General features: G+C 54.4%; 55 protein-coding genes and 1 riboswitch (1 of these 56 running past the window's edge). Of the genes, 18 read left to right on the top strand and 37 right to left on the bottom strand.

The annotated features are described in order from the left end of the window. The 5 genes from AB8B76_RS02675 to AB8B76_RS02655 all read left to right on the top strand — a co-directional run. Positions 1-171 carry the 3' portion of a biotin-dependent carboxyltransferase family protein gene (locus AB8B76_RS02675; RefSeq protein WP_405269901.1) on the top strand. 771 nt of this gene lie to the left of the window's left edge, so only the last 171 of its 942 coding nucleotides appear in the window; the start codon falls outside the window, past its left edge; it ends in the stop codon at positions 169-171. Continuing rightward, positions 168-1,028, top strand: coding sequence for a glutamate cyclase domain-containing protein (locus AB8B76_RS02670; protein ID WP_405269899.1), 861 nt, complete (start codon positions 168-170; stop codon positions 1,026-1,028). Before AB8B76_RS02675 ends, AB8B76_RS02670 begins: the two co-directional genes overlap by 4 nt. Then, complete coding sequence (locus AB8B76_RS02665) at positions 1,025-1,882, top strand: aminotransferase class IV (protein WP_405269896.1); 858 nt, start codon at positions 1,025-1,027, stop codon at positions 1,880-1,882. Before AB8B76_RS02670 ends, AB8B76_RS02665 begins: the two co-directional genes overlap by 4 nt. Before the next feature lies 1 nt (position 1,883). Next, entirely contained in the window at positions 1,884-2,963 is a 1,080-nt protein-coding gene (alr, locus tag AB8B76_RS02660; protein WP_405269894.1) for an alanine racemase, read from the top strand. 77 nt (positions 2,964-3,040) lie between these two features. Further along, entirely contained in the window at positions 3,041-4,585 is a 1,545-nt protein-coding gene (locus AB8B76_RS02655; RefSeq protein WP_405269892.1) for a Ppx/GppA family phosphatase, read from the top strand. A gap of 24 nt (positions 4,586-4,609) precedes the next feature. Here the strand turns inward: AB8B76_RS02655 and AB8B76_RS02650 are convergent, their stop codons facing one another. The 3 genes from AB8B76_RS02650 to AB8B76_RS02640 form a co-directional block, all read right to left on the bottom strand. Further along, a complete protein-coding gene (locus AB8B76_RS02650) occupies positions 4,610-5,509 on the bottom strand; it encodes a general secretion pathway protein GspB (protein WP_405269889.1) in 900 nt (299 codons plus the stop codon). Between the two features lie 43 nt (positions 5,510-5,552). Then, entirely contained in the window at positions 5,553-7,238 is a 1,686-nt protein-coding gene (locus tag AB8B76_RS02645; RefSeq protein ID WP_405269886.1) for an AAA family ATPase, read from the bottom strand. Positions 7,239-7,359: 121 nt separating this feature from the next. Then, positions 7,360-7,920 carry a PadR family transcriptional regulator gene (locus tag AB8B76_RS02640; protein WP_405269883.1) on the bottom strand — a complete coding sequence of 187 codons (561 nt, stop codon included), beginning with the start codon at positions 7,918-7,920 and terminating at the stop codon, positions 7,360-7,362. A 141-nt stretch (positions 7,921-8,061) separates the two neighbouring features. Here AB8B76_RS02640 and AB8B76_RS02635 point away from each other — a divergent pair, with 141 nt between their 5' ends. The 3 genes from AB8B76_RS02635 to AB8B76_RS02625 all read left to right on the top strand — a co-directional run bounded on the left by AB8B76_RS02635 (position 8,062) and on the right by AB8B76_RS02625 (position 11,760). After that, entirely contained in the window at positions 8,062-9,030 is a 969-nt protein-coding gene (locus tag AB8B76_RS02635; protein WP_405269880.1) for an NAD(P)H-dependent flavin oxidoreductase, read from the top strand. A gap of 69 nt (positions 9,031-9,099) precedes the next feature. Further along, a complete protein-coding gene (msrA, locus tag AB8B76_RS02630) occupies positions 9,100-9,732 on the top strand; it encodes a peptide-methionine (S)-S-oxide reductase MsrA (RefSeq protein WP_405269877.1) in 633 nt (210 codons plus the stop codon). Positions 9,733-9,861: 129 nt separating this feature from the next. Further along, positions 9,862-11,760, top strand: coding sequence for a S8 family serine peptidase (locus AB8B76_RS02625; protein WP_405269874.1), 1,899 nt, complete (start codon positions 9,862-9,864; stop codon positions 11,758-11,760). Positions 11,761-11,854: 94 nt separating this feature from the next. Here AB8B76_RS02625 and AB8B76_RS02620 read toward each other — a convergent pair whose 3' ends face one another. From AB8B76_RS02620 to AB8B76_RS02605, 4 genes are read right to left on the bottom strand one after another with little or no spacing between them, the layout of a single operon-like run. Beyond that, positions 11,855-12,307: a hypothetical protein gene (locus tag AB8B76_RS02620; protein WP_405269871.1), complete on the bottom strand. Its 453-nt coding sequence runs from the start codon at positions 12,305-12,307 to the stop codon at positions 11,855-11,857. A gap of 51 nt (positions 12,308-12,358) precedes the next feature. Continuing rightward, on the bottom strand, positions 12,359-14,089 hold the full coding sequence (locus AB8B76_RS02615) for a sodium:solute symporter family protein (RefSeq protein WP_405269869.1): 1,731 nt from the start codon (positions 14,087-14,089) through the stop codon (positions 12,359-12,361). 11 nt (positions 14,090-14,100) lie between these two features. Beyond that, a complete protein-coding gene (locus tag AB8B76_RS02610; RefSeq protein ID WP_405269866.1) occupies positions 14,101-14,370 on the bottom strand; it encodes a DUF4212 domain-containing protein in 270 nt (89 codons plus the stop codon). Positions 14,371-14,405: 35 nt separating this feature from the next. Further along, positions 14,406-15,464 (bottom strand): 3-deoxy-7-phosphoheptulonate synthase, encoded by a 1,059-nt coding sequence (locus AB8B76_RS02605; RefSeq protein WP_405269863.1) that lies wholly within the window; start codon positions 15,462-15,464, stop codon positions 14,406-14,408. Positions 15,465-15,569: 105 nt separating this feature from the next. On the opposite strand from AB8B76_RS02605, the gene AB8B76_RS02600 reads away from it, so the two are divergent. Then, the gene (locus AB8B76_RS02600) at positions 15,570-17,651 is read left to right on the top strand and encodes a S9 family peptidase (protein ID WP_405269861.1); all 2,082 of its coding nucleotides are present in this window, start codon (positions 15,570-15,572) and stop codon (positions 17,649-17,651) included. Positions 17,652-17,698: 47 nt separating this feature from the next. On the opposite strand, the gene AB8B76_RS02595 is transcribed toward AB8B76_RS02600, so the two are convergent. Further along, complete coding sequence (locus tag AB8B76_RS02595; RefSeq protein ID WP_405269858.1) at positions 17,699-18,166, bottom strand: YcgN family cysteine cluster protein; 468 nt, start codon at positions 18,164-18,166, stop codon at positions 17,699-17,701. A 73-nt stretch (positions 18,167-18,239) separates the two neighbouring features. Continuing rightward, a complete protein-coding gene (locus AB8B76_RS02590; protein ID WP_405269855.1) occupies positions 18,240-18,965 on the bottom strand; it encodes an NYN domain-containing protein in 726 nt (241 codons plus the stop codon). Between the two features lie 237 nt (positions 18,966-19,202). On the opposite strand from AB8B76_RS02590, the gene AB8B76_RS02585 reads away from it, so the two are divergent. Together AB8B76_RS02585 and AB8B76_RS02580 are read left to right on the top strand one after the other, a co-directional pair. Beyond that, positions 19,203-20,681, top strand: coding sequence for a SulP family inorganic anion transporter (locus tag AB8B76_RS02585; RefSeq protein ID WP_405269852.1), 1,479 nt, complete (start codon positions 19,203-19,205; stop codon positions 20,679-20,681). 4 nt (positions 20,682-20,685) lie between these two features. After that, positions 20,686-21,555, top strand: a complete 870-nt coding sequence (locus AB8B76_RS02580) for a universal stress protein (protein WP_405269849.1) — start codon at positions 20,686-20,688, stop codon at positions 21,553-21,555. 27 nt (positions 21,556-21,582) lie between these two features. On the opposite strand, the gene AB8B76_RS02575 is transcribed toward AB8B76_RS02580, so the two are convergent. Further along, positions 21,583-22,803 (bottom strand): cytochrome C, encoded by a 1,221-nt coding sequence (locus AB8B76_RS02575; protein ID WP_405269847.1) that lies wholly within the window; start codon positions 22,801-22,803, stop codon positions 21,583-21,585. A 218-nt stretch (positions 22,804-23,021) separates the two neighbouring features. On the opposite strand from AB8B76_RS02575, the gene AB8B76_RS02570 reads away from it, so the two are divergent. Further along, positions 23,022-24,554 carry a S10 family peptidase gene (locus AB8B76_RS02570; RefSeq protein ID WP_405269844.1) on the top strand — a complete coding sequence of 511 codons (1,533 nt, stop codon included), beginning with the start codon at positions 23,022-23,024 and terminating at the stop codon, positions 24,552-24,554. Positions 24,555-24,574: 20 nt separating this feature from the next. Here AB8B76_RS02570 and AB8B76_RS02565 read toward each other — a convergent pair whose 3' ends face one another. After that, positions 24,575-25,168, bottom strand: a complete 594-nt coding sequence (locus AB8B76_RS02565) for a hypothetical protein (RefSeq protein ID WP_405269842.1) — start codon at positions 25,166-25,168, stop codon at positions 24,575-24,577. A gap of 71 nt (positions 25,169-25,239) precedes the next feature. Continuing rightward, the gene (locus tag AB8B76_RS02560; RefSeq protein ID WP_405269839.1) at positions 25,240-25,761 is read right to left on the bottom strand and encodes a DUF501 domain-containing protein; all 522 of its coding nucleotides are present in this window, start codon (positions 25,759-25,761) and stop codon (positions 25,240-25,242) included. Between the two features lie 125 nt (positions 25,762-25,886). Beyond that, positions 25,887-26,069, top strand: a riboswitch (cobalamin riboswitch). A gap of 145 nt (positions 26,070-26,214) precedes the next feature. On the opposite strand from AB8B76_RS02560, the gene AB8B76_RS02555 reads away from it, so the two are divergent. The 5 genes from AB8B76_RS02555 to AB8B76_RS02535 are packed head-to-tail and all read left to right on the top strand — an operon-like array spanning position 26,215 to position 31,435. Continuing rightward, positions 26,215-28,128 (top strand): TonB-dependent receptor plug domain-containing protein, encoded by a 1,914-nt coding sequence (locus AB8B76_RS02555; RefSeq protein WP_405269836.1) that lies wholly within the window; start codon positions 26,215-26,217, stop codon positions 28,126-28,128. After that, a complete protein-coding gene (gene cobO, locus AB8B76_RS02550) occupies positions 28,118-28,729 on the top strand; it encodes a cob(I)yrinic acid a,c-diamide adenosyltransferase (protein WP_405269833.1) in 612 nt (203 codons plus the stop codon). The genes AB8B76_RS02555 and cobO overlap by 11 nt, the downstream gene beginning before the upstream one ends. A 3-nt stretch (positions 28,730-28,732) precedes the next feature. Further along, positions 28,733-29,743 (top strand): FecCD family ABC transporter permease, encoded by a 1,011-nt coding sequence (locus AB8B76_RS02545; protein WP_405269830.1) that lies wholly within the window; start codon positions 28,733-28,735, stop codon positions 29,741-29,743. After that, positions 29,740-30,561 carry a heme ABC transporter ATP-binding protein gene (locus AB8B76_RS02540; RefSeq protein ID WP_405269828.1) on the top strand — a complete coding sequence of 274 codons (822 nt, stop codon included), beginning with the start codon at positions 29,740-29,742 and terminating at the stop codon, positions 30,559-30,561. Before AB8B76_RS02545 ends, AB8B76_RS02540 begins: the two co-directional genes overlap by 4 nt. Further along, positions 30,542-31,435, top strand: a complete 894-nt coding sequence (locus tag AB8B76_RS02535) for a helical backbone metal receptor (protein ID WP_405269825.1) — start codon at positions 30,542-30,544, stop codon at positions 31,433-31,435. The genes AB8B76_RS02540 and AB8B76_RS02535 overlap by 20 nt, the downstream gene beginning before the upstream one ends. Here AB8B76_RS02535 and sstT read toward each other — a convergent pair. From sstT to AB8B76_RS02425, 22 genes are all read right to left on the bottom strand, one after another. Beyond that, positions 31,432-32,634: a serine/threonine transporter SstT gene (gene sstT, locus AB8B76_RS02530; RefSeq protein ID WP_405269822.1), complete on the bottom strand. Its 1,203-nt coding sequence runs from the start codon at positions 32,632-32,634 to the stop codon at positions 31,432-31,434. The two genes, AB8B76_RS02535 and sstT, sit on opposite strands and share 4 nt — an antisense overlap. A 125-nt stretch (positions 32,635-32,759) precedes the next feature. Further along, the gene (locus AB8B76_RS02525; protein WP_405269820.1) at positions 32,760-33,551 is read right to left on the bottom strand and encodes a class II aldolase/adducin family protein; all 792 of its coding nucleotides are present in this window, start codon (positions 33,549-33,551) and stop codon (positions 32,760-32,762) included. 133 nt (positions 33,552-33,684) lie between these two features. Beyond that, on the bottom strand, positions 33,685-34,245 hold the full coding sequence (locus AB8B76_RS02520) for a winged helix-turn-helix transcriptional regulator (protein WP_405269817.1): 561 nt from the start codon (positions 34,243-34,245) through the stop codon (positions 33,685-33,687). A gap of 100 nt (positions 34,246-34,345) precedes the next feature. Continuing rightward, entirely contained in the window at positions 34,346-34,555 is a 210-nt protein-coding gene (locus AB8B76_RS02515) for a cold-shock protein (RefSeq protein ID WP_009022001.1), read from the bottom strand. Between the two features lie 269 nt (positions 34,556-34,824). Beyond that, positions 34,825-35,952 carry a hypothetical protein gene (locus AB8B76_RS02510; RefSeq protein ID WP_405269813.1) on the bottom strand — a complete coding sequence of 376 codons (1,128 nt, stop codon included), beginning with the start codon at positions 35,950-35,952 and terminating at the stop codon, positions 34,825-34,827. A gap of 163 nt (positions 35,953-36,115) precedes the next feature. Further along, a complete protein-coding gene (locus tag AB8B76_RS02505; RefSeq protein WP_405269810.1) occupies positions 36,116-37,708 on the bottom strand; it encodes an isocitrate lyase in 1,593 nt (530 codons plus the stop codon). Between the two features lie 175 nt (positions 37,709-37,883). Next, complete coding sequence (locus AB8B76_RS02500) at positions 37,884-39,071, bottom strand: hypothetical protein (RefSeq protein ID WP_405269807.1); 1,188 nt, start codon at positions 39,069-39,071, stop codon at positions 37,884-37,886. A gap of 3 nt (positions 39,072-39,074) precedes the next feature. Then, positions 39,075-39,923, bottom strand: a complete 849-nt coding sequence (locus AB8B76_RS02495) for an ABC transporter ATP-binding protein (RefSeq protein WP_405269804.1) — start codon at positions 39,921-39,923, stop codon at positions 39,075-39,077. After that, positions 39,907-40,287, bottom strand: a complete 381-nt coding sequence (locus tag AB8B76_RS02490; protein ID WP_405269801.1) for a GntR family transcriptional regulator — start codon at positions 40,285-40,287, stop codon at positions 39,907-39,909. The genes AB8B76_RS02495 and AB8B76_RS02490 overlap by 17 nt, the downstream gene beginning before the upstream one ends. Positions 40,288-40,307: 20 nt before the next feature. Next, positions 40,308-41,153 carry a head GIN domain-containing protein gene (locus AB8B76_RS02485; RefSeq protein WP_405269798.1) on the bottom strand — a complete coding sequence of 282 codons (846 nt, stop codon included), beginning with the start codon at positions 41,151-41,153 and terminating at the stop codon, positions 40,308-40,310. After that, positions 41,146-41,328 (bottom strand): hypothetical protein, encoded by a 183-nt coding sequence (locus AB8B76_RS02480; protein ID WP_405269795.1) that lies wholly within the window; start codon positions 41,326-41,328, stop codon positions 41,146-41,148. The genes AB8B76_RS02485 and AB8B76_RS02480 overlap by 8 nt, the downstream gene beginning before the upstream one ends. Before the next feature lie 166 nt (positions 41,329-41,494). Beyond that, positions 41,495-41,878: a group III truncated hemoglobin gene (locus tag AB8B76_RS02475; RefSeq protein ID WP_405269792.1), complete on the bottom strand. Its 384-nt coding sequence runs from the start codon at positions 41,876-41,878 to the stop codon at positions 41,495-41,497. A gap of 5 nt (positions 41,879-41,883) precedes the next feature. Beyond that, the gene (gene der, locus AB8B76_RS02470; RefSeq protein WP_405269789.1) at positions 41,884-43,308 is read right to left on the bottom strand and encodes a ribosome biogenesis GTPase Der; all 1,425 of its coding nucleotides are present in this window, start codon (positions 43,306-43,308) and stop codon (positions 41,884-41,886) included. A 5-nt stretch (positions 43,309-43,313) separates the two neighbouring features. After that, positions 43,314-44,489, bottom strand: coding sequence for an outer membrane protein assembly factor BamB (gene bamB / locus AB8B76_RS02465; RefSeq protein WP_405269786.1), 1,176 nt, complete (start codon positions 44,487-44,489; stop codon positions 43,314-43,316). 1 nt (position 44,490) lies between these two features. Beyond that, positions 44,491-45,159: a YfgM family protein gene (locus AB8B76_RS02460; RefSeq protein ID WP_405269783.1), complete on the bottom strand. Its 669-nt coding sequence runs from the start codon at positions 45,157-45,159 to the stop codon at positions 44,491-44,493. A gap of 14 nt (positions 45,160-45,173) precedes the next feature. Further along, positions 45,174-46,454, bottom strand: a complete 1,281-nt coding sequence (hisS, locus tag AB8B76_RS02455) for a histidine--tRNA ligase (RefSeq protein WP_405269780.1) — start codon at positions 46,452-46,454, stop codon at positions 45,174-45,176. Between the two features lie 53 nt (positions 46,455-46,507). After that, complete coding sequence (ispG, locus tag AB8B76_RS02450; RefSeq protein ID WP_405269778.1) at positions 46,508-47,644, bottom strand: flavodoxin-dependent (E)-4-hydroxy-3-methylbut-2-enyl-diphosphate synthase; 1,137 nt, start codon at positions 47,642-47,644, stop codon at positions 46,508-46,510. Then, positions 47,637-48,422, bottom strand: a complete 786-nt coding sequence (pilW, locus tag AB8B76_RS02445; protein WP_405269775.1) for a type IV pilus biogenesis/stability protein PilW — start codon at positions 48,420-48,422, stop codon at positions 47,637-47,639. Before pilW ends, ispG begins: the two co-directional genes overlap by 8 nt. Then, on the bottom strand, positions 48,419-49,564 hold the full coding sequence (rlmN, locus tag AB8B76_RS02440; RefSeq protein WP_405269772.1) for a 23S rRNA (adenine(2503)-C(2))-methyltransferase RlmN: 1,146 nt from the start codon (positions 49,562-49,564) through the stop codon (positions 48,419-48,421). Before rlmN ends, pilW begins: the two co-directional genes overlap by 4 nt. A gap of 6 nt (positions 49,565-49,570) precedes the next feature. Continuing rightward, positions 49,571-49,999, bottom strand: coding sequence for a nucleoside-diphosphate kinase (ndk, locus tag AB8B76_RS02435; protein WP_405269770.1), 429 nt, complete (start codon positions 49,997-49,999; stop codon positions 49,571-49,573). A gap of 164 nt (positions 50,000-50,163) precedes the next feature. Continuing rightward, the gene (locus AB8B76_RS02430) at positions 50,164-51,330 is read right to left on the bottom strand and encodes an aminotransferase class V-fold PLP-dependent enzyme (protein ID WP_405269767.1); all 1,167 of its coding nucleotides are present in this window, start codon (positions 51,328-51,330) and stop codon (positions 50,164-50,166) included. Continuing rightward, positions 51,323-52,105, bottom strand: coding sequence for an RNA methyltransferase (locus AB8B76_RS02425; protein ID WP_405269764.1), 783 nt, complete (start codon positions 52,103-52,105; stop codon positions 51,323-51,325). The genes AB8B76_RS02430 and AB8B76_RS02425 overlap by 8 nt, the downstream gene beginning before the upstream one ends. A 115-nt stretch (positions 52,106-52,220) precedes the next feature. Here AB8B76_RS02425 and AB8B76_RS02420 point away from each other — a divergent pair, with 115 nt between their 5' ends. Then, positions 52,221-53,015 (top strand): inositol monophosphatase family protein, encoded by a 795-nt coding sequence (locus tag AB8B76_RS02420; RefSeq protein ID WP_405269761.1) that lies wholly within the window; start codon positions 52,221-52,223, stop codon positions 53,013-53,015. Positions 53,016-53,103: 88 nt separating this feature from the next. On the opposite strand, the gene secF is transcribed toward AB8B76_RS02420, so the two are convergent. The 3 genes from secF to AB8B76_RS02405 form a co-directional block, all read right to left on the bottom strand. Next, positions 53,104-54,018 (bottom strand): protein translocase subunit SecF, encoded by a 915-nt coding sequence (gene secF / locus AB8B76_RS02415; RefSeq protein ID WP_405269758.1) that lies wholly within the window; start codon positions 54,016-54,018, stop codon positions 53,104-53,106. Continuing rightward, positions 54,015-55,910: a protein translocase subunit SecD gene (gene secD, locus AB8B76_RS02410; RefSeq protein WP_405269755.1), complete on the bottom strand. Its 1,896-nt coding sequence runs from the start codon at positions 55,908-55,910 to the stop codon at positions 54,015-54,017. Before secD ends, secF begins: the two co-directional genes overlap by 4 nt. Positions 55,911-56,027: 117 nt before the next feature. Then, a partial coding sequence (locus AB8B76_RS02405) for a phosphoribosylformylglycinamidine synthase subunit PurQ (protein WP_405269752.1) occupies positions 56,028-57,671 on the bottom strand: 1,644 nt, incomplete at its 5' end.

The raw sequence follows: 57,671 nt of genomic DNA, 5'->3' as shown, positions 1-57,671 counted from the left end.
GGGTATCCAAAGATTGGTTGCGCTCTGTCTCTAGATTGCGCGGCGCTCGCGCAATTGCGTCCGGGAGACACGGTGACCTTCACCGCAATTTCTGAACACAGCGCTCACAATGCGCTACATCTCGCGCATGCATTTGAGCGCTCCCGAAAACCAGAGCCAGCACCGCAATGAACATCAGCAAACTGACCGATTCAATGGAGCATCTGCTGGTTGAGCGCAACCTTCGACGCATGGCGGAGCTGAGACCTGCCTTGGAATCAGGTTATGTACTCCGCGCAGGAAGGCTATTGGCAGAGGCTAATACAGTGCTCATAGGCACGGGTTTTCCTGTGTTAGAAACCTTCGAAACCGACGGCCCCCTCGGAGCTATTGCCCTGTACAAAGCGCTTGAGCAGCTTGGAAAAAGCTGTCATCTGGCCTGTGCTGACCCGTTGGCGAACGCCCTTAAGCAGGATTTCGAAGTCCTAAAGCTACAAGCTTTTGACCTTGATTCGGCGCGTATGGAAGCCGAGTCAATGCTCGCTAGACTCAAGCCCGATGTCGTGATCTCCATAGAGCGGCCAGGACTTGCAGAAGACAATCGTTACTACAATATGCGCGGCGAGGATATTTCGACCCGCTGCGCCATATTTGACTATTATTTGACCCTTACACCGGGGGCCAGCATAGCCATCGGTGATGGCGGCAACGAAATCGGGATGGGCAAACTTCAGGCAGAAGTTAGCGCTCTGGATATCCACGGAGCGGCGACAAGCTGCGATGAGCTTCTCATTGCGGATGTCTCAAACTGGGGCGCCTATGCCTTGGTCGCGATACTTGAAGCACTGACGCAAACACCGCTACTCGCTTCGGTAGAGCACCATGACACGCTTCGCTATTTGTCAGACCGTGGCAGCATAGACGGTGTCACGCGAGAGAACACGCTTACCGAAGACGGACTGCCAGCGTCGGCTGGCGCAGACTTACTTAGCCAGCTCCAGCAGCGACTGGATGAGTATGATCCTTCACAGGAGAACGAAAGGGTATGAATCAGGTTTATCTCAATGGGCAGTTTATGCCGATGAGCGAGGCGAAAATCTCGCCCATGGATCGGGGCTTCCTTTTTGGTGACGGAATTTACGAAGTCATCCCCGTTTACAGTGGCAAGAGCGTCGGACTAGGGCCACATTTGACGCGCATGCAAGAAGGCCTGGATGCGATTGAGCTTTCAATGGTTATCGAGCACGACGAGTGGCGAAGTATCGTTAACGAGCTGGCCGACTCAAATGAGGGTGAAAACCTCGGCATTTATATTCAGATCAGTCGGGGCGCTGACAGCAAGCGAAATCATGCCATGCCCGTAGGCATAGAAGCCACGCGTTTTGCATTCGCATTTGAAATCGCACCTCCGCCTGCGGCGGACAAAAATCTGGCCAAGCGCTATGAGGTTTCTGCAACGCGGGATCTGCGCTGGCAGCGCTGTAACATCAAGTCCACCTCATTACTGGGTAACGTCATGCACTATCAGCATGGCCACTCCAAAGGTCATCATGAAACGCTGCTCTTTAATGCCAATGATGAGCTCACCGAGGCTGCTGCTTGCAACGTATTCATTGTGAAAGATGGCGTCATCTCCACCCCGCTTCTGGATCACCAGAAGTTACCGGGCATCACGCGCCTGATGCTTCTGGATATGCTGCGAAAGCACTCTCCCCGCACCATCGAGGAGCGAGTCATCACGCGTGAAGAAGTCGATCGTGCGGACGAAGTCTGGCTCACCAGCTCCAGCAAGGAAGTAGCGCCGGTAGTCGCTATCGAGGGCATCCCGGTCGGGTCCGGTGAGGTAGGCGATGTGTGGCTTGAAGCAGAGTCGCTGTTTAGCCAGCACCGCTACGAGTACTAGCGTGGCGAGACCAACGTTCGCCAGAGTTTTCCCGCAGAACATTCGCCACAATTTTGGTGTCGCTCGCGACAAGGCTCCTGCGGCACGCCTCATGGCCTGTGTTAAGGCAGACGCTTACGGACATGGCCTGCTTACCGTGAGTCACGCCTTGCACGACGTTGCAGATGGGTTCGCTGTGGCCTGTATAGAAGAAGCGTTAACTCTTCGTGAGCATGACATTACGAAACCCATCTTGATGCTCGAAGGGCCCCAAAGCGCTGATGAAATAGCGGAGGCGTCTAGCCGAGATCTCACTCTTTGCATAAACGAGTGGCACCAACTGGAATGGCTGGAACAAACCAACCTCAACACCCCCCTCTCCTGCTGGCTTAAAATTGACACCGGCATGCATCGCCTGGGGTTTGCTCCCGATGCAACAGCTAATGCTATTGAAAGACTGCTGCCAAAAATTAGACATTCCGAGTTTGTTGTCTGTACACATTTTTCCAGTGCAGATTTACCTGAAGACAACGGCATCAGTAAGCAGCTAGATGTGTTCGACAGGTCTATAGGCGAGCAGAGTTATGCTCAGAGCACCGCAAACTCCGCTGCAATTTTCCGTGCGCCTGAAAGCCACCGCGACTGGGTTCGCCCGGGCTACATGCTCTACGGCGGTTCACCCCTGGCAGAGTGCAGCGCTTCCGACCTCGGACTCAAACCTGCTATGGAACTCAGTGCTCAGGTGATCAGCATTCGGGAAGTATCGACCGACGAGCGCGTTGGCTACTGCGGACGCTGGCAAGCTCAACGTCCGTCTCGTATAGCGACCATTGCGGCAGGTTACGGCGACGGCTACCCACGTCATGCCCCTGACGGTACGCCGGTTTTCATCGAAGGTGCTTCCCTGCCGCTGGCTGGCAGGGTATCCATGGACATGATTACCGTTGATGTCACGGAACACCCGAGCGTCACGATCGGATCTAAAGCAGTTCTCTGGGGAGATGTGCCAGACGTAGATGTTCTAGCGGGCTATGCGGATAGTATTGGCTACGAATTATTGGCTGGCATGCCCAAGCGTGTGCCGCGCATCGTGGAGCCTTAGCCACGGTAAAAGTGTGCTATCGCGAGTGCTCTCGGATAAACTAACAAACACAAACTATGACCGGTTGACGCGACACCTTGGAAGCAACAAAAGATCTAAAGAAAGCCTCTCACGACCACAGTGACAATCCAGAAGCCCTCCGCGACGGCAGCCTCCTCGCAGCTGTAGATTTGGGCAGCAACTCCTTCCATCTCCTCATAGCGCGTATCGAGCACGGAGAGATTCGTCCCACCCAAGCGCTGTCCGAAAAGGTGCAACTTGCCGCAGGGCTTGAAGGAGACACGCTTTCGAAAGACGCCATCAATCGAGGCCTCGAGTGCCTGAGTCGCTTTGCGCAACTACTCCAGAGTGTAGAGCCTCAACGTATTCGAGTCGTAGGCACCAATGCCTTGCGTCGCGCTCGGAACCGACGAAAGTTCACAGAGCCCGCGCGGCGAATTCTCGGCGCCCCAATCGACGTAATCTATGGACGCGAAGAAGCCCGGCTGGTTTATTTGGGCGTTGCACACACTCTTGCCGATGACACCCAATCACGCTTGGTCGTAGATATTGGTGGAGGCAGTACCGAGTTTGCCATTGGTGAGCGCTTCGAACCCCGGCGACTGGAGAGTCTGCAACTCGGCTGCGTGACCTATGCCAAAGACTGCTTTAAAGATGGCATGCTCAGCAAGTCGAACTACAAGTCGGCCTATGACCGCGCCTGCGTAGAGGTGTCACATATCCGCAAACAGTTTCGGAGCAAGCACTGGGTAGAGGCCGTGGGTTCCTCGGGCACCCTTCAAGCGATAGAGGGCATTCTCCTTGCTCAGGATTGGGCTGGGGGAAACATCACGCGCAAGGGGCTTACCCGCATGCGAAAGGCCTTACTCGATTTCAAGTATATGGACGACATCAATCTTCAAGGATTGACAGATGCCCGGCGCTCGGTGATCGCATCGGGCGTAGCCATTACCGAGGCAATTTTCGATGTACTGGACATAGATGAAATGCGAAGTTCCCGCGGTGCACTGCGTGAAGGCGTTGTCTATGACCTCGTGGGACGTCTCAGTCATGAAGATGTTCGCGAAAGAAGCATCGTCGCGTTAATGCAGCGTTACCACGTCGACGAGGAGTCTTCACAGATTGTTGCCCGCCGCGCTCGTATGTTGTTTGACGCAACCTACAAGGCGTGGGATCTCACCGCTAGCGACCGGGAGCTTTTGATCTGGGCAGCGTTATCCCAGGAAATCGGAAAAGCCATAGCACACAAACATTACCATCGCCACGGAGCTTATCTCCTTCGCAATTCTGACCTGCCAGGATTTCCGCAACACGAGCAGGAAGACATGGCGATCCTGGTGGAAGGCCAGCATGGCAAGCTTCGTCAGGAGCTCTTTGGAGACAGCGAAGGTGCCATGCTCCTGAGGCTACAGCGACTGGTTGCCCTTTTACGCTTGGCAACACTGTTTAAATACGTCGAGCCATTGGAGCAGTTACCAGACTTTGCGATCAAGGCTTCTGCTGAGGGACTGAGCCTTGATTTCCCTGATGACTGGCTGGAGCAACATCCCTTGACCGCACAGGAGTTGGCGCAGCAGCGGAATGTCTTTAAGCGTATGGATCTTCGCTTGGAGATTAACTGACACCGCGCTCAAAGGCGGCCGACCTTAGAGATTCACCCAACTATTAAGCGCTCTAAGCCTGAAGTCTGTGCTGTCGAAGCGAAGGATCACTGAATCGGATAGCAGCTCTCTCACTTCTACCCCTCGCGTGCGCTGACCCTGGGTCAAGGTCTCGCCGTTGATCGTTACGGTAGAGCGTCCCAGGCTACTGTAGTCATGACTGGAATACATCAGGGTCGGGACCCTGTCCTTAAACTGCTTGGTGAGATCTTCAAGAAGCGGCGTAGGGTGCGGTTCCAAGCCGCTGTTGGCAGCCTCAGTCCGGATTTCCCTGAGTACCTGCTCCACATCAATCTCGCTTTCCGTAAAAGCCGGTGAGGCTTCAACAGTGGCTAAAGCTCCCTCAGCCTCAGACTCCTCCACGATGGACTGACTATTGCGACCAATAGCGGGCGCTGCCTCATTGACCAAGGCCTCAGTAGGTTGAGAATACAAGGCCGCAACCGCAGCGGCACGCTCTTCGGATGCTGGGTCCATCACGCTGAGAGCTGCGGCTGGTAGAGCCTGATCGGGCATCTGTGCCTGCTGCACCCTCACAGCCGTCGGCACTTTGTAAGAAGGCGATGACACGCTATCTGATTGCGCAGATTTGACGGTGCCAGAACTCACGGCGGTCATGGTCTGAGGTGTGCTCTCAGCTGTAGCCTGGACCGTAGTAGGAGCCGCCGCTGAACCTGCAGGCGAGGGTCCCGGGGCAGCGCGAAACAACACAAACATTACGGCTAATAAACAAAAAATCACCCCAAAGGACACTGCCCACTTTGGCCAAATGGGACTCCCGAAACTGCCAGGTGTGAACTCCTGCGAAAGAATCGTAGGTGCGGGGCTAGCCTGCTCACGCTTCTCGCGCTCTGCGCGGCTGAGCGCATCAAGTATCAGCGACATCGATAGACACCCTTCAGTGAAACCGCGCTATGCACCTCCCCCGTCATGAGCTCGCCGACTCCGTCTGAGTTCTTGCTCTAGCCCAGGCTCGGGCCTCGGAAAAGCCAAGATCGTCTCCCACGGCCAGGGACAAGGCGCGGAGTGTGTTCTCCCCTAGAACCCCATCTGCGCGAAGACCGCGTTGCTGCTGAAACAGCTTCACTCGAGACTCAAGACGGCTATCAAACAACGAGTCCGTCAAAGGCCGTGCTTGCCCATCAAGCCGCGCGAACAGCATGGCCACGCGACCTACGTCATCCCCGCTATCTCCGAGCTCCAAAGTGCGCGTAACAGCCATAGAGGGGCGCCAGAGCTGCCATACAGTGCCGGTCCATAGAGGCGCCAGCAACTCCAGTGGAACCTCTTGCGATCCCGTCGCCGTACCTAACAGCGCCTTATCACCTTCGATGCCCAACAGCAGCGCCCTTCCCTCAAAGCGCCGCTCATCCAAAAGCCCCAAGAGTGCCGGGCGACCCTCTGCAAGCATTTGATTCCAACTCTCCATCTGGCGCTGCTCGCAGCGCAGATTACTTAAGGACGTAGCGCAGGGGTTCGCGAGCATCGGCTGACGAGTGCCATAGAGAGAACCGAGGGCTTGCGCCCCTTCCAAAGGAGACATCCACCAAGCACCGACCTCGGCAACGGTTGACTCCTCCGTCTCCACCACTATTGCGTCGCCTCGAGCATTCATACTGTCTGCGGGCGCGCCAGGCGGCTCTGCGTTCCCAACAGCAAGCTCACTGGTATGGGCTACGCGTTCCATGGGGCTTTGCATACCCAGCAACCACCAAAGGACCATTCCCACAGTAAAAAGCGCCGCTGCTGACATGAGCCAAAGTGGGGTCTGATTCCCGCGGGCAGCAGACTCCGCTCCATTACTCCCGAGCACTTCTTTAACCGCCTGGTTCAGAAGCCCTCGATCGAGGCGCTCGCTATCTCGACCGTAGGCACCAAGGAGCATGCGATCGCAGAGCAGATTGATGAGTCTGGGTATGCCGCGGCTTTCTTTGTGAATCGCCCGCACCAACGCCAAAGGAAACAGCTCGCGTCCCGCTGGCATGCCGCCAACGTGCAGGCGATGCCGGATGTAAGCGGCAGTTTCATCGGCGGTGAGAGGCTGCAGGTCAAAGCGGGCAGTTATTCGCTGATTCAGCTGACGTAGTTCTGGCCTGGCAAGTTTTGCAGCCAACTCTGGCTGTCCGATGAGAATAATATGCAGTAGCTTCTCGTCGCTTGTCTCCAGGTTGGTGAGTAGACGAATCTGCTCGAGCACGTCGAAGCTTAAATGCTGCGCCTCGTCTATCATCAGCACAGTCTTACGACCTTTTCCGTGATTTTCGAGAAGAAATCCATGAAGAGCGTCGGTAAGATCTTTAAGACCCGGGGAAGCACTATCAAAGTTTATACCCAGCTCTTCACATACCGTGGCCAGCATGTCTATTGAATCAAGCGCCGGGTTGAGAACAATCGCGATATCCGCATTGTCCGGCAATTGCTCGATGAGGCAGCGGTTGATCGTTGTTTTACCCGTACCTACTTCGCCGGTGAGCAGAATAAAGCCCCCACCCGCTCCCACGCCATAGAGCAGGTGCGCCAGCGCGTCACGATGTCGAGGACTCATGTACAAATATCGCGGATTAACCGCGATGGAGAAAGGCGCTTCGCTTAGACCAAAATACTGGTAGTACATACCGAGCTCTGTGAGGTGCGGATCGTCGCCGGAAACCGGAATCGCATTATGCAGTATCTGGGGAAGAGACTGTTACTTCGGGTTCTTTAGCATGCTCTTTCACGTTCTTTTTGCCAACACATCAAGCACCAGCGCTAACATCTGCATCAGCCAAGAGCTCAAGGGCTTCATCACACCAGGACAAATATTGTTTGCCGCCATTGATGCCGCCAATCAACGCAAGATATACACCCTTTCGGCGAAGAGGCAGTGACTTAGGATCATCGTAGTGCCGACGCCTGATACGCTCATACAAGTACAGACGTTTCATCATGGCGTCGCGGCGTTCAAGTAACCGAGTGCGAAGGTACTCGATGTTTGTTTCCGACAAGTTATAGAGCTTGATGTAGAGCTCATCTTTGGTCTCTTGCAAACGCATGCGGTCCTTGGTGAGCACCCATTGATCAAGGGCGTCGCGACCCAAGTCGGTCAAGGCATAAAGAATTCTGTCGGGACGGCCTGTTTGGCTTTCGGTGCGTCGTGTAACCCAAGCGAGCTCACTGAGTTTCCCAAGCTCGCGGTAGATCTGCTGGTGGGAGGCATGCCAGAAAAAGCCTAAAGACTTGTCGAAGGAACCCGCAAGATCGTAACCCGATAGCTCGTCTTCAATCAGCGCAGTCATAATCGCGTAACGCAGCGCCATGGGGTCTCCTTGGTAAAAGTAGCGGATGCGTGATTGTGCACCCAACCGATGCCTTATGCAAAATGTTGCATACGCGGTCGACTTACCTTAATCTGCGCGACGCTTTTCCACGATCTCGATTTTTGTCTAAAGGAGCCTCTCATGGCATTGCCAGAAACACTCTCTTCTCGTCTGCGTCTCCCAGCTGTCGCAGCCCCGTTGTTTATCATTTCTAATCCCGACCTGGTTATTGAGCAGTGCAAAGCCGGCATCGTCGGCTCATTCCCTTCTCTGAACGCTCGCCCTCTGGAAGAGCTGGATCGATGGCTGGACCGGATAACAACTGAGCTTGCTGAATACGATGAAGCAAACCCTGAAGCCCCCTCGGCGCCATACGCCGTCAACCTTATCGTGCACGGGTCGAACAATCGTCTTCAGGAAGACCTTGAGATGTGTGTGAAGTACAAGGCCCCCGTGGTAATCACGTCCCTGGGCGCAAAAGAGTTTGTTAACGATGCCATTCATTCTTATGGCGGTATCGTTCTCCATGACATTATCAATAATCGATTTGCAAAGAAGGCGATTGAAAAAGGCGCCGACGGGCTTATCGCCGTGGCAGCTGGCGCTGGCGGACATGCGGGTACTCTCTCGCCCTTTGCTTTAGTACAAGAAATTCGCGAGTGGTTTGAGGGTCCTCTTCTGCTTTCTGGTTCCATCGCGAATGGCGATGCAATCCTAAGTGCGCAAGCGATGGGGGCAGACCTTGGCTACATCGGCTCCGCTTTTATCGCCACGGAAGAGGCGAATGCAGAGGAGTCCTATAAGCAGGCCATCGTGGATTACAACTCTTCAGACATTATCTACAGCAACCTATTCACGGGAGTTCACGGAAACTATCTCGCGCCATCTGTCGAGGCGGCTGGTCTGGATCCAAACAACCTTCCGGAAAGCGATCCCTCTGCGATGGACTTCGGCTCGGGCGGCAACACTGACGCAAAAGCCTGGAAGAACATTTGGGGCTGTGGCCAGGGCATCGGCGCCGTGAAGAGTGTCGGCTCCACGGCCGCATTGGTTGAGCGCTTAAGAGTGGAATACGCCGCTGCCCGCGCTAGATTGTTGGACGCAGCCTGAACAAAGTAGTGGAGACGGGAACCTATTCCCCTCTCCACTGCCAAAGAGGTAGTTAATTGGAGAAAACTCATGCCTCATCACACCGCGCAATCGCCGTTGTTAAAAAAACTCACCCCTCTACTTGCCATCGCAGGCTTCACTGTCACGATGATGCAAGGAATCGCTGCCCAGGCTGAGGAGCGAACGGCGAGCTTTGCCGGCGGGTGCTTTTGGTGCGTAGAGTCTGACTTCGCGAAATTGGACGGCGTCTTAGACGTAGTCTCAGGTTTTACGGGTGGCACACTGCAAAACCCCACCTACCGAGGCAACCACGAAGGTCACTACGAAGCGGCACAAGTCACTTACGACAGTGAACAGATCAACTATGAAGAGTTACTGGTCCACTTCTGGCGAACCGTCGATCCTCTGGATGCGGGTGGACAGTTCTGCGATCGCGGCTTTAGCTACAAAACAGCCGTATTTGTCGGCAACGACGAAGAACGACAAGCCGCCGAGAGAACTCGCGCAGAGGTAGACGCACTGTTCCCCAAAGATTCTGTTGCCACGGTTATCCTCCCTGCCGGACGTTTTTGGCCTGTCGAGGAATATCATCAGGACTACGCTGAGAAAAACCCTCTTCGCTACAAGTACTACCGATCCAGCTGTGGCCGAGACAAACGTGTAAATGCCTTGTGGGGTGATAAGGATTGGGGACTAAACTAAGTTCGTAGCTCTGCGGATTCCCGCCATTTAACGCAGGGGACCCTCGCCTCATCGATAGTCGCCACCGGCGTTCTTGTACGGTGAAGAACCTAGTGATAGAAGCCAAGCTTTAACTTCGAAGGATTCATCGTGATCAAGAAAAAGGGTGCTGTTTTACTCACTGGCTTGCTGCTCGCCTCTGTGAATGGCCTAGCACTGTCGAGCTCTGCGAGCGCACAAGGATCAGAGCGCCCCGTCATCGAAGTAAGAGATGACTTGCCGCGTCACAGCTACACAATCGACGTTCCGGTAACCGCACTGTACGACGAAGAAAACCGCGACAAGTTGTTGGCGCTGGCACGGCAGATAGCCGCGGACACCAACGCGGATTTGAGTACCTACGACATTCAAGACGACAATACCGTGCAGCAGTTCTACGGATTACTGGGCAGTGTCGCGTTATTGGAGAGCGACTGGCAGACGTATCTCGACTATCTCGAGAAACGGAAGGCGCTTGAAAGCAAAGAAGCAAACCGTTTGACCATGGGGCTTGCGGGTTCCGCAGTCGCTCAAACTGAGTTAAACGGGTCTCCATCGGAAGAAGCGTTCGCTGAAACTTTTCAAAACATGGTCACAGCCCTTCCCTACAAGACTGTCGAAGCCAACCTGAAGAGCCTCAAAGGCCGTACAGAGATACTCAGTAGAGCATTACTTATGGGTAGCCTCGAATCAAACTACCAGCCCGTCGTAGACCGAAATGGTGGAGAGATAAGTTATGACATCGCCTCCTCCCTCGTCGGCGCAAGCTTTACACTGGATCACTTCCTCGACGTTTCGGACGCCATTAACACGGTTTTGAGCTACACCATCGCTTCAAACCAGGTTGAAAAAACCGATATTTGGTCGGCGCGGCAAGTGGTTCTGGATGCGAGCGAGGCTGTGTCACCGGTAGTCCTCGCGGTATGGGATAGCGGCATGGATACTGAAATCTTCCGAAAGACCGGCCAACTCTGGACCAACGAGAAAGAGATACCTGACAACGGAATCGACGATGACGACAACGGCTACGTCGATGATGTGCACGGCATAGCCTACGACCTGGATGCCAATAAAACGCCGGACATTCTCTACCCTATCGGAGACTTCCCGCAGGATGAAAACGAACTGCAGCTACTCATAAAGGGCATGGGTGACATCCAATTCAATGTCGATAGTGAAGAAGCGACAGCGGTACGGCAGCAGCTGGCGAGCCTGCCCCAAGACGACGTACAAGAGTTCCTTGAGTCTCTATCCATTTACGGCAACTACTCCCATGGAACACATGTGGCCGGCATTGCCGCGGAAGGCAATCCTTTTGCTCAACTGTTAGTCACGCGCATGACCTACGGGCACGAGACTATCCCTGAGCGCCCCACCCTAGCGGCCGCCCATCGTGGGGCCGCAATGTTTCTTGAAACCGCAGAGTACTTCCGAGAGCAAGGTGTTCGTGTAGTCAATATGAGCTGGGGTGGTTCCCTGCGAGGCATCGAAGCGGCACTGGAGGCTAACGCAGCCGGCGAAACGCCGGAAGAGCGTAAAGCCATCGCGAGAGAGATCTTTGAGATAGGTGATCGTGCCCTGAGGAAAGCGATCAGCGAATCAGACAACATACTGTTTGTAACCTCCTCAGGAAACTCTGACAACGATGTGCGCTTTGATGAGTTCTATCCCAGCAGCTACGAATACCCTAACTTGTTAACAGTGGGCGCCGTGGACAGCGCCGGCGACGAAACCAGCTTTACCAGTCTCGGAAAAGTCGATGTTTATGGAAACGGCTATGAGGTGGAGAGCTACGTGCCGGGCGGCAATCGTATCCCCTATAACGGAACATCTATGGCGTCTCCGCAGGTAATGAATCTGGCAGGAAAGCTGCTGGCGCTTCATCCGGAACTGACTGTCGAAGAGCTAAAGACAGTGATCATCGAAGGTGCCGAAGAGAAAGACATTAGCACCCGTACTATTCGGCTTATCAATCCAAAGCGCACTATGGAGCTTGCCGGCAAACCTTAAACGAATAGGCGTACTCTTACGCTGCATCGAAGCATTCGAGCGATAGTTCAGACGCTTCTACCGTTGGGCGAACCCTCAGATAACGTCGATCTTATTACTGTAAAAAGAGCGTGGATGCGTCAGCAAAGTATGTGCTGCCCTTAATCGATATAACTACGCGAATTCGGGCGCTCGCTTCGGGAACATTACTCAGGGGTAGGCGCCATTTCAAACCTTCGGCATCTGCAGGCTGCATTGGTCTGGGACCGGGATCGGTTTTCGGATGTGAGATCGACATGAGGACGGCCTCCACAGCGTGGGATGCCGCAAGCTGCAACGAAAGCCCCGTCGACTCTTCGATGCTTAGAGTGAGACGAACGTCCTTATTCTCAAGATGACACACTCCGCTCGCGTAGCGACAGTTGCTCTTCTCCACCAACGGATACGCCACCCCGGGCTTCGCGGGCTCCGCCGGCTCGCTCGTAAAACTCCCTACCGCAAACCAAGCCATAATCGATAGTACAGGTGCAACTACTAGCGCTACTACAACGTGCTTGTTTGTAAACATTTCTATCTCTTGGAATTACAGGACAATCAAAGTCTACAAAAACTTGCCGACTCAGTGGTCAATCGCCGCCTCTGCCCCTGCGGGCACACGAATACTCTCGACCATATCCGTTACCTCCACCGGAGGTGGCGCCGTAATAGTCGACACAGCGATCGCAACGGCAAAGTTAACAACAGCTCCAACAACGCCAAAAGCATTGGGCTCGATTCCAAAAAACCAGTTCGGTGATGTGTCACCCAGAAAGGCAGTCGACGCGATAAACATGATCCCCTTATGTTGGAACACGTAAAAAAGCGTAATGCCAATACCAGCTAACATACCAGCGATGGCACCTTCTTTAGTCACTCGCTCGCTAAAAATACCCATCATCAAAGCAGGAAAAATAGAGGACGCAGCCAACCCAAAGGCAAGAGCAACGGTCCCTGCGGCAAAATCTGGAGGGTTAAAGCCTAGGTAACCGGCACCGCCAATGGCAACGGCCATTGCTACTCGACTCGCCCTGAGCTCCTGTTTTTCGCTAATGTTTGGCGCGAATATCCCCTTCAACAAATCATGAGATATAGCGGACGCTATCGCCAACAGAAGACCTGCAGCGGTCGACAACGCTGCCGCCAAACCACCGGCAGCCACCAAGGCAATCACCCAGTTGGGAAGCTGAGCAATCTCCGGATTTGCTAACACGATTATGTCCTGATCGACTTTCACGAGTTCGTTCCTCGCGTCATCAGCCGAGTACTGCATAAGCCCGTCACTATTTTTATCTTCGAAGGCGAGCAAGCCGGTCTTCTCCCAGTTCATAAACCACTGTGGACGCGCTTCGTAAGACAGATAATCCCCGGACGCGGGCTCGATGGTTTGCATAAGATTGAGACGTGCCATCGCTGCGACCGCAGGTGCCGTCGTGTACAAAATCGCAATGAAAATCAGAGCCCATCCGGCCGAGGATCGAGCATCACGCACCTTAGGGACGGTGAAGAATCGGATGATTACGTGCGGTAGACCAGCGGTACCAAACATGAGCGAAGCGGTGTACGCAAACATATTGATCCCCGAGATACGCACGTCGGTCGTATATTCCTTAAACCCAAGCTCCAGAACCAGTTGATCAAGGCGGTCCAATAAAAAGGTATCTGTGCCCAACAAAGTACCGCCCAGACCTAATTGAGGAATAGGGTTACCCGTTAACTGAAGGCTGATAAAAATAGCCGGTATGGTGTATGCCAGGATCAAGACACAGTACTGAGCTATCTGCGTGTAGGTAATTCCCTTCATCCCACCCAGCACCGCGTAAAAGAAAACGATTCCCATACCTACTGACAACCCCGTGCCGTAGTCAACTTCGAGAAAACGAGAAAAGGCCACGCCGATGCCTTTCATCTGCCCAATCACGTAGGTCACTGAGCAGATAATCAGGCATACCACTGCGACAAACCTCGCGGTACGGGAGTAATAGCGATCGCCAATGAACTCCGGCACCGTGAATTTCCCATATTTACGCAGATACGGAGCGAGCAACATCGCTAGAATGACAAAACCACCAGTCCAGCCCATGAGGAATACGGAGCCGCCATAACCCATAAAGGCTATAAGTCCCGCCATGGAGATGAACGAAGCGGCCGACATCCAGTCCGCTGCTGTAGCCATGCCATTCGAAATCGGGTGCACGCCGCCGCCAGCCACGTAAAAATCTTTGGTAGAACCGGCGCGGGCCCAGATAGCAATACCGATGTATATTGCGAAGCTTATGCCTACTACGATGTAGGTTAGAGTCTGGAGCTGCATGACTACGCTCCCTAGTCTTCTTCGACGCCAAATTCGCGGTCGAGAGCGTCCATGCGCGAGCGATAGACAAAAATCAACACAACGAAAACGTAAATTGATCCCTGCTGTGCAAACCAAAACCCGAGTTTGTACCCTCCAATTTGAATCTGGTTGAGCAGGTCTACGAACATGATGCCGCAGCCGAAACTGACGACAAACCAAACCGCGAGTAGCTTCACCATCAACAAGAGATTACGTTTCCAGTACTCTCTCGCCTGTTCTTCGGTCATCTTATTATTCATGACTACCCTTTTTAGATGCTCAGATATTGGTGTTATCAGCCGAGAGCGCGCCTTTGCTGCACTGCCTCGGCCAAGCCATTTAGCACGCTCTCTGTTGCTGACCAGTCGATGCAGGCATCGGTGATACTTTGTCCGTAAACCAGAGCTTGGCCAGGCACTACATTCTGTCGCCCTTCCACAAGGTTACTCTCGATCATAATGCCGAAAATACTGCGGCTGCCACGGGCGACCTGGTTCGCTACGTCCATGGCCACATCGAATTGTCTGGCGGGAATCTTGCGGCTATTCGCGTGGCTGGCATCGATCATGATGCGCGCTGGCAGCCCCGCCTTGCTTAACATCGCGCTAGCATCGTCCACGGAAAACATGTCGTAGTTCGGATGCTTACCCCCACGAAGAATGATGTGGCAGTCCTCGTTACCCGTTGTCTGAAAAATCGCCGAGTGCCCCTGCTTTGTGACAGACAAAAAGCGATGCGGCTGAGAAGCCGAGTTGATTGCATCGATAGCCACCTGCACATCACCATCCGTGGCGTTCTTAAAGCCCACAGGGCAGGACAACCCTGAAGCAAGCTCCCGATGAGTCTGACTTTCCGTGGTGCGGGCACCAATAGCACCCCAGGACACGAGGTCAGCAACATATTGAGGACTGATGAGATCAAGGTACTCCGTGCCTGCGGGAAGCCCCATCTCGGCGAGATCCCGCAACAGCTCCCGGGCCAAGTGCAGGCCCTTATTGATCTGAAACGTATCATTGAGGTCCGGATCATTAATGAGCCCCTTCCAACCGACCGTTGTACGAGGCTTCTCAAAATACACGCGCATCACGATCTGGAGGTCTGCACTATGCGTCTTCGCCGCTTCTCTCAAGCTTTGGGCATAGTCTCTCGCAGCGTTGGGGTCGTGTATCGAACAGGGGCCTACCACAACCAGCAGGCGATCGTCTGCGCCACCCAAAATAGCTGAGATCGCTGCACGAGCGCCGGCGACGGTCTGAGCAGCCTCGTCGCTTAGGGGAATATCGTTAACCAAAGACTCGGGAGATACCAGTTCGTTGGTTTTCTGAATACGTAGATCATCTGTCACGGAGGGCATGGCTTGTTACTGTTGTGAGTTAAAAATGGCGCGCAATTCTAGCACGCCATCGCAATTTTCATGAGTGGTGATAGCATCAGCGGCATAACTCCAGGAGAATCTTTCATGCCTCTGTCAACGCCAACGCTTACGCGGGGATCTTTACGCGAGCAATCCCGCACCTTCTTTGTCGCCGCCTTATGCTCGCTCATGTCGTCGCAGGCATCCATCGCACAGGATTCGCAAAATCTACAAAGCTTCCAAGCTTTGGATATTTTTGAAATTGAGTGGGCGCTTAACCCGCAAATTTCGCCCGATGGGGAGCAGGTTGTTTACCGCCGTATGGGCTTTGACATCATGCAGGACCGGCGCCGTGGTGACTTGTGGCTGATAGATGTGGATTCGCAGGCGCAGCGTAAGCTCAGCAGCTTCGAAGGTAACGAAGCCAGCGCCGTGTGGTCACCCGATGGTGCACGCATCGCTTATGTACGAACCGCTGGAGAAGGCGAAGGTTCGGAGATTTATGTCCACTGGCTTGCGGACGGTCAAAGCGCACGAGTGAGCCGGCTCCCGGGTACACCCAAGGACATCCAATGGAGTCCTGACGGCAAGGAGCTTGCCTTTGTTATGGACGTAAAATCTGAAGCACCCACGATCGCAAGCCGCCCGACCATGCCTGAGGGCGCCAATTGGGCTGCAAAACCCAGGCTGACTGATCGGATGTATCACGAACGAGACGGTAGTGGTTATTTAGAGGCCGCCTTTAGTCATGTGTTCGTAGTCCCCGCAGATGGGGGAACAGCCAGGCAGGTTACTCAAGGGGACTTTCATCACCGGGAGCCGAGCTGGGGAGCAGACAGCGGCTCGATCACGGTATCGGGTAACCGTTCGCCAGACTGGCAATACGACTATCGAAACACGGAGCTTTATCGCGTCACTCTAAAAACCGGTGAGACAGTCCCGGTAACCACGAGTGATGGCCCTGATCGTCATCCGACGCTGTCTCCCGACGGCAAGCATCTCGCGTGGCTCGGTGCCACGGACAAGAAACAGGCTTTTCAAGTTACCCGTTTACGGATTGCTAATCCGGATGGTTCCAGCATGCGAGAGCTCCTTGGAGACCTTGATCGAAGTGTAAAAGCTATCGCATGGGCCGCTGACAGTTCGGGGCTGTACTTCCAGTACGACGATAAGGGGCGCACTAAAGTTGCCTTCGTAAGCCTCAAAGACAAAATGAAAAACCTCGCAGACAACCTCGGTGGCACAAGCATTGGACGGCCCTACGCGGGCGGCTCCTTCAGTGTCTCTGACTCAGGTGTTGTGGCCTACACGCATACCCGCCCCGAGTACCCGGCAGACATCGCCATTTACAAGCGGAACAAATTGTCGCTGATCACCCGACTCAATGCCGACCTTCTTGATCAGCGGAACCTGGGCGAGACTCGTGAAATCTGGTGGAAGAGTTCCTACGACCAGCGGGATATCCAAGGCTGGATGGTGCTTCCTCCAAACTTTGACCCCACAAAAAAGTATCCGCTTCTAGTAGAGAACCATGGCGGGCCGATTCTGAACTACGGGGAACGTTTCTCCCCTGAAATGCAGCTATTTGCCGCCGCCGGCTATGTGGTTTTTTATCCCAATGCCCGAGGCAGTACGAGCTATGGTGAGGAATTTGCCAATCTTCTGTACCACAACTATCCGGGGCAGGATTACGACGACACTATGAGTGGCGTGGACGCGATGATAGCCGAGGGATTTATTGATCCGGAGCAGCTCTACGTGACCGGGGGCTCTGCTGGCGGAATCATGACGGCCTGGATTATTGGGAAAACCGATCGCTTCCGTGCCGCAGCAGCCATCAAGCCAGTGATGAACTGGTACAGCAAAACCCTAAATGCGGATAACTGGTACAACTACTACCACACACGAATCCCGGGCACGCCATGGACCAACCCCAATGACTATCTCAAGTTCTCCCCCATATCTCTGGTGGGCAACGTGAATACGCCAACATTGGTGATGGTAGGTCTGGACGACCTTCGGACACCGCCATCGCAGGCGAAACAGCTATATCACGCTCTGAAGTACCGAAAGGTCCCGACCACATTGGTAGAACTCCCGGGAGCGTCGCACTTCATAGCGAAGAGACCGAGCCAACTAATCGACAAAATCAGTCACATTCTCGGATGGTTTGAGCGTTATCAATAAGGCAAAACTGAAGCTTCACAGCAGGCCCTGAGCCGGCGACTCCCGAACTAGGATTCTGGATCAGGCCGGCTACTGGTAACCCAACGAATGATGTGTTCTTCGAAGTCTTCTTCCTCGACGTCGTTCTCGCTAACCGTACGCCCGCGCACAGACATGCCCGCTAAGTGCACGGACTGAGTGTCGCCCGTTACTAAAGGATGCCACTCCGGAAGAGGCTTTCCAGCGTCCACCAAGCGGTAAGCGCAAGTATCAGGAAGCCAGGCAAGGTTTTCACGCTGATCCGGTGTAAGGACAACGCAGTCGGGAACGATCTCCTGGCGGGTTTCGTAGCGTGTGCACTGACAGCTCGTCTCATCGAGAAGATGACAAGCCACTTCGGTGTAATAAATCCCGCCACCGTAGGCATCCTCTAGTTTGTGCAGGCAACACCTCGCACAACCGTCGCAGAGGGACTCCCATTGGGCTCGACTCATATCTTTCGGCGCAACAGACTCCCAAAAAGGTATTTCAGCCATGGCAACAAACCTCAACTTGATATCTACAAATAGGGTCCCGGTTTAAAGCATCGCATCGCGGCGAGGGCATGCTCTAGCTCTTTGGATCCCGGATCAGCATTCGATTGTTCTGCCGGTCGATCTGAAATAGATCAGTCGCCTTGATCAAATCACTAAGACGTCGATAACCGTAGTTCACTGACGAAAAGGACGCGTTGTTATTAGAAATATAACTCCCCATCCGAGACATATCGGCCCAGCCATCATCATCTGCCGTCTGATCGACCGCCGTACGAAGTAGTTTCACGAGGGCGCTGTTTTGTCGCAGGCGCGCTTTAGGCGTCCGTGCTGGCAGGGACTCTGTTTCCCCCCCAGTCTTTTTCGAAGGGATAAGGTTCTCGATAAAGATAAAAGGGGAGCAAGAATCCACGAAGGGAGATGGCGTCTTTTTCTGGCCAAAGCCATAAACAGGGAAACCACTTTCGAGAATGCGTAACACCAGCGGCGTAAAGTCACTGTCACTGGTCATCAGCGCAAAAGCATCAATGTTGCCGCTGTAGAGCAAATCCATAGCGTCGATGATCATCGCCGAATCCGTAGCGTTCTTGCCCTTTGTATAGGCAAATTGCTGCATCGGGCGAATGGCATGAGGGTGTAACTTCTCAGCCCAACCAGATAGTGACGGATTATTCCAGTCACCGTGGGCGTGGCGCACATTGACCGTACCGTGTTTTGCCAGTTCTTCGAGTACCCCCTCAATCGCATTGGGAGTGACGTTGTCGCAATCTATGAGCAGCGCGATGCGTTTGGTTTCTGACACAGTATCTACCTCGACAGCTACTGTATGTGGGTTTGCGTCACTGTATCGGGTTATTCCGTAGAACTCGAATCCAATAGAACCTCACCGCCGCGCTATTCTGCTGCTCCGCCGCGGCGGATAATCGAAACTGGACGTCAACCGTGCTCTAACGAGAAAATGCTGCCCGGGTGGCGTCCTTCGTTGAACTGTGTATCCTTCGCCGCCCACGAACTCACCTAATCATAGGAAGCCCCTTCCGTGTTCGATACCATCCGCCAGGACTGGCTTGGCAATATACGCAACGACCTTTTAGCAGGTTTAGTTGTCGCGCTGGCACTGATTCCTGAGGCCATCGCTTTCTCCATCATCGCCGGTGTCGACCCTAAAGTAGGGCTCTACGCCTCTTTCTGTATAGCGGTCGTGATCGCTTTTGCAGGTGGGCGTCCAGGGATGATATCGGCCGCCACGGGGGCAATGGCTCTGGTAATGGTCGTTCTCGTCAAAGAACATGGCTTGCAGTACCTGCTAGCCGCTACGGTATTGACTGGTGTGCTCCAGATTATCGCTGGCTGGGTGAGATTGGGGAGTCTCATGCGCTTTGTATCCCGGTCCGTGGTTACCGGCTTTGTAAACGCTCTTGCTATTCTCATTTTCATGGCCCAGCTGCCAGAACTTATCGACGTAACCTGGCACGTTTACGCTATGACCGCCGCCGGGCTAGGCATTATCTACGGCTTGCCTTATATCACTCGAGCTGTGCCCTCCCCCCTGATTACCATCATCGTACTGACTGGGGTTGCGGTTGCGCTGGACCTGGATATACGTCGGGTCGGGGATATGGGTGAACTGCCGGATAGCCTGCCGATATTTTTACTCCCGGAGGTTCCTCTAACCTGGGAAACACTCGGGATCATCTTCCCCTACGCACTGACGCTCATGGTGGTGGGACTCCTGGAATCCCTTATGACCGCTACCATCGTCGACGATCTCACGGATACGAAGAGCAACAAGAACCGAGAATGTGTCGGTCAGGGGATTGCCAACATTGCCAGTGGATTCATCGGAGGCATGGCCGGTTGCGCAATGATCGGGCAATCCGTTATCAACGTGAAGTCCGGCGGTCGTGGGCGACTATCCACCTTGGTGGCGGGCGTTTTCCTTTTGATCATGGTGGTCTTCGCCGATGCCTGGGTGAGTCAGATTCCCATGGCGGCGCTCGTGGCTGTGATGATCATGGTCTCGATAGGAACTTTCAGCTGGTCCTCCATTCGCGATCTTAAAGACCACCCGCGCAGTTCCAGTGTGGTGATGCTCGCCACGGTTGCCGTTACCGTTGCGACCCATGACCTCGCACGAGGTGTTCTCACAGGCGTACTACTGTCGGGATTCTTCTTCGCTCACAAGGTGGGACAAATTCTTTATCTCCGCTCTATGGTCGATGACGATGGCAGAGCACGGACCTACCGCGTGTTCGGACAAGTGTTTTTTGCCAGTGCCGATCGGTTTATCGCTGCCTTCGATTACCAGGAAGTCATTGAGCGAGTATGTATCGACGTCAGCCGCGCCCACTTTTGGGACATCACTGCGATTAGCGCTTTGGATAAAGTGATTTTGAAGTTTCGCCGTGAAGGCACAGAAGTAGAAGTAATTGGCCTGAACGAAGCCAGCGCCACCATGGTGGACCGCTTTGCGGTACACGACAAAGACGGCTCTGATGACCTGCTGATGGGGCAATAGAATTATGACTATCAGTGACAAGGAAAAAATCTTAGCCTGCGTCGATCAGTCGCATTTTGCAGAATACGTGACCGATTATGCTGCGTGGGCAGCTCGACGTATTCAAGCACCCTTGGAGTTACTACACGTTATCGACACCCATCAAACACCTCCTTCCGGTGAAGACCATAGCGGCGCCATAGGTTTTGATGCTCAGGAGCAATTGCTAACAAAGCTGACCAGTGAAGATGAGGCACGCACTCGTGCGGCGCGGGAGGCTGGCCGTCTGTTCCTTAACAAGTTAAGGGAGCGTGCCGGCGACGCTGGCGCACCTCAGGTAGATACCCGCCAGCGCTACGGACAATTAGTTGAAACACTCCACGAGCAGGAAGATGGCGTGCGACTGATGGTTCTAGGTCGTCGAGGTGAATCTGCTGAGTCCACGCTGCGAGATCTGGGAAGAAATGTTGAGCGCGTAGTTCGCGCTGTCAACAAACCCATACTCACGGTCACGGAAGGCTTTCGCGAGCCAGAGCGCATCATGTTCGCTTTCGATGGTAGTGCTGTGACGCGGCGCGGTGTGGAAATGATCGCGGGTAGCGCTCTGTTTCGTGACCTACCTATACTTTTGCTCATGTCAGGCAAAGTCAGTTCTGATGGCTCTAAAAAGCTTGATTGGGCCCAGAAGACCCTCACAGACGCGGGTTACACCGTAAGCAAACGACTTCAGCCAGGAGATGCAGAGGTGGTAATCGCGAAAGCCGTGGTCGATGACTCCATCGACCTACTGATCATGGGCGCGTTTAGCCATTCTCCCCTGCGTACGCTACTGTTTGGCAGTAAAACCGCCGACCTTCTCCGTTCGTCAGGTATTCCCACGCTTCTTCTTGGGTAGACCAGTTCTCGGGATTGTAAAAGCCGGCTAATCAGCGCTCTCAATAGTGACCCGGCCAATGCGGTTGCTGCTGCTCTGGTGAATGAGCAACTCCCCCTCACGGGTCACCCACACGTGGCGCACTATGCCTACTCCGGACGGTATAGCCCAGCTTTGAAAGCTTTCTGTAGAAGGGTCGAAACGCACTAAAGCGTCAGGACGCATACCGGATTCGTTGTACCAGACAACGTCATCAATGATCGCTATGGCATAAGGATGCGACTTGGGGCCACTGGGGGAAGGCCACTCCTGTGTATTACCCGTTGATGGATCAAGAACACCGATACGCCCCAGCGATGAGTTGACATACCAAACTCGACCATCGCTTGCGATGTCGAGGCGACGGATGCGTGTTTTCTCATCGGGAATCTCGAAATATTCAATCTCCATACTGTCGGGATCCATGACCGCAATCGCATTGGTTCCGTTATGAGCGATCCAGAGTCGCCCATCCGGCCCAACTTTAATCCCATAGGGTTTTGCACGGGTGTTCACTTCTTGCAAGGCCCCGGTTGCCGGATTTAAGCGGCCCAGCATACCCGCGTGTTGAGAGGTGAAGTACAGGTTCCCGTTCGGGTGGAATACAGCGGTATGAGGGTCTCGCGCTTCTGTCGGATACTCCGTTATCAGGCCCGTCAGTGGATCGAGCTTGCCTATCGTTGCGTTACCATTCCCCGTGTACCAAATGTTCCCTGCATCATCTGGAACAATGCTGTGAGGACGTGCCGCCGGAGGTAAATAGAACTCCTGCATGTCCCCCGTCTCGGGATCTAGTCTTCCGGTGAGGCTTGCCCACATCCCTGTCCACCAGATGCTTCCATCGGGAGCCTCAACTGGGTCTCTAGATCGCTGGCCGAGGGTGGGCGCGATCCACTCCTCAATATTGATCTCAAGGGGGCCATCGATAAGTGTAGGCTTTCGCTCTTCTTTCGCGGGAAAATTTGCCGCCAGGTATTCAGAAATACTGTGTGCCTGAGGATCCGCCAGCTCAATCATACTCCCGATAAGCCCACGCCACTCCTCTGCTGAGTCAAAACCCGCGGAATTCACTATTCGCGATGTGCTGTGGCAGCTAATGCAGAGCTTTTCTACCAGCGCCTTGCCTTCACCGTCTGGCAAAACCTGTGCGTCAGCAGATACTGCCAAAGCTGCAACTAACAATGATCGAGAAAAAACTCCAGATACAGAACCCACTACATTCACTCTCATCAGTAGTTTGACCTCGCTAAGCCTAGCACTTTCCGTATAGTTCAGTGACCTCATGGCGACGGCAAACCATTGGTTCGACCAGGAATAACCCTATGAAACCCATACGGGGAAGAGCTTTCAGAAGACGGTGCTTTCGAACTGCGCTGACCATCTGCAACTGTCTTGGGTAATTGTTATTCTCTGTTCTTAATACGTGGAATCAGCCACCGGAGATGAAGATGCAGACCGCACGTTCAGCCTTTACCGGCGTTTTTTTTGCCCTCGCGCTACACGCGGCGCCGAGCTACAGCGCAGATAGCACGGAAGACACGCCCGCTAAAACTCCCGCCATCCCCGCTGCTACCGAATTCGTTTCGGAGCATAGTGGTACTTTTAACGGTCAGAAGCTCCGCTATCGGGCTCGAGCAGGTGAAACTTACCTGCAAGATATAGACGGCGAACCAACTGCCGCAATTTTCAGCTTTGACTACGTCGCCATCAATGACGGCAAAAATCGCCCCGTAACCTTTGTTTGGAACGGTGGACCGGGCAGCGCATCGCTGTGGTTACACATGGGTACCTTTGGCCCTAAACGCGTGGTTGTGCCTTCGGACGCAGGGCACGCTGGTGCACCGCCCTACCCGCTGGTAGATTCCAGCGAAACCATTCTTGATGTTACGGACCTGGTTTTCATCGACCCGGTAGGCACCGGATATTCTCGAACCTTGGGCGATCATGAGGGCAAGGAGTTCTGGGGGCTCACTGAAGATGCGGAATCAGTCGCCGCATTTATCCGTCAATGGCTGAGCGATAATCAACGCTGGAATTCAGCTAAGTTCCTCATGGGCGAGAGTTATGGCACTACCCGGGCAGCTCTCGTCGCTGACATTCTTGAGAATGAGCATAGCGTGGCGCTAAACGGGATCGTCTTCATCTCCCAGGCTTTGGACTATGCAGGGTCAACCCCTTATGTCGCGGACAACCTGATATCGCACATCACCTACGTTCCGACGATGGCCGCCACTGCGTACTACCACCAGCGGGTCGATGCACAAGGTGCAAGCCTCGAAGAGTGGGTGCAAAGTGCGCGCGAGTTCGCGGTAGACGAGCTTCTGCCGGCACTATTTAAGGGCAACACTCTTGATGCGGATACGCGATCGAAGGTGCGCGATGAACTCGCCAGACTCACAGGACTGACACCTGACTACGTGGACCGTGCCAATCTGCGAGTACGGGGAAACCGCTTTGCTAAAGAGCTCTTGCGCGACGAAGGAAAAATAGTGGGAAGCCTTGACGGCCGGTACGTCGGAGATCCCGTGGACGATTTAACAGCCCGCGCTGAATTCGATGCCGCGAGCAACGCCATCGGCGGTGCGTACAAGGCTGCAATGATGAGCTATGTACAAAGCGACTTGGGCGTAGATTGGGATCGAAGCTATCTATCACCCTCCGATCCAAAACTAAGTGACGAGTGGAACTGGAACCCCAACGGGCGCGAGTCCGCCTGGGAACCCCATTGGGTAAACACATCACACAATCTGGTTAGCGCGCTGGAAGCAAATCCTGGACTCAAGGTGCTGGTTGCTTCTGGGTACTACGATCTCGTGACGCCGTTCTTTGACGCGGAATACACTCTCAACCGCTACGGTATCACGCCAGATCGCGTGGACTATCGATACTACGGCGGTGGCCACATGATGTATGTCAATGAAGACGCGCGAGTTGATCTGTTAAAGGATGTGCGCTCGTTTCTGGAAGCACAATTACGCTGATGCTCGAGCGCAGGATACAGCTACTCTGAGTGGAGCAGGCGCTGCGAGAACTCTGCGCCTGCATCTTGCAACATCACTCGTAACGGCGATTGCAGTGTGTTCGCAGCGGCGGCCGAACCTCGTAAGGAAGCGCCCAGTCCTGTGGCAAGCATTCGCTGATAATACGGCAAGTCCCGACGATACCCCGGCAAGTGGTCGTCCAATGCATCGTCGCTCTCCAGACCGCGCAGAAATGAGTCGACCAGAGTGCTCAATGCTTCCTGGAGCCGCGCGTTATCCGCTATGCCTTCATCGGGAGTGATGGACCAGGTCATATCTCCGTTTAGTCCACAGGTGCCCAGGCAGTCTCCCATGTCACGATCACCCCACTCTGTAGGCCCCACCAGAGATAACTGCCACTCTCCGCCGTTTGCGTAGAGATAGTAAAGCTGGCCAAAGGCAGGCTTGAACTGAAATTTTGCAGACAGCACAAGCACTGATGCAAACCAGTCAAAGAGTAGCTCGGCAGGCGCCTTCGCGCTCACGGTGGCGGGACGGGTCTCATCCCAGTGTGCGAGCACAGGCACAAGGCCTTTGCCCTGCGGGTTAGGATTTTTATGTGGATTACGAGACATGCTCAACCTACGTCAAAACTCCGCGCCCGGTTCTTTAATCAACCGACTAACTGCGGCTTTGCGCTATTTTCCTAAGCCGCTTCAGATTCGTTCCAGTAAGTATCCAGCAGGCGACCTACCGTATTGGGCTCCACGAGATGCGCCGCATACCAGGTATGGAGGCATCGAATCCGCGTAAAGTCCGCTATACCGCCAATCCCTCGCTCCGCCAACGCGGCCCATTGCCCCCTGCTCTCCAGTAGCTCCCGCTCTTCCTGTTGTAAGTAAGTTTCCCGGAGCTGAATATGCCTGTGATGATCATCACTCATGGACCGCTTAAGTGCCTCGTCACTATCAATTTCGGACTGAAATCTGGCAATTAGGCCGGTAGCCTCTTCTCTGTCAATCCGCAGATTCAATGCCGGCTCGATCAACCAGAACAATGTAGGAAAGGGTTTGCCGTCGACCACGGAGGCGACGCGAATAACCGCTGGCCCCCCGTCTGCGTCTGCGACGGCCACGGCCCTCAAGCCGCGAGCAGGTCGACCGAGGCGGGCCTCAATAACCGCGAGCATCGCCCCATCAATCGTGTCTTTAAATTCGTTTGCTTGCATGGCGCAACGATACCTTTTGTGGCCCGTTCATCACAGCCTTAAGGAGCAGCGTCTGCCATTGTGCTTACCGGAGCCCTCGACAGACCCTGACCTATGATTGTTTGACAATACTAGGACAGAAGCCTACTCTCCCGCTCGCCTTGGGTGCCTGTCGATACACACGTATCGGGTCAGGTTAAAAGGGAAGCAGGTACAAAACCTAAAAGAGCTTATCGCTCTATTGGTACAAGCCTGAGCTGCCCCCGCAACGGTAGGTAGTGTGTCAAAACACTACGAGCCCGATACCTGCCCTGGCAAGAGCACCGATGGAGCGGAGGGCTTCATTAAGGGTCGCTGAATACAGTCCTTGCCGAGAGCACTCTCCCGTATTTGAGAGCCCCTCGGGCACAGGCGGTGTTTCGTTTCCTTGATCCCCTCCCTCAATCGCCCTTTTTGGCAATTGAGGAAACACCCATGCACAGCAACACACGAAGTAACGCGCGCAGTAAAAACAGTACAGCCGCGCCTAAAGCGCTTGTTAATACGCCCCGTAAAGCGCTCCTGGCTTGCGGACTCTTTGCAACCGCTATGACCGTTACTGCACAAAACCCCTTAGAAGAAGTTGTGATTAGCTCATCCCGCGTACCTACACCCCTTAGGGAGGTCGGGACTTCCGTAACCGTTTTATCCGAAGAAGAGATCATACAACGCGGCTTTTTAAGCTTACCGGACCTGCTTCGTACGCAAGCCTCCGTCGCAGCAACAAACAACGGCGGCGCGGGCAAGGCCACCAGCCTGCGTATTCGCGGCGAAGAAGGCTACCGGACTCTGGTCATAATCGACGGTATAGATATCAGCGACACTTCGAGCCCGCAAGTCAGCCCGCGTCTCGAGCAATTACTGACCACCGGTATATCGAGAGTAGAGATTTTACGAGGCCCCCAAGGTCTTACTTATGGCGCTGACGCGGGCGGTGTAATCAACATCCGCACAGCCACACCCGACGAAGGCCTGGGCGGTGGAGTCGCCATCGAACAGGGTCGCTATGGTACGCAGCAATTGAGCGGTCGAATCGGTGGCACCTTCGAGGCGGGTGATTTCCTGATGAGCGGCGCTGACTTTTCTACCGATGGATTCAATGCCCGGAACACGGATACGGACCTGAGAGATGATGATGGCTACGAAAACCAAACCCTTCACGCGCGGGGCGGATGGAATCTGAGTGACCAGCTTCGTATTGAGGGTGTGGTTCGGCAAGTGGAAGGTGAAAATGCCTTCGATGGGTGTTTCAACAGCGCTTTTCTACCCACCAATGCCTGCGAAGATAGCTTTGAACAAAACAGTTGGAGGCTCTCTGCCTCGCTTACCCAGGAGCAGTTCACCCACGAGCTGGCCTACAGTGAAAACACGACTGATCGAGACTTCTTCGCCGAGGGTGCCTCGTTCTTTCAAGCCAGCGGATCGCTGGAGCGTTTGAGCTACGTCGGGCAGTGGCTTAAGTCCGATGGCTTATCGCTGGTTTATGGCGTAGATCGCGAGAAAGAGTCCATTGATGACGGTAGCTTTGACCGCTCCAGAGATCAAACCGGTGTCTATGGCGAATATCAGGGCCACTTTAACGATCAGCTAAGCGTAACCGCCGGTTTGCGCTATGACGATAATGATGATTTCGGTGACTACCTCAGTTATCGGCTCAGCGGCGCTTGGACAACCACAATGGCGGGGGGAGAGCTCAAATTGAAGGGCGCCTATGGAACAGGATTTCGCGCTCCCAGCCTCTACGAAATCAGCTACAACAATGGACCTTTTGCGTCGCCACCCGCGTCTGACACTGTTCTCACAGAGGAGACCAGCCAGGGTTACGACGTCGGAATTGCCTGGGCGTCTGAGTCCGGCACTTATCTGGAAGCGACCTGGTTCGATCAGGAGATCGACGACCTCATTACTTTTGATCTCATCGCGTTCTCCGGATACATACAAGACGCGGGACTCTCGGACTCCACAGGCATTGAGCTGATTGCGGAGTTACCGCTGGCTCTGGGTTTCCGACTATCTGGTAACTACACATGGAACGAGACCACGGCAGCCGATGGCCAACAACGCGCATTCCGACCAGAGCACCTTGCCAACATAGGCCTCGCCTATAGTGACCCCACATCGAAATTACGCCTCGGCGTTAACTTACGCTCCTCAACAGACGCCGTTGATACCCTCGGTAATTCCCTGGATGACTATGTACTGATGGATGTAAACGCTAGCCTCGACCTACTCAGAGGTTTTACGATCTACGCCCGTCTTGAAAATGCTCTGGACGAAGACTACATAGAAACACCGACCTACAATACCGCAGGCCAGGCAGCCTACGCAGGAGTGCGTTATGAGTTCTGATGACAAGAAGGAAGCCCGTCACAAAGCAGCAATGGAGAAGCAGAAAGAGTCCGTTGATGCTTCCATCGCCGCCGCAGACATTGAGCGTGGCGTCGGGATTCTGCTTACCGGAAACGGTAAAGGTAAAACCAGCTCTGCTTTTGGCATGGTGCTACGCGCCTTAGGGTATGGCCACAAAATCGGCATCGTGCAGTTCATTAAAGGACAACAGCTATCCGGTGAAGAAATCTATGTCCGTGATCACTGCCCCGAGATCGCCTTCTATCAAATGGGAACGGGATTCACTTGGGACACGCGAGACCGCAGCTCCGATATCGCAGCAGCGCGCACAACTTGGGAGAAAGCGCGGGCGATGCTGCAAGACCCCAGCCTTGATTTGGTTGTTCTGGATGAACTGACCTACATGCTCTCCTTTGATTACCTGGGCGAAGAGGAAATTCTGGACGCAATTCGAAACCGTCCCACAGAGCAGAGCGTAGTGGTCACCGGTCGCGGCGGCGGCGCAGGCCTTAGAGAGATTATGGATACGGTCTCGGAAGTTAAAGATATAAAGCATGCCTATAACGCAGGCATCATGGCGCGTCGCGGCGTTGACTACTGACCGATGGTCTCCATCAAGCTTGGCAGCCCACCGTCGTTAACGCTGCTACTCGTTGTTGCAATCTGCATGGCCCTCACACTGGGGGCGATACCCTTAAGTTTTGGCGAAGTGTTTGCAGTACTGAGTGGAAGTGGCGAAGCTCTTCATGAAACGCTCATTCTACAGCTGCGTTTGCCGCGGGTATTGCAGGCGGCTGTCATTGGCGGACTCTTAGCCCTCACCGGCGCACTCTCTCAAGGTATGTTCCGAAACCCCCTCGCTGACCCTTCATTGATAGGCGTTACCGGTGGAGCCTCATTGGGCGGAGCCTTGGTGCTAGCACTAGGCATAGGTGCGGGAACCGGCGCTGACCTATCCATCTCTGTGGGCGCCTTCGTGGGCGGGCTTATCGCCACGGGCCTGGTTTACCAGATTGCGCGCACTACCCAAGGGACCTCTGTGTCTACTTTGTTACTCGCAGGCGTCGCCATAACAGCGCTTGCCGGGGCGCTAGTCAGCGTATTAGAAATGACCGTAGATAACAGCACCTTAAGACGCGTTGCAGTCTGGCGGCTGGGATCTCTTGCGGGTGCAAACTACCAGAGTCTGGCTTTGTCGTGTTCAGCACTGACGCTGGTGATTCTCGCCTCTCTGCCCCTACGCAATGTGCTCAATGCGTTTTTACTGGGGGAAGCCGAAGCCGGACACCTGGGTTATGACACCGCTCGAAGCAAAGCCTTACTGACATCACTGATTGCCGCTGGCATGGGTGTCACCGTGGCCTTAGCCGGCGCAATAGCGTTCGTAGGACTGGTAGTTCCGCACATGGTGAGGCTGTACAGCGGGCCCGAACACAAAGCCCTGATCCCGCGTTGCACGCTTCTTGGAGCGCTGGTTCTTGTGCTTGCAGATCTTTTATCCCGAACACTACTCGCTCCCGGGGAAATCCCGCTGGGCATCGTTACAGCTCTCCTGGGCGTCCCCTACTTTCTGATTCTTCTTCGTCGCTACCAGTCGGGGCTTGTCATCTCATGAACGGTCCCGTCCTTGAAATGAAGCAAGCCTCCCTGCGCTTGGCAGCGAACACCGTGCTGGACAATCTCAGCTTCACAATCACCAGCGGTGAAGTCCTTGGGATAGCTGGCAGTAACGGCGCAGGAAAAAGCAGTCTTTTGCAGCTTAGTTGTTGTGAGCATTCGCCCAGCAGCGGCAGAGTAATCTTTGGCGACGAAGATCTAGCGTTCATTGCACCTCGAAAACGTGCGAGGCGTATGGCAGTGCTGCCACAAAGTATGAACTTACAGTTTGACTTCACCGTCCGACAGGTCGTCGCTCTCGGACGCACACCCCACGGCGATCTTGGTGGCGATGGCGAGAAAGTCATTGAGCAGGCGATGGACAACTGTCAGATCCGCGCGCTTTCGCACCGCAGCTACCAGTCGCTCAGTGGTGGCGAGAAACAGCGCACCCAGCTCGCCAGGGTGTTAGCGCAGCTTCTCCCCAACCATCGGCAGGAAGACCTCACCGGCCAACTCTTCATTCTGGACGAGCCGACTTCTGCTCTTGATGTCAGACATCAGGAGAGCTTTCTACGCATCATTAAAAATTTACGCGATCGAGGCTGCGCTGTACTTTTGGTGATGCACGATATCAATCTGCTCAGTCGCTGTGCCGACAAACTGATGCTTCTAAAATCTGGAAAAATCCTCTCCATAGGATCAACCAAAGAACAACTGAATGACGCTTCGCTGAGTGAGCTTTTCAGCTTTCCTATGAAAACCATGGTCCGTGACGGCGATGTACTTCCCTTCGTCTATCCAGACCCCGCTGCCAATGTATTCGAAAGAACTTAAGACTTATCTCTTAACGGCGCTGCTTCTGTGCCTGATAACCCAGGCGCCAGCGCAGGCTACGGTGTTCGCAACCGACTCTAACGGACGGCGGGTGGAGCTTATAGAACCGGCGACGCGGGTCGTTGCGCTCGCACCGCACATTGTCGAAAACCTGTACAGCGTCGGCGCACAGAGTGCGATTGTAGGCGCCGTGCAATATAGCGACTACCCGGAATCAGCCAAGACAATTCCAAGGCTCGGTGGTGTGGGTTCCATAAGCCTGGAGAGTATCGTCGCCTTAAAGCCTGATTTGATTATTCTTTGGGGCTCGGGCACTCCCACCGGTCTGCGCGCTAACATTGAGCGTCTGGGGCTTCCCTACTTTGTGGACGAGATACACTCTCTGGAAGAGCTAGGCGACAGCCTCGAAGCCTTAAGTGCACTTACCGGCCATCCAGCGGAGGGATTGGCTGCTGCTACGCAATTAGAGGAAGACCTCAGTGAAATAGCGGGCGAAAGAAGCCTCACACAAGGGGTTCCGCCGGGCGTTTTTCTGCAGTTATGGGATCAGCCTCTGCAAAGCATCGGCAAGGAGCATCTCCTGAACGAGGTCATCGAACGCTGCGGCGCTTATAGCATCACGCGAGGTATCACGGGCCTTGCCCCTTTGGTGAGCCTGGAGCAAGTTCTGGTAAAAGATCCCGCCATCATCATTACGGAAAGCCTCGCCCAAGCACGGCACTGGAGCAAGTACCCACAGCTTCGCGCTGTTCGCGAGGGCAATATTGCCGTCATCAATCCAGACTTACTGCACAGACCCACACTGCGTCTTCTGGAGGGTATGCGACAAATCTGTAACCGACTGGCCTCTCAGAGCGTGAATGCTAGCGATTAAGCTGCACGCTCTCCGAGGCGAGCATGCTCCGCTGCGTAGGTGTAGACGACGTCAGTGCTCGAATTCAGTGCAGTCTCGGCAGAATCTTGAATCACACTAATGATGAAACCCACGGCGACAACCTGCATGGCAATGTCTACGGGAATACCAAACAAACCGCAGGCGAGCGGTATCAGGAGCAAACTCCCGGAGGGCACTCCTGACGCGCCACAGGCCGCCAGGGATGCGACGATGCAAAGCAACAGCGCTTGAGTGAAGGAAACCTCGACACCAAGGGTGTGCGCGGCGGCGACAGAAAGCGTTGTGATTGTGATCGCTGCCCCTGCCATATTCACCGTCGCCCCGACAGGAATAGTCACCGAATAAAGCTCTTCACTGATACCGAGTCGCTTGGCCAACGCCAGGTTCACCGGGATGTTAGCGGCAGAGCTTCGGGTAAAAAATGCCGTAACACCCGATTCTTCAAGGCAACGAAAGACGATCGGATAAGGGTTTTTCCTCGTTAACAGCCAGACATAAAGGGGGTTCACCAGCAGTGCCACTATCAACATGGCCGCAACCAGAAGTCCGGCGATACTCAAGTAATCGGCTAACACTTCAACGCCGGTGGTCGCCACGGTAAGACAAACAAGACCAAAGATTCCGATAGGCGCAAGAGCAATAACGTAGCGAACAATGTCCGCAACACCATCAGCCAGCGTCTGTAGATTTTGCCGAAACGCATCCGAAGCACGACGGAAACTTAGCCCTAGCAATATAGCCCAGCTGAGGCAGCCCAAAAAGTTGCCTGTCAAAAGAGCATTAACAGGGTTATCGACCAGTTTAAACAAAACATCCCGAAGGACATTTGCCACCGCCGCGGGGGGGGCACCGTCCGCGGCGCCACTCAAACTCAGGGTTTGTGGAAACACGGTAGACAACAGTAGTGCCACGAGCGCTGCGCTCATGGTGCCTACAAAGTACAAAATCAGCGTGACGAAAATACGACGGGAGTCCGCCGATCTCTCGTGACGATTCGCAATTGCAGACATCACCAAGAGCATCACCAACAGTGGGGCCACAGCCTTGAGCATCGCCACAAAAAGCTGTCCCAGCAAGCCTAGCTCCGTTGCCAGTGAGGGAAACAGCATCCCTACAACCGCTCCAGCAACAACCCCGGCTACTATGCGCGGCACAAGCCCGATCTGCGAAAATTCCACGGCAAAACCTCGTTCGAAAGTTGACCTATTGTACGCCAGCGCAGACTATTTTTACCTGAACACCCAGAAACGAAAAAGCCCGGCACTAGGCCGGGCTTCGGGAAGACGTACTCTAGGCAGATTACCTAGTCCAGCAACTCAGGCTGCTCAGCTACGATCACATCGTAGAGAGGCTGAAAGCTAAACCAGCCTGCCAGGTGGGATCCCACCTGCTCTGCTGTGCTCGCCGCCACATCATGAGGTATTAGCTTAGGTGTTCCCGCGGCTTCAGCCATAAGCTGCGCCTGGCAGCTTCGCTCCATCGCGACGAACCACCAGCAGGCTTCGTCGACACTTTCGCCCACAGTCAAAAGGCCGTGGTTCTGGAGAATCACGGCTTTGTTGTCGCCCAGAGCCTCTGCAATACGATCACCTTCGGAAGTATCCAACACCACGCCCGTAAAATCTTCAAACACTTCATGACTTCCGTAAAACGAACAGGAGTCTTGCGTAAGAGGGTCCAGTTTGCGGCCCAGACTCGACCAGGACTTCCCGTAGACTGAATGCGAGTGCGCAGCTGCGGTAATCTCCGGATGGTTCATATGTATCCGTGAGTGGATTGCAAACGCCGCGCCGTTAAGCAGGCCCTCGCCCTCTACCACGTTGCCCGAATGATCGACTTTCAAAAGATCACTCACGCGCATTTGCTTAAAAGAGCGCCCCATGGGGTTTACCCAAAAATGATCCGAGTGCTCCGGATCACGAACGGTGATGTGCCCCGCTACGCCCTCATCAAAACCGAATCTACCAAAAATACGCAATGATGCTGCAAGACGTTGCTTGCGCTTCAAGCGTTCTGCCGCGACGTCATCGAGCACTTCATTCATAGTGACCGTATCGCCCTGATTCATTACCAGGCCAGCTGCTGCTTCACCCATCGTAATTCTCCTTCAATATCTTAACGCTTTGATTTGTACCTAATGCTAGCGCATGAGCGGGCAAATTACTCTAGTTAGCCCCCTGAACGTCTGCTCTCGCACTGGACGCTATTCACCGAAGCCGTCGCTGTGCTTAGCTTTGCAACAGCTGATCACTCTCGTCACTCTCATCACTCCCTTCCCGCTCAAGGTGAGGAAACGATGGTAACGATGTTTCTCCAACCCGCACCCCTTTTACGTGTTTCGCCAAAGCGGGCCCGACCATCGGGGTGACATGTTGAGGACGAAGGTCTTCATGGCACTCACTACAGGTCATCACAGGCCGAGTTTTTTGACCGCAGCGCTGATGAAAATATTCCACGGGCGCACCGTCGCCACGATCCATCCATTCGTCCCCCCAGCGACCCAGCATCATCAAAACTGGATAAAGCCCAAGCCCTTTTCGCGTGAGACGATACTCGTGTCGCGGTGGCTTCTCACTGTATTGGACCCGGGTTAAAACACCTTGATCGACGAGCTTGCCAAGGCGCTCAGAAAGTCTGTGCCGAGTGATTCCGAGGTTTGATTGAAACTGATCAAACCGTCGAGTTCCAAAAAAGGCGTCTCGTAAAATGAGCAAAGTCCAACGCTCACCCACTACTGACAAGGCTCTGGCTACAGAGCAGACCTGTAAATCGATGTCATCCCAACGCATGTAACCCTCCTAAAACAGTAAAACTCCTAATGCAGACTTTCTCGCAGGCACAAAAAAAGGCAAGCCATTTCTGGCTTGCCTCTTCCGATAAAATTGCGCTTTATACGGCGACAATGTTCTCGGCTTGAGGACCTTTCTGGCCCTGTGTAATAGTGAACTCAACTGCCTGACCTTCGGCCAGAGTCTTGAATCCAGATCCAGTGATAGCACTGAAGTGCGCGAATACATCTGGGCCGCTCTTCTGCTCGATAAAACCGAAGCCCTTAGACTCATTGAACCACTTCACGGTACCAGTAACTGTTTCGGACATAACGTCATTTTCCTGTAGATAATAAATTAATGCTGCATCACCAGTGTCGCTCCTTATGAGCAACCGCAGTGAGAGGCGGTAATAGCCGCAAAAAGACTTTTGTTAGAACCTGCAGGACGACGAACTACTGAGAGAACACGCAACGAAGAACATAAACACGAGACTTACTTTTAGCTGCGAGCAAGGTACAGCCCAGTCACCCTCAAGTCAATGAAAAAAGGGACCTCATTAAAGCCCAAAATACCCAATAAAATCGCGACCTTAAGCCGCTATTTCATGGCCTCACCAACGTTTCGATAGGCCACTCGGTCACCGCCAAAAGTACCCACCCATAGCGTGCCATCGACAACGACAGCCATGGTGACATTGCTAAAAACGGGGCTTGCCGTATTGGATGCTACAACGCTCACTACCTGCGAATCGGGATCCAGCGATAACACTTTGTAAGGTCGCGGGCAGCTGGCAAAGAGTGCAAGCTCTACCTGGCCTTGCTCGTTGTAGGGGTTACAGGCCGGGTACTCGAGAACCATCCCCGCCGTAATGAGCCGACCTGCGCTATCGCGATGAAGATTATCGGGAATCACAGGGAGCGTCGCTGTACTCCACATCGCATCCATCGTCTCACCGAACTTGTAGGCCGTAACATTCGCCAAACCCGATGACGCTATATAAACCTCAGACTCATCAGCCGAGACAGCGATGCCATTAGCGTAAGGTTGCTCAGTAATGTCGAGACGATTCCAGCTGCCCTCTTGAGCTGACCAGTGATAGGCGGCGCCCGTGACCGTGCCCTGCATCGCCGCTGCGAAGGTTTGCCCCTCTTCCAAAGGGACTGTTGCCAGTAAACTGCCGTCGCGCAGTGCTGCAACACTATTCGCCTCAAGCCCCTCAGGCGTTAAAACACAGCCTATCCAGGTTAGCGCTGGCGTAGAGTCAGGCCCCGCCATGTAAACATCGAAAACCTCGATCGCCTCTCTACCTCCATGCCCCACCGCGTACAGGGTGGAGTGGCCGTTCCCTTCGCTGATGATGTCTAACCCATGAGTAACGAGTGTAGTGAGCTCAGGTGCGCCAGGGCACTCTGCAAAGCGTTCTTCGTCATGGTCCGCTCGGCTCTGCATCTTGGAGTACAAGGGTTCCCACGCTTTGTTTCGGGAATCAATCAGGCTGAGCGCAGGCGGCAGGGCAAAACCGCTGGCGATAATCCAGTGCGACTCTGGCACCTGGACAAGATCCTCGGCGCTGGGAATTCCGCAGAGATAATCATCGGCGCCAAAACCGTCGCATTCATCGGCAGTGCTCGCCAAGGAGTAAGCCAATGCGAACAGCAATGAGAGTGCGCCAAGAGCCACGCTCCCGATGTGCTTACCCGAGGTCCTCAAACTGAAAATAGTCACTCGCCACTCCTCCAATCTATTACAGCTGAAAGCTTGAAATGCCCAAATACACTGATAGTCGCAAATCAGGCACGCCAGTCTAGCGCAGAAACTTAAAACCAAAACACGGAGCAAAAAAAAGCCCGACTATCGCTAGCCGGGCTCTGATTAAAAACCGTCGGTGTTAGCCGAACTGGTTCATCGTATTGTCTTCACCCGCTGCTTTAAGGGCTGCATCACCAGCAAAGTACTCTTTGTGATCATCACCCATGTCGGAACCCGCCATGTTCTGGTGCTTCACACAAGCAATACCCTGACGGATCTCCTGACGCTGTACCCCTTTGACGTAGCCCAGCATGCCCGCCTCGCCGAAGTATTCCTTCGCCAAGTTGTCCGTCGACAAGGCCGCGGTGTGGTAAGTGGGCAAAGTGATCAAGTGATGGAAGATACCCGCTTCGCGAGCCGCGTCGGCTTGGAACGTGCGGATACGCTCATCAGCTTCCAGAGCCAGATCTGTGCTGTCGTAGTCCACCGCCATGAGCTTGTCGCGATCATAGGCTGATACGTCCTGCCCCGCTTCACTCCAGGCATCAAACACTTGCTGTCGGAAGTTCAGGGTCCAATTAAAGGACGGAGAGTTGTTGTAGACGAGTTTTGCACTAGGCACTGTTTCGCGAATGGTGTTAACCATCTCTGCGATCTGACCAACGTGCGGCTTCTCAGTTTCAATCCACAGCAAATCAGCGCCGTTTTGCAAAGAAGTGATGCAGTCCAGTACCACTCGCTCGACACCCGTGTCCTTACGGAACTGGTAAAGGTTAGATGGCAGGCGCTTGGGACGGAGTAGTTTTCCGCCACGGTTGATAACCACGTCACCGCTGGCCAGCTCCGAAGCTTCAATTTCATCGCAGTCAAGAAAGCTATTGTACTGGTCGCCCAAATCGCCCGGGGTATGCGTCACGGCGATTTGCTTGGTCAGGCCTGCGCCCAGTGAATCGGTTCTAGCGACGATAACGCCGTCGTTTACACCCAACTCAAGGAATGCGTAGCGTACCGCGCGAATCTTGGCGAGGAAGTCTTCATGAGGAACGGTAACCTTTCCGTCCTGGTGGCCACACTGCTTCTCGTCGGACACCTGATTTTCGATCTGAATAGCGCAAGCGCCCGCCTCGATCATTTTCTTGGCCAAGAGATAGGTCGCCTCCGCGTTACCGAAGCCCGCGTCGATGTCCGCAATGATGGGCACAACGTGAGTCTGAAAGTTATCTACCTTGTTTTCGATCGCTTTTGCGGCAACTTCGTCACCCGCTTTACGCGCCGCATCCAGCTCTCGAAACAGCCCACCCAGCTCGCGGGCATCCGCCTGGCGAAGGAAGGTGTACAGCTCTTCAATGAGGCCGGAAACAGATGTTTTCTCGTGCATGGATTGGTCAGGTAGAGGACCAAACTCACTGCGCAAAGCCGCGATCATCCAACCCGACAGGTAGAGGTAGCGTTTGTTGGTATCCCCGAAGTGCTTCTTGATAGCGATCAGCTTTTGCTGACCGATAAAGCCGTGCCAGCAGCCCAATGACTGAGTGTACTGAGACGTATCACCGTCGTACTCCGCCATATCCTTACGCATGATTGCAGCAGTGTAGCGGGCAATATCCAAGCCGGTCTGGAAGCGGTTCTGAAGACGCATGCGTGCAGCATGCTCAGGATTAATGTCTTTCCAGCTGTCGCCATTGGTAGAAACAATGTCTGCCGCTGTCTGGATTTCTTGTTGGTAGCTCATAGATCCAATCCCTAAAAAGTGACTCAAAAATATCAGCCGCAGTCGCGGCTTCATCAACGAGTGAAGTTTAGGACATCAGACCACTATAATCCTAATCGATGTTTTATATGTGTGATATTCATACAGTGAATCACGCCTTCCAAGATCACCAGATGGCCGAGAGCGCCTGCTGCGCTTAGTTTAGCTCCCACCGATGCGCCCGCAACCAGACCGCCGCGGCCAGTGCAATTGCAGCAAACACCAGCCCGCCGGCAACGCTCAGCAAATCCAATCCCATCCAATCGGGACCGAATAGATAAAAGCCCACCGCGGAACTATCGGACACATGAGGAAAGTGGCGACTCACAGCATTGCCCACCACCTCAGTCCGAAAGAAAATCCCCTCGGCTATGAACAATCCGATAAACGGTGTTACTGCCATTAGGAACGGCGAACGACGTGCCAGAGCCGAGGCACAGAGCAGCCAGGCATAGACCGGCGAGATAAGAAGCGCGGTCATCAACCACCCGCTTATGGGGTCGATCATTAGAGCCGCAAAATCGATGTTGGCGACCACCACTTCAAAAGGATCCTGCTCCATCCGTGAGACCAACAACATCATCAAAAGCACATAAGCCAGCTGGAGCAAAAGGCTAATAGCTATGTAAATGAGCGGAGCACAGATCAAGGCGACGACAAACTTTGAGAGTACGATCTGCCACTCTGTTACGGGCATAGAGCGCCAGAATAAAACGCTGCGGTCTTTACGGTCGTCATAGAGGGAACTGAGGAGATAGTTAACCGTCGTGAGCAATAAGATCAGCACTAATATGCCGTGAACAACACTGAGCATCACGTTTAGCTCGCGCCCGCTCAGCTCATCAAAACCATCATCGTTATCGTCATCCCCCGCCTTTGCCTTATCGCTGCCGGGGTTAAAGCTCCACTCCCGCGAAAAATTCCACTGCTCGTCACTGGAACCTTGCTCCACGAAGACCTGGTATGAAGGCTTCTGCGGTGCAGTCGGGGGAGACGGCACACCATCACCACCCGCACTAACATCGACTCCATCACTTGCTGTGGTGCCGAGCGATAGGTCTTGGTCAGACGTTTCAACTCTCGATGTTTCAACGACCGTTACTTGCTGCTCTCCGTCTTCACCAATGCTGATCGAAATGTTTACGTTATCGCTGCCCTTGCGCATCATCGCTTCAAGAATAGTGTCCCCGATAACACTGACCCTGTTCGCCAGAACAACGCTGCCAAGCATGAGAACAGCAAGCACTACTGCAGTGATGATGGGTGTCCAGAATAGGGAGTTCTTGTACTCGCGAAACTCCCGCTGCAGCAGCGTTACAAACTGTGAAGTTTGGGTGGTAGCCATGTCTTAGCCCCCCACCTTTGCTACAAATAGGTCTGAGACCGAGGGCGTCCTCACGTCTCCCAACCCAGCGAGCTCTGATCCATTTGCTTTCTCGAAAATGAATGCCTTGCCGCCGAGGATATTGCGCTTGCCGATGTAGGGCATCTGCGCAGCCCTTAACGCGGCATCGCCAAGGGCATGTACCTCTTGAAAACGCTCCTCAATATCCATAATCGATTCATGGAGAATCAATTTGCCATGGTGCATAAACATGACGTGAGTCAAAATGTTTTGTATCTCCTCAACCTGATGCGTAGACACCAGAATCGTTCGTTCACCGTCAAAGTAATCGTTGATAAGCTGTTCGTAGAAACGCTTGCGAAACAAGATATCCAGACCTAGCGTCGGCTCATCAAGAATGAGAAGGCGTGCATCAATCGCCATTACAATGGCGAGATGAAGCTGCACGGTCATACCCTTGGATAGATCACCCACCCTGCGATGCTGTTCGACATCTGTGGACGCCAGAAAAGCCTCCGCCTGGTCGCGATTGAATCGCGCATGAGTGCCCGTTACGTAATCAAGTAACTCCCTGACCCGCATCCAACGCGGCAACACGGCCGTATCCGCGATAAAGCAAACCTCTTCCATCATGAGACCACGATCCGCCATAGGGGAGTACCCCAGAACAGAAAGATCCCCCTCACAGCTGGTGAGTCCCAGCAGAGCCTTTAGCAAGGTGGTCTTCCCCGCTCCGTTAGGTCCGATCAACCCAATGACATTGCCTGAGGAAACGGTTAGGTCAACGCCATCCACGGCACGAAGATCACCGAAGCTGCGCCGTAGGTTCTGCGCCTCAATGATGGTCTGCATTTAAATTCCCCTGCGTTTTCATGATCTTTTCCATTACTTCTTCCATCTCCAGGCCCAGCATACGAATGCGGGCAACAAAAGCTGGAAGCTCTTCATCCAAAAACCGCTGCTGCTCTTCGTTTGTCAGGGAACTCCTCGCCCCCGTCGCCACAAACATCCCCAGACCTCGGCGCTTCTCGAGCAAGCCCATCTCTACCAGTTCTTGATAGGCCTTTCCCACCGTCAGGTGGTTGATACGGTAATCCGTCGCCACCTGGCGAACCGATGGGATCGCCTCCCCTTCAGGAAAGCTACCGTCCATGACACGCTGGATAACCAGATCGCGTAGCTGGCGGTAAATGGGCTGTCCGTCAATCCACTCCATAGTCAATTTCGTCGCGCGACCTAGTCGCGGCGACGAACTTCTCCACTGCCGAGCTCAACACTCTCTACGCTGGGCGTGCCGCCGTATACGACATCACCACTCCCCAAGATGGACGCATTGAGCTGCTCACTGACTTCGCCAATCGATGCGGACCCGGAACCAACGATATTGGTCTCTGCCCGGTGACTCGCCACCTCGGGCATGCGAATGTCACCAGAACCCACCACGTTGACCTCCAGCGTCTCAACGTACCCTCCCTCAGTCACTCCTAAGTCTCCTGACCCGGTCACCACAAACTCACCAGCGTCGGCTTTGAGTGTTTCAACAAAGAGATTCCCACTGCCAGCGACTACGGCTTCCAACTCTGTAACTTCGATACTCACGGCTCTGAAGTCACCCGACCCCTCTACCCGGACCTCAAGCGCTTGGCCCGTGAGCTCAAAGGCGTTTATCTCTCCAGACCCGTCAACCGCCAATAAGGGCGCTGAACGAGGGGACGTATCGAATTCAAAGGGCTTGATAAAGACCGTGCCAGAGCCTTTAACGTTTAACTCCCGCAGTTCAGGCATCACAATACGAAAGCGCAGTCGGTTGTCTTTCTTACCACCCCTTTTGCGTGCGCCAAGAACCAGCGTGTCACGCTTTACATAGAAGGGCTCGGAGTCGAGGTACTTAGCAGGCCCCCGTAGCTGCAATGAAAGCTCATCTCCCTGGCTTATTTCGACCTCAGCGCTACCGAGCACCACTATTTCGTCAAAGTCGAGACCTTCTACGCGACGGGTCTCGTCCTCGGCAGCTATCAGAGGAGAAAAAGCACTCAAAGCCAGAAAGCTGGAAACCGCTGTTGCGCCTAGCAGCTTATGCATTGTGCGAGCCTCCCGCGGAGTCCTTGCTCTCACCGCCCCGCGCCGCTTCGATCGCCAGGCCTGCCGGGACAAGACAGAGGGCCGCCAGCGCGCCACCGCCAGCGGCACTCAAAGATGCACATGCAAGGAACACAAGCGCAGGTAGCAGCATGCGTCTTGAAGTTGAGGCAGTCATTCCTTTTCGGAGACTAATCATTGTTCTGTACCGTATTTCCTTGGGTGTTATGGTGGACTATAGCACCCAATCTCGCGCTGGCAAGCGCTCGAGAATCTAGAAAAAATACAGATTTAATTCAATAAAAACAATAATTTGCGTCTCATTATTAATGTGTAACCGAGATTTAGCCCGGAAATCGCTGCAGATTCTGTCGCATATTCCCTGCAACTCGTCGTGCGAGTACAAAAGCACGTTCGGTAGACGCACCCAAGGGGTGTTTTTCGAGGGTCTCTTCGAAGAGGCTTAGCCACCGTTCATAGTGCTCTGGCGTCATGCGCTGTATCGCATCCACCTCTCGATGCTTTTGCATCATATGACGTCGGTAGTCGCTGTGGCCCAGAAGCATTTTCCGCCAATAGGCTTTAATCCTGGGCAAGTGCTCCGTCAGGTCAATTCGCGCCACTTCCAGAAACATGGGCGCGAGCAGTGGGTCTGCAAGCACACGCTCATAGAAAGCATCCACAAACTGATCGATCTGCTGTGAGGTTTCGTCGCCAGGGGATAGCATGGTGCTTAGCGGCGTTTTTTCTGCTGCTTGCTCTTCTTGGCTTGTTTGACGTGGGCCATCAAACGTCGCTTTCGATTGATCTGACGATTCGTCAGCTTGTTCCGCTGCCCCGCAAACGGGTTGTCACTGCTGCGAAACTCTATGCGCAGGGGAGTGCCGGTCAGCTCAAGGCAGCGGCTAAAAGTCTTCTCGAGGTACCGTTGATAGCTGCTTGGGACCTTATCGGTCTGATTACCATGCACAACAACGCGCGGAGGGTTACGCCCTCCTGCGTGTGCATAACGCAGCTTAATACGCCGGCCATTCACCAAAGGCGGCGGATGGTCAGAAACAGCATCTTCAAGGATTCGCGTAAGGCGGCTAGTGCCCATAGGCTGCATCGCCGCGGCATAGGCTGCATCAATGGAACCAAACAACGTTCCCACACCCGATCCATGCAGAGCCGAAATGAAGTGCGTATCTGCAAAATCCACGAAGCGGAGCCGCCGATCCAGCTCCGAACGCACCACGTCTCTTTGGTCGGGATCCAGGCCATCCCATTTATTCACCGCAAGAACCAATGCGCGCCCCGCCTCGAGACAATGTCCGAGCAAATGAAGATCTTGATCTACCAAACCCTCCTGACCGTCGACCAGCAACACAACTACGTTGGCATCACTGATCGCGCTGAGAGTTTTAATGATTGAAAATTTTTCTACCGCTTCCCGAACGTTCTTGCGACGCCGAACACCAGCGGTATCGATAAGGGTGTAGGGGCGACCCTCACGAAGAAAATTGACGTAGACGCTGTCGCGCGTCGTACCCGGTTGATCGTAGACGACTACGCGGTCTTCCCCAAGAATACGGTTTACGAGCGTGGACTTGCCGACGTTAGGACGTCCGACAATGGCCACCCGGGTACCGCCCTCCTCTTCCTCAGCGACATCAGGCTCTTCGGGGACAGGCACCGTCTCAAGTACCGATTCGATCATCTGCCGCACGCCGCGCCCATGCGCCGCTGCTATGGCATGCATGGAGGCGATGCCAAGAGAATGAAAATCACTGACGGCGACATCAGGATCGCGTCCGTCGATCTTGTTCACCACAAGATGAAACTCTCGGCTTTGCTGACGGAGATACTGAACCAGTTGCTCATCTACCGGATTCAGTCCATCGCGGGCATCAACCAGCAGCAGCACGATATCGGCTTCGTCGATGGCAAGAAGAGACTGCTCTGCCATAACGGCATCTATCCCTTCCTCGTCGCCGCTCACACCGCCCGTATCAATGACAATAAACGCACGATCCTCGCTGCGCCCTTCGCCGTACTTACGATCCCGTGTGAGTCCTGACAGGTTCGCCACAAGAGCATCGCGGGAACGCGTGAGCTGATTGAATAGCGTCGATTTACCGACGTTAGGGCGTCCTACCAGTGCAATTGCCGGCAACATGCTGCTCAGGACCTGGGCCGAACGTCATAGGCGATGAGCTTTCCGCCGTTAGAGTAAACATAAAGAATCGTGCCGTCGGCGATCATATCAGCTCGAACGCCATCACTATCGGGTCGAATTCGGGCGAGAAACTCACCATCGACCTGCGACAGCAAATGCAGATAGCCTTCGAAATCCACGACCGCTAAATAACTGCTGACGGGTATCGGTCGAGACAATGCCCGCCAAGCCAGTGCTGGCTGTTCCCAACGCACGCCCTGGCCATTGCGTAAAAATGCCGTGATCGTTCCGCCTTCTTCCGTGATGTACACATTGCCAAAGCCCTGAGACACTCCGTAGAAAGAGGACACGTTGCGCTGCCATAGCTTGCGACCTGTGCGAGTATCCAGTGCAGCAATCCGCCCTTGATAGCTCGCCACGTAAAGCTCCGTACCCGCCAGGGCCATAGTGCCGTCAACGTCTACGATACGCTCGATCTCTGAGCGGCCCTGAGGAATTGCCACTCGAGCCTCCCAGCGAATGGTGCCATCCAGTGCATCAAAGGCCAGCACACGTCCGGTGGCAAAGCCTGCGTACACCACCCCGCCGTCCAGAATCGGAGTACTGGTTCCTCGGATAGTCAGTACGGGCAGATTGCTGTCGTAGCGCCACATACGCTCGCCAGTTTCATAATCAAAACCATAGAGCCGACCGTCGTAGCTCTGTACAACAACAACCCGGCCATTACTTTGCGGCGCCGCCAGTACTTCTCCACTGACCTCACTCATCCAAAGCGTCTCGCCGCTAGAGGCATCGAGGCGCATAACCAAGCCGTCACTACCGCCCAAAAACAGGGAATCCTCGTAATGACCCACACCACCGGACAAGCCTAGCTCCAGCTCTTGCTTCCAGATGGTCGAACCATCCCGGCGATTTACAGCCCGAACTTCACCCTCTGCTGCAGCGACGTAGATAATCTCGTCATCGATAATCGGTTGGAGCTTGTAAAGACCATCTCCCTGGCCATCACCCACGCCCACCGACCATAATTTTCGGACATCGAGCTGATTGTCGATATCCATGAGCTCGGCTGGTTGTTGCGGATCTTCGTCGTCGCCCATCTCAAAAAAACTGGAGACCGTCTCGCAACCCGCTAGAGTCGCCAGCAGCATCAACAAGGTTGTGGTACGCAGGAAGCTCACCTCAGCCCGCCTCCGCTACCGTTGCTTGCAGTCGGGCACCGAGGTACTCAAGCTTGTCCTGCAGCGTCTGAGGGACAGGCGCCCCCTCTTCAAGCGCTGCGGCGGCACTTTCGTACGCGGCAAGAGCATCAGATTCTCTTCCCTGGGAGAGCAAGATATCACCGCGGGCCAAAGCATAGGATGCAACGAAGTTGGTAGTAGCTCCCTGCAAAATCGTAAGGGCCTCGTCCTGCTTGTCCTGAGAAGCCAGTACGCGTGCGAGACGCAATTGTGCTACCTGATGTACATCATCCTGAGCATCGGCCATTGCGAGAACCCAGCGAAGCTCCTGCTCAGCCAACGCAGGTTGTCCATCATTCACAGCCAACCGTGCCAGATGAAGCGCGGCGAACTGCGCATACACCGTACCCCGGTGACTGTCTTTGAGTTCCGTAGCTATCTGTCTTCCGATGGTCGAAGTTTGGCCCTCTTCCGCGGACAGAGCCTGAAGCATCTGCTGGTAAAGGTTCGACGCATTCTGCGCAGCGACATCCTGATTCTTTTGCCAGGCCTGCCACCCAAAGCCTAGCCCCAGGGCTAGCACCACGCCAATCATCGTGCTGCGACCGTTTTCTTTCCACCAGCGCTTTAACGCTTCGACCTGTTCTTCTTCACTGCGGTAACTTTCCACGTGCGGATTCCTGCTTAATGCGTTTGTTGTTGTAAAAGACTGGAGACCTTCTCAGAGAGGTCAGCCACTGGCAGGCGAACTTGCTCCTGCCCATCCCGTAAAGGTTTGATTGTTACTTCCCCGGCGGCGACTTCGTCTTCGCCCCAGAGTAATGCCAACGCCGCGCCACTTCGATCGGCTTTTTTCATCTGACTCCGAAAGCTTCCACCGCCCAGCTGTTGCACAATATGAAGCTGTGGTTGCGCATTTCGCAGGTCCTCCACCGCCGCCATTGCCGCTTCGTGCGCGTCAGCGCCCGCCGCTACGACAAAAAGGTCGGGAGACCGCGTTTCAGGCAATTGCTCACAAGCTTCAAGCATAAGCAGCAAACGCTCCATTCCCATGGCGAAGCCGACCCCAGGGGTATCTCGGCCCCCAAGCTGCGCTACCAGGCCGTCGTAACGCCCCCCGGCGCAGACCGTACCCTGAGCACCTAACTTGTCGGTAACCCACTCAAATACAGTCTTGTTGTAGTAGTCCAAACCGCGCACCAGACGCGGATTGACCCTGTACGTCACACCGGCAGTATCAAGATACCGCTTGAGCGCAGCGAAGTGCGCAAGGGAATCTTCATCCAGATAATCTACCAGTGCCGGAGCATCGTTCAATAGTGACTGAGTTTCTGGGTTCTTGCTGTCGAGTATGCGCAAGGGATTGCTATCAAGGCGCCGCTGACTGTCTTCATCCAAGGCATCGCGGTGTTGCTCCAGATACGCGACCAAAGCGGCGCGGTAAGCAGCTCTGGACTCTGAGCTGCCAATACTATTAATTTCCAGACTCACGGCGCTCGCGATACCCAGTGTGCGCCACAAGCGAGCCAGCAATACGATTAACTCTGCATCCGCATCCGGCGTGGCGTAACCGAATATCTCAGCGCCAATCTGATGGAACTGACGTTGGCGGCCTTTTTGCGGGCGTTCATAACGGAACATTGGGCCGCTATACCAAAGTCTGCAGGGACTCGCGATTAAGTTATTCTGAATCGCCGCGCGAACACAACCGGCTGTACCCTCGGGACGCAGACTGATGCTGTCGCCATTTCTATCCTCGAAGCTGTACATCTCTTTTTCGACGATATCGGTGACTTCACCGATAGAACGGCTAAACAACGCCGATGACTCAACGATGGGTAAACGGACTTCGCCGTAGCCGTAACGCTCGAGCAATTCAGCGACGCGGCTCTCCAGATACTGCCAATGGCCCGTGTCCGCCGGCAAGATATCGTTCATGCCGCGAATCGATCGCAGTGCATCCATGTTGGTATGTTGATCCTATCGTTAAATAAAAGAGCTGGTCGTATGACCTGCTGTTAGGACGCAGAACGCGCGATGAGTTTCGCGTCTGCCTCGGCACGCTCTTCGTCAAGCTTTGCCGCTCGAGCACGAATAACGCCTTCAAGATGATCCACAAACTCGTTATTGCTGACCTTGTGATCAGGCTCACCATCGACGTAGATCAGATTGCTCGGCGTAGCTCCGGTCAAACCTACGTCTGCTTCTCGAGCCTCTCCCGGGCCGTTCACGATGCAACCAATCACGGCAACATCCATAGGCGTACGAATATCGTCGAGCCGCTGCTCAAGCTCATTCATCGTGCCAATAACGTCAAAGTTCTGCCTGGAGCAGCTGGGGCAGGCTACAAAATTGATGCCATTGCTTCGAAGCTTCAGGCTTTTAAGAATATCAAAACCCACCTTGACCTCTTGCACCGGATCAGCCGCGAGAGAAATACGGATCGTGTCACCGATACCCTCGTACAAGAGCATGCCGAGGCCGATAGAGGACTTGACGGTGCCCCCACGAAAACCGCCCGCTTCGGTGATCCCCAAGTGCAGGGGTTGGTCGATTTTTTTTGCCAGCAGACGGTACGCGTCCACTGCCATAAAAATTTCTGAGGCCTTAACGCTCACCTTGAAGTCCGGGTAATCGTGCTTATCAAGAATATCAACGTGGTGCATCGCAGACTCTACCAGGGCTTCCGCCGTGGGCTCTCCATACTTTCGCTGGAGCTCTTTACCAATCGAGCCCGCGTTTACGCCGATTCGAATAGGGATACCCTTATCGCGCGCTGAAGCGATGACTTCTCTTACTTTGTCGTCCCGACCAATGTTGCCTGGGTTGATGCGCAGACAATCAACCCCGTATTCCGCCACTTTGAGCGCGATATTGTGGTCAAAGTGGATATCTGCAACCAATGGCAGCTTGGCTTGCGCGCGTATTTGTTTGAAGGCTTCAGCCGCATCCATACTGGGCACGGAAACCCGCACGATGTCTGCCCCCGCGGCTTCCAAAGCAGCAATTTGCCCTACCGTTGCCTCTACATCACAGGTTTCAGTGTTGGTCATGCTTTGAACGCTGATGGGTGCGTCGCCACCAACCGGAACATTACCAACATGAATCTGTCGGCTCTTGCGTCGCTTAATAGGTGAGGGCTTATTCTTATTCATCGCTGCTACTCTCTTGCTGCCCTGAATCCACGGAGCGACGATAAGCGTCGTAATCAGGCGAATCCGGGTACAAATTTCGTAGGGCTAAGGCATAACTGCTTGCAGCGTCCGTATCCCCAGTCATTCTCGCCAGTCGAATCCCCAACCAAAGCCCACGGGAACTCTGCTGCCGAACCAGACGTCGATATTTATCATAGTAGAGGGTCGCGTTGCGACTGTCCTGCGCATCCACTCGCAACTGGGCCACCTCCAGCAAAGCCGTGGTGTTTCCCGACTGCATAGCAAGGGTCCGTAAAAACGCCTCTTCCGCGCCTCTCTCATCAAACAATTTGAGGCGACAAAGGCCCAAATTCAAAAACGCCTGCGGTCGAGCACTATACAAGGTATCTTTTACAACCTCTTGGAGCTGAGCTTCAGCCTCGCGGTAACGCTCCTGGCCATATAAGAAGGCAGCGTAGTTGTTCCGTGCGCGGGAAAAACGCTTATCAAGGCTGATGGCCCTCTGAAAACTGTCCTCCGCCAACTCGAACTCGCCGGTGCTCTGATATACCAAAGCAAAGGCTTCGTAGACTTCTGGGTTGGTGCTATCGAGCTCTACTGCGACCTTAAGGTTACGCTTGGCGTCTTCCCAGTTTCCCTGACCAATGTACTGGCGGGCCAGAGATACGCGGGTTTCCATGGCTTTTTGCGGCGATGGAGGCTCCGTGAAGACCGTCTCCGTCTCGGTCACACAGCCCGCGAGGATAAGTACTGTAGCTAGCGGTAAAGCGCGAATCATGCACCTGACTCCAAAGCGGCTTCTGCGTTCTGACGGTGCCTGGCGCTGCGGCGTGTTCTATCCACGACCTCACCGACAAGCTGTCCACAAGCTGCATCTATATCATCTCCGCGCGTCGTACGCACGGTTACGACGAATCCCGCATCCACCAGGACCTGCCAGAAACGCGAAACCGCATTGCCACTGGGGCGTTCATAGCCGGAGTTTGGAAAGGGATTGAAGGGAATCAAGTTTATCTTGCAGGGGAAATCTGCCAGCAGTACCGCCAACTCTCGAGCCTGGTCCTGCTGGTCGTTGATACCCGCCATTAACGTGTATTCAATCGTGACGACACGTTTCTTGTCTTTTTGGGCATCTATGTAGCGTTTTGCGCTGTCGAGCAATTGAGCAATCGGATAGCGTTTGTTGACCGGAACAAGCTGGTTGCGAAGCTCGTCATTGGGCGCATGGAGCGACACCGCCAAGCTTGCCTCACTGACCTCCGCGAGCTTATCCAACGCCGGAACAACACCCGAGGTACTCAAGGTTACCCGGCGCTTGGAAATACCATAGCCGAGGTCATCCATCATGAGGTTCATCGCGGTTACGACATTGTCGAAGTTAAGCAACGGCTCACCCATGCCCATCATGACGACATTGGTCACCACACGGCCGTTACCGGACTGAAACGCGTCATAGGACTTAATCGCCAGCCAAACCTGACCAATGATCTCCGCTGCACTCAAGTCGCGCTGAAAACCCTGTTTGCCCGTGGAGCAAAAACTGCAATCAAGACTGCAACCCACCTGAGAAGATACGCAAAGAGTGGCGCGGTTACCGTCGGGGATGAGTACTGTCTCTACAAGACCGCCCCCATCCACGTGCACCAGCCATTTACGCGTACCGTCACTGGAGTCATGCTGTGACTCCACTTCAGGCGGGCGAACCTCCGCGATCACCGACAGGCGCTCACGAAGGGACTTACCCAGATTACTCATTGCCGAGAAATCGCACTCGCCGTGGTGGTGCATCCACTTCATGAGCTGCTGCGCACGAAAACGCTTCTCACCCATCTCAAGGAAGAAATCCTCGAGCTGGGTGCGACTCATACCGAGAAGATTAACTCGCTCGACGGGCTCGCTACTGGCAATGAGTTCTGACACAGAATCCTAGTCGCGATCGCATACTTCGCTTGAAGCGAAGAAGTAAGCGATTTCACGTGCAGCAGAAGTTGTGGAATCTGAACCGTGTACAGCATTAGCATCGATAGACGAGGCAAAGTCTGCGCGGATGGTTCCCGCAGCCGCTTCCTGAGGGTTAGTCGCACCCATGAGGTCACGGTTGGTGGTGACCGCATCTTCGCCTTCCAGCACCTGAACGACAACGGGGCCTGAAGTCATAAACTCAATAAGAGCTGGGAAAAACGGACGCTCTTTATGCTCTGCATAGAAACCTCCAGCCACAACGTCACTGAGACGCATCATCTTTGAAGCAACCACACGCAGACCTGCGGCTTCAAAGCGCGCATAGATCTCACCAATGTGATTCTTCGCGACTGCATCAGGCTTAATAATTGAAAGAGTGCGTTCCACCGCCATGTTCGTTCTCCAGAACTAATAAAAATCAACAAGATACCGCCGGATCCTACGTTCTAGAACGGATCGTAGGGCGACGAAAAAGTGCGCGGGATTATACGGACTTTGTGGCGCTATAGCACCCTACCTGAGAGCACTTAAGTCGCTGAGTAATCGAGCAAAAATACCTAGGCAGCGCTACGACGAAGACGTGGGACCACCTCGTGGAGACGTTCACTGAAGAGATGCACGTCGTTTTCATCGCTAAACCGGCCAAGGCTTACCCGCAGGGAGCTGTGTGCTAAAGCATCTGGCAGCCCTAGAGCCCGCAGCACATACGAAGGCTCTAGACTCGCTGAGGTACAAGCGGACCCCGTTGAAAGCGCAAACTCCGGCAGCGACAGTAGCAAGGCCTCTCCCTCAACGTCACTGACGCTGATGTTTAACGCTCCCGGCAGCCGCTGAGTGAGATGACCGTTCATGGTCAATCCTTCGATGTCCGACAAAGAGGACCACAGGACCTCTCGCAAGCCTGTCAGCCGCTGCACTTCTGTCGACAGTGATTCCTGCGCCATAGCGGCAGCACAACCCATACCCACTATTTGGTGGGTGGCCAGAGTGCCCGCCCGCAATCCTCGTTCGTGGCCTCCCCCATGCATCTGAGCGTTCACAGCAACTTTGGGGCTTCTACGCTGATAAAACGCGCCAATACCCTTGGGGCCATAGAACTTGTGCGCGGACATCGACAACAGATCGATATCCAGAGCCTTCACGTCCAGTGGTATTTTGCCGACAGTCTGGGCAGCGTCTACATGGATCGGCACCCCAGCAGACCGACAAATTGCCGCTATCTCCGCAATGTCATTGATGGTTCCAATTTCATTATTGGCGTGCATCACGCTTACCAGGCAGGTATTACCCTGAATCGCATCGCGCACCAACTCGGGCTGAACTAGCCCGTCCTCTGAAGGATGCAGGTAAGTCACCTCAGCCCCTTGAGTTTCCAGGTACCGACAGCTGTCAAGGATCGCTTTGTGCTCAATCGCCGAAGTTACGATGTGCGGTGTAGCATTCCCCGCTTCACGAGCCGCAGCGAACACCCCTTTCAAGGCAAGGTTATCTGACTCAGTCGCCCCTGATGTCCAGGCCACTTCCCGCAAATCGGCATTGATCAGAGATGCAAGCTGCTGTCTGGCGGTCTCGACCGCCATCTCGGCCTCCCATCCATAGCGGTGGGACCGCGACGCCGGATTCCCAAAGGTGCCCTCCATTGTTAAACACTGGCTCATCGCCTCAGCGACCTTTGGATCGACCGGTGTTGAGGAGAGATAGTCGAAATATACGACCTTAGGCATCAGGCTTTTCCTTCGCTTTTCCTTCGCTTTGTCGATCCCAGTCAACAGGCTCACTGCGCTTTTGAGTCTCAGTGAGTATGCCGCGGAGAATATTCAACTCCATCTCATCCATGCCCAAGCGGTTATACAGACGCCGTAAACGCGGCATGAGTTTCCGGGGAGCTGCCGGATTGAGGAAGCCTATTTGACTCAAGGTCTCCTCCAGATGCGCATAAAAGCGCTCAATATTCTCCTGCGTAGCGAGGGGCTCGTCCCAGCCCTCATTCGGATCTTGGGGCAGGTCGTCGCCCGTTTGAAGCATATGTAGCTCGTAGCAAACAATCTGTACAGCCATGGCCAGGTTCAAAGAGCTATAGGCGTCACTGGTGGGAATCGCCAGATGCAGGTTACAGCGCATAAGTTCTTCATTGGACAGCCCGTTATCCTCTCGACCGAACAGAATCGCGACCTCTCCCCTTTCGGAGTTCGTTGACATTTCGACGGCCGCCCGGCGCGGATCCAGCACCGGCCAGGGCAGGCGCTGATCCCGCGCGCAGGTGCCCACTACAAAACCACAATCAGCGATTGCCGCATCCAGAGTGTCGACCACCACCGCGGCCTCAAGCACATCATTAGCCCAGACCGCACGCCAGGTGGCCTGCTCGTCGGGAAACTTCTCTGGAGCAACGAGCACCAGCTTAGCGAGCCCCATGGTCTTCATTGCCCGCGCAACGGCGCCAATGTTGCCCGGATGGCTGGGCTCGACGAGTACTATCCGAATTTGGTCGGGATTCATGTGCAGTGTTATTGCCAGATGTTAAAAGAACATTGTAACAAAGCAGTGCGGCTGACAGCCCGCTCCTCTGGTATACTCGCGCGCCTTTTTCGACTCTGTCTGCAGGTCTTTCTCCATGGAACCGATGACCAATATCGCCCTACGCGCCGCCCGAAAAGCGGGAGAGCTTATTGTGCGGGCCTCTGATGATCTTGAACGCATAGGTGTGCGCAAGAAAAGCGCCAACGATTTTGTTTCAGATATCGATGAGCTTGCGGAGCAGGAAATCATCCGACAGCTTCAGCGTGCCTACCCGGATCACGCCTTCCTCGGTGAAGAATCGGGCCGCAGCGGCCCTGAGGATGCGGACTATCTATGGATTATTGATCCTCTGGATGGCACCACTAACTTTATCCGCGGCATTCCGCACTACGCCGTATCAATCGGCTGTATCTATCAGGGGCGTCTCGAGCACGCCGTAATCGTCGATCCTGTTCGTCGCGAAGAGTTCACAGCTTCCCGCGGACGTGGCGCTCAGTTGAATGGGCATCGGATTCGCGTGAGCAAGCTAGCCTCCCTCGATGGGGCGCTTCTAGGCACGGGTATACCCTTCAAAGGCCATGAGGATGCGCATCTTCCGGCTTACGCTGAGAGCCTCGCAGTGCTCGCGGGCCAGTGCGCCGGCATCCGCCGTGGCGGAGCTGCGTCCCTGGACTTGGCGTATGTGGCGGCAGGACGCCTGGATGCATTCTGGGAAAAAGGTTTGTCTATGTGGGATATGGCTGCCGGCGCACTCTTGGTGCGTGAGGCCGGAGGCTTGGTATCGGACTTCGATGGCGCGGAAAACTTTCTGGATAATGGCGACATCGTCTGCGGTAATCCAAAATGCTTTAAGGCTGTACTCAAAGCGACCCAGACACTGCGTTCCTAGAAACTCTTCTTCCTAGAACCCCTTCTAGACAGACTCCAAAAGACACGGCTAATACTAACGAGGCGCCTGAAAAGCCCTGATCTGTTGATCAGGGCATCAAATCATCCTGCTCCGCACCTTCTTTGATGGGGATCATGAGATCTTCTTTGCTTACACCCATGCCAAGGAGCACGTTGGACGCCACATAGATGGACGAGTAGGTTCCGATCATTACGCCGACCAACAGCGCTACGGCGAAGCCAAAGATCATTTCTCCCCCAAACAACGCCAGTGCCAATAGCACCAGCAAAGTCGTTAAAGAGGTGACCAGGGTCCGACCCAGTGTCTCACTCAAAGAAATGTTCACAACCTCAAGAGGCTCAGCGCGACGCAGCTTTCGGAAGTTCTCCCGAATACGATCAGATACAACAATCGTGTCGTTCAAGGAATAACCAATCACGGCCAGCAAGGCTGCAAGTACCGTTAGATCAAACTCCAAGCCAATGATCGAGAAGAAACCCAGGGTAACAATCACGTCGTGGATCAGGGCGACAACAGCCCCGACCGCAAACTTAAACTGAAAGCGAAAAGCGATATAAAGCATCACGAGACCCAGCGCCAGAAGCATCGCCAGCCCGCCCTGCTCTCGCAACTCATCCCCGACTTGCGGCCCTACAAACTCAATACGACGCAACTCCACATCGACACCCGATGCCACTTGCAGCGTCTGCAGCATCTCCGTGCCTTGAGCATCGGAGTAGCCATCGGGCAGGCGAATCAGTACATCCTTATCGGTGCCAAAACTGACAACAATAGCACCCGCATAACCGGCATCAGCCAAGGTGCTACGAATTTCATTCAAGTTTGCTGAATCCGCGTAGTGCACTTCTACGAGGGTGCCCCCGGTAAAATCGAGCCCCCAGTTCAGCTGCTTGACGACCAGCGAACCCAATGCCGTCAGAATAAGAAGTGCAGAGAACACCGCGGCGATGCGGCGTTTGCCCATGAAATCAATAACTCTCATGCTGCATCTCCCATCTTGGGTACGCTGCCGATGGATAAGGTGCCCACGCGACGTCCTCCGTAGATCAAGTTCACCAGTGAGCGGGTGCCCATAATGGCGGTAAACATCGAAGTGATGATGCCTACGGACAGAGTAACGGCGAAACCTTTCACTGGCCCGGTGCCCACTGCGTAAAGGATAATTGCTACGATCAACGTGGTGATATTGGCATCAAGAATTGTCGCCACCGCTCGCTCGAACCCTGAATGGATGGCCATCTGTGGTGACAATCCATTGCCGAGCTCTTCCCGGATACGCGAGAAAATAAGCACGTTTGCATCCACCGCCATGCCCACGGTAAGCACGATACCGGCGATACCCGGCAAGGTCAGCGTCGCGCCTAACAGCGACATAATCGCGACCAGCAAAACCAGGTTGGCCGTCAACGCAGTCACCGCACAAAGACCAAAGACGCGGTAGTAAACAACCATGAACAGCACGACGAGCGCGAGGCCATACTGCACCGACTTCACGCCCAGACGAATATTCTCGGCTCCCAATGACGGGCCAACGGTGCGCTCTTCGACAAAGGTGATGGGCGCCGCTAACGCGCCCGCCCTGAGCATCAGTGCTAATTCCGATGATTCCAGAGGATTATCCAGACCGGTGATTTGAAACTGCGCACCCAGGGCACTCTGGATAACCGGTGCGGTGAGCAGCTTCTTTTCATCGTAGGGGACTTTCACAGCCACCTCTTCACCGTTCTCGTCCATCTCGTAGCGAGTTCGGTACTTTCGCTCAATAAACAAAACGCCCATACGGCGCTTAACGTTGTTCCGCGTCGCGCGGGACATCAGCGTTCCACCCTCGCTATCGAGGCTGATCTGCACGTTAGGCTGACCGTTCTGATCGAAGCTTGCCTGGGCGTTGGAGACTCGCTCTCCCGTGATAATGATGTCCCGCTCAAGATACTCGGTAGCCCCTTGACGATCGGCGCTTCGATATTCAAAACGTTGACGCTCAGCAGCAGGCGCATCGGCATTAGCGACCAAACGAAACTCAAGGTTCGCTACCTTTCCAAGTATTCGCTTAGCTTCAGCAGTGTCCTGAATACCCGGCAGCTCCACAACAATTCGGTTTCTACCCTGACGCTGTACCAAAGGCTCTGATACTCCAAGCTCGTTGACACGATTCCGAAGCGTTGTGAGGTTTTGACTCACCGAGTAATCAATGATCTCGTCCACCGTGACGTCGGTCATCCGCGCATAAATCATGAACTCGTCGTCTTCATCAACGCGGTCGAGCAAGAGCTCGGGAAATGCATCAGAGATAAGGCTGCGCGCCTGCTCACGAAGATCTTCGCTGCGGAATCTTCCGACTACGGCACGATCGCCATCGAGACCCACAAAACCACGAATACGCTCTTCACGGAGTGAGCGCTTGGTAGCATTAAGGTAGTACTCCATGCGTCGCTCTACAGCGGCGGCGGTATCGACTTCCAGCTTAAAGTGCACACCCCCGGACAGATCAAGCCCAAGCTTCATGGGCTGACCACCCAACCCTGTCAACCACTCGGGAGTGGTCTCGGCCAGGTTAAGGGCAATGATGTAGCCATCGCCGAGCGCTCGCGAAACCACGGATTGAGCCCGTAACTGTGCTTCCTGCTCTCGCAATCGGATCAGCGCACTTCGGCCGGTGGGCTCGAGAATCTCTCCAAAGTGCTCGATGCCCGCTTCATTGAGCGCGTTCGTCGCTCGACTAAGAAGACGCTCATCGATGAGCGTACCGCTGCTTTCACCGGCTATTTGCAAGGCCGGGTCAGGAGCGTAGAGATTGGGAGATGCGTACAAAGCGCCGCCGAGAACGACGACCAAAACGATCAGGTATTTCCAAATTGGGTAACGATTGAGCATGCCGTGGTCTGCAGTAATGCGGTGGCCACATCAAACGTACATCGCTTGATCCTATGCCACCGAGAATAAAGGTGGCGCATTATAGACGCTGACCGCTAGGTCTCAAGGGCCGAAAATTCACCCGATGTAAGCTCGAGCATTCCGGAACAGGTCCAACCAGGGCGATTCCTCGGGCATATCTTCCGGAGCCCAGGAAAATTGCCGGGCACGAATGACCCGCTCGGGATGAGGCATCATGATCGTCACTCTGCCACTTTCACTACATACACCAGTGATTCCAGAGGGTGAACCATTAGGGTTGGCCGGATACCGCTCGGCGATTTCCCCGCTGTTTTCAATGTAGCGAAGGCCAACCAGCTGCGCTGACTCGCAACGTTCCTGAGCCGCGCTATCCGACCAAACCGCCCGTCCCTCGCCATGAGCTACGGCAATAGGCAAACGAGAACCCGCCATACCTTGAAGAAACACAGAGGGGGTCTCTCCAATCTCTACCATTGAAAGTCTCGCCTCAAACTGTTCTGAGCGATTCCGTCGAAACCAGGGCCAATGTTCACTGCCGGGAATCAGCTCTCGGAGCACCGACAGCATCTGGCATCCATTACAAACACCCAGGGCAAAACTGTCGGGCCGCACAAAGAACTCGCTAAAACTGTCTCTCAATTGCGGGTTGAACAAGATGGACTTTGCCCAACCCTCTCCGGCGCCCAAAACATCGCCAAAAGAAAAGCCACCACAGGCCACGAGGCCGGCAAAATCTCCAAGGCTTGCTTCGCCAGCAACAAGGTCACTCATAGTGACGTCCACGGAGGTAAATCCGGCGCGATCAAAGGCCGCCGCCATTTCCACCTGCCCGTTAACCCCTTGTTCTCTAAGCACTGCAACCCGCGGCCTTACGCCCGTGTTGATCATAGGCACGGTCACGTTAGACTCCGCAGGACTTATACGCACCGACAAACCCGGATCTGGAGCGCTAATGCGCGCCCACTCTTCATCGGCACAATCGGGGTTATCCCGCAGCCTTTGCAGCGCATGACTGCACTGGCTCCAGCGTTCCTGCAAGGCACCTCGCATAGTGTCTATAAGAAGCTCATCCCCTGCCCAAATTCTCACCTGCTCATCCCCTCGGGCATAACCCAGAGTAAGCAGACAGTCACCGATACCCAGCTGCTCTGCCTGGGACGACCAGTCAGCCAGCTGGGACTTCGGAATTTGCACTACTGCACCGGGCTCCTCGCAGAACAGCGCAGCCAGCGCCTCGCTGCTTTCAGGCAGAGAAATCTCGAGGCCACAGCGTCCCGCAAAAGCCATCTCCAGCAGAGTGACGGCCACCCCGCCATCAGAACGATCGTGATAAGCCACCACATCCCCGCGATCTTTACCCCAGCGCAGCAGCTCAAAAAACGCCCGAAGATCCTCCGGGCTGTCCAGATCAGCAGGCTCGGTACCCAGCTCCCCGAAGACCTGAGCCAGCGCTGAGGCGCCGAGGCGGGATTTACCGCGCCCAAGATCCAAGAGCACTAGGCACAGTTCCGAGTCGGCTTGCAGCATCGGTGTGAGGGTCTTTGCGGTATCACCCACTGGAGCGAAGGCCGACACTACCAGGGACATGGGCGCGGTAACTGAATGAGATTCACCCTTCTCGTTCCAACGGGTTTGCATAGACATGGAGTCTTTGCCTACGGGTATCGCGATTCCCAGTGCCGGGCATAGTTCTTCGCCAATAGCATGTACGGCGTCATACAGGGCCGCCCCCTCTCCGGG

The sequence above is a fragment of the Congregibacter sp. genome, assembly GCF_045107095.1.
Taxonomy (GTDB): Bacteria; Pseudomonadota; Gammaproteobacteria; order Pseudomonadales; family Halieaceae; genus Congregibacter.
The sequence above is the reverse complement of the archived record's forward strand: the minus strand, read 5'-3'. Positions and strand labels throughout refer to the sequence as shown.

Excerpts from the sequence above, each read along its gene's own strand:
- AB8B76_RS02670 (WP_405269899.1), top strand. The coding sequence starts at position 168 with ATGAACATCAGCAAACTGACCGATTCAATGGAGCATCTGCTGGTTGAG.
- AB8B76_RS02665 (WP_405269896.1), top strand. The coding sequence starts at position 1,025 with ATGAATCAGGTTTATCTCAATGGGCAGTTTATGCCGATGAGCGAGGCG.
- AB8B76_RS02650 (WP_405269889.1), bottom strand. The coding sequence starts at position 5,509 with ATGTCGCTGATACTTGATGCGCTCAGCCGCGCAGAGCGCGAGAAGCGT.
- AB8B76_RS02645 (WP_405269886.1), bottom strand. The coding sequence starts at position 7,238 with ATGTACTACCAGTATTTTGGTCTAAGCGAAGCGCCTTTCTCCATCGCG.
- AB8B76_RS02640 (WP_405269883.1), bottom strand. The coding sequence starts at position 7,920 with ATGGCGCTGCGTTACGCGATTATGACTGCGCTGATTGAAGACGAGCTA.
- AB8B76_RS02635 (WP_405269880.1), top strand. The coding sequence starts at position 8,062 with ATGGCATTGCCAGAAACACTCTCTTCTCGTCTGCGTCTCCCAGCTGTC.
- msrA (WP_405269877.1), top strand. The coding sequence starts at position 9,100 with ATGCCTCATCACACCGCGCAATCGCCGTTGTTAAAAAAACTCACCCCT.
- AB8B76_RS02620 (WP_405269871.1), bottom strand. The coding sequence starts at position 12,307 with ATGTTTACAAACAAGCACGTTGTAGTAGCGCTAGTAGTTGCACCTGTA.
- AB8B76_RS02615 (WP_405269869.1), bottom strand. The coding sequence starts at position 14,089 with ATGCAGCTCCAGACTCTAACCTACATCGTAGTAGGCATAAGCTTCGCA.
- AB8B76_RS02610 (WP_405269866.1), bottom strand. The coding sequence starts at position 14,370 with ATGAATAATAAGATGACCGAAGAACAGGCGAGAGAGTACTGGAAACGT.
- AB8B76_RS02605 (WP_405269863.1), bottom strand. The coding sequence starts at position 15,464 with ATGCCCTCCGTGACAGATGATCTACGTATTCAGAAAACCAACGAACTG.
- AB8B76_RS02600 (WP_405269861.1), top strand. The coding sequence starts at position 15,570 with ATGCCTCTGTCAACGCCAACGCTTACGCGGGGATCTTTACGCGAGCAA.
- AB8B76_RS02595 (WP_405269858.1), bottom strand. The coding sequence starts at position 18,166 with ATGGCTGAAATACCTTTTTGGGAGTCTGTTGCGCCGAAAGATATGAGT.
- AB8B76_RS02580 (WP_405269849.1), top strand. The coding sequence starts at position 20,686 with ATGACTATCAGTGACAAGGAAAAAATCTTAGCCTGCGTCGATCAGTCG.
- AB8B76_RS02575 (WP_405269847.1), bottom strand. The coding sequence starts at position 22,803 with ATGAGAGTGAATGTAGTGGGTTCTGTATCTGGAGTTTTTTCTCGATCA.
- AB8B76_RS02570 (WP_405269844.1), top strand. The coding sequence starts at position 23,022 with ATGCAGACCGCACGTTCAGCCTTTACCGGCGTTTTTTTTGCCCTCGCG.
- AB8B76_RS02565 (WP_405269842.1), bottom strand. The coding sequence starts at position 25,168 with ATGTCTCGTAATCCACATAAAAATCCTAACCCGCAGGGCAAAGGCCTT.
- AB8B76_RS02560 (WP_405269839.1), bottom strand. The coding sequence starts at position 25,761 with ATGCAAGCAAACGAATTTAAAGACACGATTGATGGGGCGATGCTCGCG.
- AB8B76_RS02555 (WP_405269836.1), top strand. The coding sequence starts at position 26,215 with ATGCACAGCAACACACGAAGTAACGCGCGCAGTAAAAACAGTACAGCC.
- cobO (WP_405269833.1), top strand. The coding sequence starts at position 28,118 with ATGAGTTCTGATGACAAGAAGGAAGCCCGTCACAAAGCAGCAATGGAG.
- AB8B76_RS02545 (WP_405269830.1), top strand. The coding sequence starts at position 28,733 with ATGGTCTCCATCAAGCTTGGCAGCCCACCGTCGTTAACGCTGCTACTC.
- AB8B76_RS02540 (WP_405269828.1), top strand. The coding sequence starts at position 29,740 with ATGAACGGTCCCGTCCTTGAAATGAAGCAAGCCTCCCTGCGCTTGGCA.
- AB8B76_RS02535 (WP_405269825.1), top strand. The coding sequence starts at position 30,542 with ATGTATTCGAAAGAACTTAAGACTTATCTCTTAACGGCGCTGCTTCTG.
- AB8B76_RS02525 (WP_405269820.1), bottom strand. The coding sequence starts at position 33,551 with ATGGGTGAAGCAGCAGCTGGCCTGGTAATGAATCAGGGCGATACGGTC.
- AB8B76_RS02520 (WP_405269817.1), bottom strand. The coding sequence starts at position 34,245 with ATGCGTTGGGATGACATCGATTTACAGGTCTGCTCTGTAGCCAGAGCC.
- AB8B76_RS02515 (WP_009022001.1), bottom strand. The coding sequence starts at position 34,555 with ATGTCCGAAACAGTTACTGGTACCGTGAAGTGGTTCAATGAGTCTAAG.
- AB8B76_RS02505 (WP_405269810.1), bottom strand. The coding sequence starts at position 37,708 with ATGAGCTACCAACAAGAAATCCAGACAGCGGCAGACATTGTTTCTACC.
- AB8B76_RS02500 (WP_405269807.1), bottom strand. The coding sequence starts at position 39,071 with ATGGCTACCACCCAAACTTCACAGTTTGTAACGCTGCTGCAGCGGGAG.
- AB8B76_RS02495 (WP_405269804.1), bottom strand. The coding sequence starts at position 39,923 with ATGCAGACCATCATTGAGGCGCAGAACCTACGGCGCAGCTTCGGTGAT.
- AB8B76_RS02490 (WP_405269801.1), bottom strand. The coding sequence starts at position 40,287 with ATGGAGTGGATTGACGGACAGCCCATTTACCGCCAGCTACGCGATCTG.
- AB8B76_RS02485 (WP_405269798.1), bottom strand. The coding sequence starts at position 41,153 with ATGCATAAGCTGCTAGGCGCAACAGCGGTTTCCAGCTTTCTGGCTTTG.
- AB8B76_RS02480 (WP_405269795.1), bottom strand. The coding sequence starts at position 41,328 with ATGACTGCCTCAACTTCAAGACGCATGCTGCTACCTGCGCTTGTGTTC.
- AB8B76_RS02475 (WP_405269792.1), bottom strand. The coding sequence starts at position 41,878 with ATGCTATCCCCTGGCGACGAAACCTCACAGCAGATCGATCAGTTTGTG.
- der (WP_405269789.1), bottom strand. The coding sequence starts at position 43,308 with ATGTTGCCGGCAATTGCACTGGTAGGACGCCCTAACGTCGGTAAATCG.
- hisS (WP_405269780.1), bottom strand. The coding sequence starts at position 46,454 with ATGGATGCACTGCGATCGATTCGCGGCATGAACGATATCTTGCCGGCG.
- ispG (WP_405269778.1), bottom strand. The coding sequence starts at position 47,644 with ATGAATAAGAATAAGCCCTCACCTATTAAGCGACGCAAGAGCCGACAG.
- pilW (WP_405269775.1), bottom strand. The coding sequence starts at position 48,422 with ATGATTCGCGCTTTACCGCTAGCTACAGTACTTATCCTCGCGGGCTGT.
- ndk (WP_405269770.1), bottom strand. The coding sequence starts at position 49,999 with ATGGCGGTGGAACGCACTCTTTCAATTATTAAGCCTGATGCAGTCGCG.
- AB8B76_RS02430 (WP_405269767.1), bottom strand. The coding sequence starts at position 51,330 with ATGCCTAAGGTCGTATATTTCGACTATCTCTCCTCAACACCGGTCGAT.
- AB8B76_RS02425 (WP_405269764.1), bottom strand. The coding sequence starts at position 52,105 with ATGAATCCCGACCAAATTCGGATAGTACTCGTCGAGCCCAGCCATCCG.
- AB8B76_RS02420 (WP_405269761.1), top strand. The coding sequence starts at position 52,221 with ATGGAACCGATGACCAATATCGCCCTACGCGCCGCCCGAAAAGCGGGA.
- secF (WP_405269758.1), bottom strand. The coding sequence starts at position 54,018 with ATGAGAGTTATTGATTTCATGGGCAAACGCCGCATCGCCGCGGTGTTC.
- secD (WP_405269755.1), bottom strand. The coding sequence starts at position 55,910 with ATGCTCAATCGTTACCCAATTTGGAAATACCTGATCGTTTTGGTCGTC.